This window comes from Amycolatopsis sp. NPDC005003, assembly GCF_053600695.1.
In genome coordinates, this window is record NZ_JBSGAI010000003.1 from 224,203 (window position 1) to 281,582 (window position 57,380).

Consider the following 57,380-nt stretch of genomic DNA (forward strand, 5'->3'; position numbering starts at 1 on the left):
CGCCGCACGGCGCCCTGGCTCGCCGTGCGCCTGCGCCGCCGGTGCGCGGACGAGCAGATCGTCGCGGAGGTCATGCAGGAGACGTTCCTGGCCGTCTGGCGGGCGGCGGCGTCGTTCGCCGGCGGGGCCACCGGCGGGAGCGCGGTCGGCTGGCTCTGGACGATCGCCGCGCGCCGCCTGGTCGACGCGTTCCGCCGCCGCGCGCACCACGCGCAACTGCCGCCGGAGATGGCCCTCGACGCCGCCCCGGTGGCGGCGGCCGAGGACGAGCTCCTGGCGACGACGGTGGGCGACGAGGTCGGCGCCGCGCTGCGCGACCTCGCGCCGGAGCTGCGGGCCGTGCTGCAGGCCATGGTGCTCGACGGGCTGACCGTCCGGGAGACCGCGGTGCTGCTGGGGTTGCCGGAGGGCACGGTCAAGACCCGCGCGCGGCGGGCGCGGATCGCGTTGCGGGAGGCGCTGTCATGACTGTTCGCGAGAGGGCCGTCGGGTTGTGGGAGGCACTGTCATGAACCACGCACCGGAGCGGCTCATCGCCGCGTACGTGGCGGGCGAAGACCTCCCGGGCGACCAGTTGTGGGGTCTCGAAGCCCACCTCGAAGCCTGCCGCGCCTGCCGGGCCCGGCTCGCCGAGGTGGCACCGGCCCAGCCGGTGGTGGACCTGGTCTGGCACCGGCTCTCGCCCGAGATCGGGCTGCCGGTCGTCCCGCGGCGGCGCCGGTGGCGGTGGCTCGACACCTGGGTCACCCCCGCGATGGCGCCGTGGCTGGCGATGATCGCGGCCGTCACGCTGGCCGCGGTCCTGCTCGACAGTGTCTGGGCCGAGGTGGTGCGCGTGCCGGCGGTGCAGCTGTTCGCCCCGGTGCTGCCGGTGCTCGGCGTCGCCGCGTCGTGGGCGCGGGGGCTCGACCCGGCCTACGAGGTCGTCACCGCGACCCCGCGCGCCGGGCTCTACCTGATCGTCCGGCGGACGGCCGCGGTGCTCGTCGTCGTCCTGCCGGTGCTGGGGGTCGCGGGGTGGCTGACCGGCACGCAGCCGGCGCTCTGGCTGCTGCCGAGCCTGGCCTTCACCACCGGCACGCTCGCGCTCGGCGGGCTGATCGGTGTCAGCCGGGCGGCGTACGCGCTGGTCGCGGTGTGGGTGGCGATCGTCGTGCTGCCGGCGTTCGTCCAGCGGCAGGAGGCGTTTTCGCTCGGCACCGGCGCGCTGCCGGTGTGGGCGGCGGTCTTCGCGCTGACCACGGTGGTCGTCGTCCTGCGCGGGCCGGCGTTCACCCGGCTCGGCGCACGTCACTGAGTCTTCAGGTCTTCAGGGTCTTCAGTTCGTCAGGGAGGAAAGCATGCGAGCAGTAGGGGCCGCCGAGGTGGCACCGGCGACGTACGCCTGGGAAATCCAGGCGCGGGCGCTGAAGGTGCGGGTGGGGCGGAGCAAGATGGCCGTGGACGGGCTGGACCTGTCCCTCGGCAAGGGCGTGCACGGGCTGCTCGGCCCGAACGGCGCGGGCAAGACGACGCTGATCCGGGCGCTGGCCACGGTGCTCCGGCCGGCTTCGGGCCGCCTGTCGCTGCTCGGCACCCCGGCCGGCGGGCGCTCGGGCCTGCGCGAGCTGCGCCGCCGGATCGGGTACCTGCCGCAGAACTTCGGGTACTACAAGCGGTTCACGGTCCGCGAGTTCGTCGAGTACCTGGCGTGGCTCAAGGAGATGTCCAAAGAGGACATCCCCGGCGCGGTCCAGCGGGCGGTGGAGCGGGTGGGCCTGGCCGACCGCGCGGACGACCGGATGAAGACGCTGTCGGGCGGCATGGTCCGCCGGGTGGGCATCGCCCAGGCCATCGTCAACGACCCGGAGGTCCTGCTCCTCGACGAGCCGACGGCCGGCCTCGACCCGGCGCAGCGGGTCCGCTTCCGCGAGCTGGTCCAGGAACTGGGCCGCGACTCGTGCGTGCTGATCTCGACGCACCTGGTGGAGGACGTCGCCACGGCGTGCACGGACGTCGTCCTGTTCGCCGAGGGGAAGCTGGTGTTCCAGGGGACGCCGGACGAACTGGCGGCCGCGGGCACCCCCGAGCACGTGGGTGACAGCCCGATCGAGCGCGGCTATTCCGCGCTGCTGAACCACGAGCCGGGCAAGGGGGCGTGGTGATCTTCCGCATCGAACTCCGGCGCTCGATCGCGCCCTGGGCCGGCCTCGCGGTCGTCGTCTTCGCGGTCGGGTTCCTCTTCCTGCTGTCCGGGCCGTGGTGGAAGGTCCCCGCACCCTGGACCGCGAACACCACCACGACCGCGCTCTGGCTCCGGTTCCTGCTGCAGTTCCTTTGGCCCGTCGTGGTCGGGGCCGGCGCCATCCAGGGCATGCGCGACCACCGCTCCGGCATGACCGAACTGCTGGCCACGACCTCGCGGCCCGCGTGGCACCGGGCGATCCGGCTGGCCGGCGCCGTCGGTGGGCTGACCGCGCTCGGCTACCTGGTCGTGTTCGGCGTGGGTGCCGCCGAAGTCCTGGCCCACGACGGGTTCTTCTCGGCCGCCTTCGTCCCCGTCGTGGGTGTCGGGGTGCTCGCCGTGGTCGCCGGGAACTGGCTGGGGCTGGCCGTCGGACGGCTGCTGCCGCATCCGCTGACCGCGCCCGGGCTCGCCGTGCTCGCCTTCGTCGCGACGGTCCTTTGCTGGCTGTCGCTCGAACCGGGCCTCGATGCCGTGCTGCCCCGGCGGGCCGGCCCGCTGGCCCCGGTGCTCGCGGAGCCGCGTGGCTCGATGGTGACGACCGCCGGGGCGCTCGACGCCGGGCAGGCCGGGTGGTTCCTCGGCATCGCCGTCACCGGGTTCCTGCTGCTGTCGGTGCAGTCCGTGCGAGCGCGGCTGCTGAGCCTGCTGCCGCTCGTCGCCGGGGCCGCCATCGCGCTGCCGCTGTTCCCGGCGGAAGCCTTCACCATCGACACCGTCGCCGCCCGCAAGGTCTGCGACGGGCCGATCTGCGTGGCGGAGCTGCACCGCGACCGGCTGGCCGCCTTGGCCGGCCCTGGCCGCGAAGCACTCGCGATGCTGGCGAAGCTGCCGGACGCGCCGACCCGGATCGAAGAACGGGTCGCGCCCAACACCAGGACCGAGCCCGCCCAGCGGGATCCCGCCGTCGTCTACCTCGACTTCCAGCGCAACGACGAACTCCTCACCACGGACGCGAACGGCCTGCGGGTGGCGGTGCTGTCCGGAGCGGGCGTGCCGTCCTGCGAGTGGCCGACCAACGCCAGCATTTCCGACATGGGCGCCCGGATGATCGCGGCGGCGTACTTCACCGGGACGATGAACCCGCTGCCCGAGTACGCCGGCAAGTGGTTCCGGCCCGAAGCGAGCCCGATCGAGCGGGCCTGGGCGCAGTTCCGCGCCCTGCCGGCGGAGGTGCAGTTCGCGCGGGTCGTCGCGCTGCGCCGGGCGTTGCTGACGTGCCAGGGCGACCCGCTCGAAACGCTGGCGCCGGGAGCGCTCCGATGAGGTGGGCGGCGCTGTACGCCCGCTCGCGGCAGCTGCCGGCGGCGTTCGGGGCGCTACTGGTGGCGACGTCCGGGGTGTGGTTCCTCGGGCGGGACGCGTGGGGCACGATCCTTGCCGCGCTGGCGCTGACCACGGCGGTCGCGGTGGCGGCGATCGGGCTCAGCGGCCAGGACCCCGACCTCGACCGGACCGCGGCCCTGCCGTGGCCGGTCCGGCGGTTCGCCCACCTGGCGCTGATCGCGGTCGCGGCGGGGGCGGTGGTGCTGGGGGTGCAGCAGCTGGGCCCGTCGGCGGTCGCGGCGTCGATCATCGTGCGCGACGCGGCCGGCCTGGCGGGTCTGGCGGGCTTGGCGGCCACGGTCGCGGGCGGCCAGTTCGGCTGGACGCTCCCACTGGCCTGGGCGGCGGTGAGCCCGTTCGTCCCGAACGACCAGTCGACGGCAAGCCGCGTCGCGGGGTGGCTGCTGCAACCACCGGGAACTCCCGCGGCCACCTGGACGGCGCTGGTCCTGGCGACCACAGGAGTCCTGACGTACACCGCGTGGGGCGGCCGCCGCTGAAGCGCCCCGATCGGGGCGCTTGGGCCGGACCTTCAGACGTTGCGGACGTTGGACTCCAGCTCGAGGGGCTCCCGGTCCCAGTCCTCGACGCCGAACGCGAGGATGCGCTCCGGGTGGATCCGGATCACCGCGTCGTCGAAGTGGTTGTCCGGGAGGTTGACCCCGACCAGGGCCTCCGCGCGGCCCCGGATCTCCAGGCACCGCACCCGCCACGGGTTCGTCGACGGCAGGTCGTCGACGACGAAGGCGACCTTGTCGTGCGTCGCGATGTTGCGGAACTTCTTGCTGTTGCGCAGGTTGTGCCCGGTGACGTCGATGGTCTTCTCGTCCGCGTTGTAGCGGAAGCCGACCGGGTTGACCTGGAGGGTGCCGTTCGGCTGCTGGGTGGCCAGGCGGCCCAGCGGGGAGCCGGCGAGGTACTGGAGCTCTGCTTCGGTGAACATGGTCCGAAGCCTCCAACTTCAAGTTCGCTTGAAGTCAACCTCCGCCAGTACGCTCTCGGCGAACCTCGCCCCGATCCGGCGGTGGGCCGCCGGGCGCGGGCTGCGCCTCGGCGACGGCGACCCGTGGGTCGGTGTTCTGCGCCGTTCAGGAGAACAGAGCGTCCGCCCAGCTCGACTCGCGGGTCACGCCCGGCGGGACCGCGAAGTGCGCCGACCCGGTGTGCTGGACGTACTCCATCATCGCGTCCTTCGACGACAGCGCCTGCTGCATCGGCACGTACTGCTTGCGCGTGTCGCGGTTGAACGCCAGGAAGAACAGTCCCGCCTCGAGGTGCCCGACGCCGTCGGAACCGTCGACGAAGTTGTAGCCGCGGCGCAGGATCCGGACGCCGTTGAGCGCCTGGTGCGAGGCCAGCCGGACGTGGGCGTCCTCCGGGATCAGCTTTTCCCCGCCCGCGCCGCCGACGTCGAGGTCCAGCTCGTCGAACTCCGCGGTCTGGCCCAGCGGGGCGCCCGTCCCCTTCGTGCGGCCGACGATCTTCTCCTGGCCGTCGAGGGTTTCGCGGTCCCACGTCTCGATGTGCATCCGGATCCGGCGCGCCACCAGGTACGAGCCGCCCGCCATCCAGGCCTGGCCGTCGGCCGCGGTGGCCCACACCTGGTCGGCCAGCACGTCGGGTTCCTCGGCCTTGATGTTGTTCGTGCCGTCCTTGAAGCCGAACAGGTTCCGCGGGGTCTGCTGTTCGCGCGAAGTCGACGAGCTGCGGCCGAAGCCCAGCTGCGACCAGCGGACCTCGGTGACGCCGAAGCCGAGCCGGACCAGGTTGCGCACCGCGTGCACCGCCACCTGCGGGTCGTCCGCGCAGGCCTGGATGCACAGGTCGCCGCCGCTGCGGGCCGGGTCGAGCTTGTCCTTCGGGAACAGCGGCAGGTCGATCAGCTGCGGCGGGCGCTTGGCCGCCAGGCCGAACCGGTCGTCGAACAGCGAGGGCCCGAACCCGATGGTCAGCGTCAGGTTCGACGCCGGCAGGTCGAGCGCCTCGCCGGTGTCGCCGGGCGGGGCGTACGCGCCGCTGCCGACCGCGCCGTTCGCGACGACCTCCTGGCCCGCCGTCATCCGGCGGGCCGCCTCGGTCCACGTCTTGAGCAGGGCCCGCAGCTTCTCGCGGTCCTTCGTCGTGACGTCGAGGGCCGCGAAGTGCAGGTTGGCCTGCGCCGGGGTGACGATCCCCGCCTGGTGCTCGCCGTGGAAGTCGACGGTGTTCGTCGACGCCTCGGCGTTGCCGCTCGTCGCCTTGTCGATCCCGATGCCGGCGGCGGCCCCGGCCCCGGCGAGCGCGACACCCGCACCCGCCAGGCCGAAGAGCTTCCGCCGCGAGACGCGCGTGCCCTCTGTCGACGTCACTTCGACACGACCTCCGCAACCTTGCTCAGCGGTTCGCTCAGCGCGTCGACGGCCGAGGCGAACTCCTTGACCTGGTCCTGGGAAAGCTCGGTGTACAGCTTGAAGCCGTCACCCGCCCGCTGCTTGTCGAGCAGGCCCTGGACGTTCGCGAACTCCTTGTCCAGAGTGGACACCAGCGCCGGGTCCTTGGCCTGCAGGATCGGCCGGAGCGAGGTGATCGCGCCCTTGGAGCCGTCCACATTGGCCTGGAAGTCCCAGAGGTCGGTGTGCGAGAACGCCTCTTCCTCGCCGGTGATCTTGCCGGTCGCGACCTCGTCGAGCAGGCCCTTGGCGCCGTTCGCGAGGTCCAAAGCGGACAGTTCGAGCGTCTTGGTCTTGGCGACCAGGTCCTTGACGTCGGTCACCAGCTTGTCGGCGATCTGCGCGCTGTCGGGCTGCAGGCCGGTGTTGAACAGGTCCTTCTCCAGCCGGTGGAAGCCGGTGAACTGCTGGTTCGGCTCGAGGTCGGCCTCGCGGACGTCGATGGCCGGGTCGAGGTCGCCGAACTTCTCGGCGACGGGCTCGATGCGCTCGTAGTAGACGCGGGTGCGCGCGTACGCGGCCTTCGCCTCGTCCACCTTGCCGCCCTTGACGAGGTCGGCGAACTTCACCGTCTCGTCCTGCAGCGCCGAGGTGTTGTTCGCGATGTAGTCGGCGTAGCTCTTGGTGGCCTGCGCCTTCTGCGCGTTGGTGTCGTTCTGCTTGGCGACGCCGCCGGTGACGGTGAAGTCGCCGCGGATGCCGTTGCCCGCCATGCCCGGCTTGCACGCGGTCTGGTACTTGCCGGCGTCGGCGACCTCGACGATCAGCCGCCGGTTGAGCCCGGGGGCGATGTTCTCGACCTCACCCATGATCCGGTCGCCCTCGGCGTAGAGGTAGAACTCGGTGACCTTGGTGCCCTTGTTGGTGATCTCGAAGGTCAGGTTGCCGGCGTCGGCCGTGGTCGCGGAGACCTCGCACGCGGTGTCGGACGCCGAGACCTTGATCGGCCCGCCGTCGGCCGCGGCACCCGCGGAGTCGCTCTTGCTGTCGCACGCGGTCAGCGTCACCAGCATGGCGGCACCGGCCAGCACGGCCAGTGAGGGGGTCTTGCGCACGGTCACTCCTTCGAGGCGGCCGCGGCGGCGGGCGCCGGCGCGGTCTTCTTGCTGGGCTTGAGGAAGAGGGGCAGCACGATGGCGACGTAGGCGACCCAGGCGACGGCCTGCAGCACGGTCGTCTGCTGCGAGTAGTTGAAGATGCCCTTCAGCAGGGCGCCGTACCAGGACGTCTCGGGGAGCGTGCTCGAGGCGTCGAAGGCCAGGGTGCCGATCCCGGGCAGGAAAGCCGCCTCCTGCAGGTCGTGGAGGCCGTAGCCGAGCACGCCCGCGGCGACGAACACCAGCAGGACGCCGGTGATCGTGAAGAACTTGGACAGGTTGAACCGCACCGCGCCCTTGTAGAGCAGCCAGGCCAGCACGACCGCGGCCGCGATGCCGACGGCGAAGCCGATCAGCGGCTGCACGGTGTCCGACTGCGCGGTCTGGACGGCGGAGTAGAAGAACACCGCGGTCTCCAGCCCCTCGCGGCCGACCGCGAGGAACGACAGCAGCAGCACGGCCGCCGGGCCGACGTCCAGCGCGTCGTCCATCTTCCCGCGCAGCTCGGCGGCGATGCTCTTGGACGCCTTGCGCATCCAGAAGATCATCGCGGTGACGAACACGACGGCGACGATCGACAGGCTCCCGCCGAGCAGCTCCTGGTGCTCGAAGGACAGCTGGGCGGTCGTGTAGGTGAGGATCGCGCCGACGGCGACCGACAGCAGCACCGCGGCGCCGACGCCCGGCCAGACCCAGCGCAGCGCGTGCCGCCGTTCGGTCTTGACGAGGAAGGCCACCAGGATGCTGACGACCAGCGCGGCTTCCAGGCCTTCGCGCAGCCCGATCAGCGCGCTCGAGAACAACACCGGTCCGCCTCCCTGGGTTTCTGCTTCCGTGATGGTTTTAGGTAAGGCTCACCTGTAAGTCCAGTGAGCGTACGCCCGCGCGCGACGGCAGAATCGGGCAAATAGGACCGGGTGACGAAGTTAGGTTAGGGTAACCGCAGGTCAGAGGCCTGCGCGTCGACTCCATAACGAATTCTGTGATTTCGCAGGCAGGAAGGCCGGGTTTACCGTCTGCTTGCCTGGTCAGGCGTCTGGGGGACGCTCTTCGGGGGGTTGAGCCCCCGGCCCGGGGCGAAGCCCCGGAGCTACACAGTCCCCCTTGAGTGGCTCCGTAACCTGTTCGGGTGGCCGATACCGCTCAGCCGACCGTCACGCCTCCGCCGTCGCCCTCGGGCGGCCCGCCCAGGCGGTACGTCGGCCGGATCGCCCTCGCGCTCGGGCTGGTGCTCACCGGCGTGATCCTCGTCGTCACCATCGGTGTCCGGAACCCCGACGCGCCCGCCGCGGCACCGCCGGTCCAGCCGGCGCTCGCCATTCCCGAACAGCGTCCGCAGCCCGGTGCCGAGGCGCCGCGCGCGGGCCTCGCCGCGCCGGTCGACCGGCCGCAGGTGTCCGACCAGGTCGAGCTGGACGCGTGGGCGACCCGCGTCGCGGGCAAGACGCACATCCCGGCGCGTGTTCTCTCGGCGTTCGGGCGGGCGGAAATGTGGATGCAGCGCCAGAAACCGACGTGTCACCTCTCGTGGGCGACCCTCTCCGGCATCGGCCGGGTCGAGAACGAACGCGGGGCGTTCGACCTCGCCGCGATCGGCGCGGACGGCCGGGTGGCGAAGCCGGTGGTCGGCCCGCCGCTGGACGGCTCGCCGGGCGTCCCGGCGGTGCACGACAGCGACGGCGGCAAGCTCGACGGCGACAAGTCGTGGGACCACCTGATCGGCCCGATGCAGTTCCTGCCGTCGACGTGGAAGAAGTACCAGGAGCGCGCGAACGGCGACGGCGGCACGCCGGACCCGCAGAACATCGACGACGCGGCCTTCACGGCGGCGCGGTTCCTGTGCTCCGGGGGCGACGACCTCGGCACCCCGGCCGGCTGGTGGCGGGCGATCCTGTTCTACAACCAGGCCCTGGCGTACGGCCAGGACGTCTTCAGCGCGGCGGACGCCTACGCGGAGGCGAGCGTCGCGCCCTGAAGGTTCAGAGCTCGCGGTCGGCGACGAACGGCGTGACGGCCATCAGCACGAGCAGCAGCAGCCCGGCGTAAGCACCCAGCGTGACGAAGATCGACATCGTGGTTCCTCCCTGTTCGGTCTGGAACCAGCTTCGCCGGACGAGGGGGTGCCGGACATCGGTCGAGGGGCCCGGCCTGGTCGGCCGAAAGGCTGAGGTGACCCGGGCCGTTCGGCCCTGGCCGGGTCAGGGCTCGCGCAGCGCGATGTGCGCCTTGACCTCGCTGATCGCCTCGAGGTACTCCGGGACCGGGTTCATCGCCGACGCGATCCGCAGCTGGCCCAGCGCCTCGACGAACCGGCCGAGCCGCTGGAGCGTCCGGCCCAGGATGAACCGTGCGTAGTGGTCCGTCGGATCCAGTTCGAGCACCCGGGTGAACGCCTCTTCGGCGCGCCGCAACTGAGCGGAGTGGAAGTACGCGCGCCCGGCCAGCAGGTGCACCGACGGCTTGTCCGTTTCGGATTCCAGCAGGGGCTGGAGCACCTTCAGCGCGTCGAGCGGACGGCGGCGGCCCACCAGGTCTTCGGCCTGCCGGAAGGCATGGAACCGCGACTCCTCGGGAGGCTGCGAAGCAGCTGCGGCGTCCGTCATGGTCGCTCCCACGTTACCCCGGGGGAGGGGGATGCACACGCCTCCGAACGGGACGTGATGGACTGTGCCGCCATGAGCAGCCCGTACCGGGGCCTGGCGCCCTACCTGTACTACGCCGACGCCACCGAGGCGCTCGCCTGGCTGACCAGGGTCTTCGGGTTCGCCGAGGAGGTCCGGTTCTGCGACGGCGCCGGCGAAGTGTTCCAGGCGACGCTGCGGGCGGGCGAAGCCCGGATCCAGCTCGCCGGCGTCGGGCCGGACTACTGGCAGGCCAAGGGCGTCGACGGGCCGGTCGGCCAGCTCAACATCCTCTACGTCGACGACGTGGACGAAACGTACGCCCGGGTCGAAGCCGCGCTGGGCGACGAGTGCGAGCTCGACCCGCCGCAGGACCAGCCCTACGGCGCCCGCGTGTTCACCGTCGCCGATCTCGGGGGCAACAGCTGGACGTTCTGGCAGCAGACGTCCGAGACCGTCGAGCTGCCGCCGGGCTGGCAGGAGGTCCGTGCGGGCGGTGAGTCCTCCAACGGGTGAACTCCCGAGACGGCTAGGCTGGGTGCGAAACCGCAGGCCCGCCGACGCTCGCTTTCCCGCGGAGGCGGCAGGGATACAGCACGATTCACCGAGGAGCATGGCGTGGCTCTCATCGAGCAGGTAGGCGCGCGCGAGATTCTGGACTCGCGCGGCAACCCGACGGTCGAGGTGGAGGTGGCTCTCGACGACGGCACCCTGGCGCGGGCCGCGGTCCCGTCGGGGGCGTCGACCGGTGAGCACGAAGCGGTCGAGCTGCGTGACGGCGACACCGGCCGCTACAACGGCAAGGGCGTCGAGCGCGCGGTCGCCGCGGTGCTCGACGAGATCGGTCCGGAGATGGTCGGCATCGAGGCCGTCGACCAGCGGATCGTCGACCAGAAGCTGGTCGACCTCGACGGCACGCCGGCGAAGTCCCGTCTCGGCGCGAACGCCATCCTCGGCGTCTCGCTGGCCGTCGCGAAGGCCGCCGCCGAGTCGGCCGAGCTGGAGCTCTTCCGCTACCTGGGCGGGCCGAACGCGCACGTGCTGCCGGTGCCGATGCTGAACATCCTCAACGGCGGTTCGCACGCGGACAGCAACGTCGACGTGCAGGAATTCATGATCGCGCCGATCGGCGCGGAGACCTTCCGCGAGGCCCTGCGCTGGGGCACCGAGGTCTACCACTCGCTGAAGTCGGTGCTGAAGGGCCGCGGCCTGGCCACCGGCCTGGGCGACGAGGGCGGCTTCGCGCCGAACCTCGGCAACAACCGCGAGGCCCTCGACCTGATCGTCCAGGCGATCGAGAAGGCCGGCTACACCCCGGGCCGCGACGTCGCGCTGGCCCTCGACGTCGCCGCGACGGAGTTCTTCGCCGACGGCGTGTACACCTTCGAGGGCGCGAAGAAGAGCGCCGAGCAGATGTCGGCCTACTACGCCGAGCTGCTGGCGAACTACCCGCTCGTGTCGATCGAGGACCCGCTGAGCGAGGACGACTGGGACGGCTGGGTCACCCTGACCGCCGACGTCGGCGACAAGGTCCAGATCGTCGGCGACGACCTGTTCGTCACCAACCCGGACCGCCTGGAGGAGGGCATCACCCGCCGCGCCGCCAACGCGCTGCTGGTGAAGGTCAACCAGATCGGCACCCTGTCCGAGACGCTCGACGCGATCTCGCTGGCCACGTCGTTCGGCTACAAGTCGATGATGAGCCACCGCTCGGGCGAGACCGAGGACACGTTCATCGCGGACCTGGCGGTCGCCACCGGCGTCGGCCAGATCAAGACCGGTGCCCCGGCCCGCGGCGAGCGGATCGCCAAGTACAACCAGCTGCTGCGCATCGAGGAGACCCTCGGTGACGCCGCCCGCTACGCCGGCGAGCTGGCCTTCCCGCGGTTCAGCGCCGAGGCCTGACGCCGATGGCGGACCGGGGGAGGACACGCGGCCGCCGCGGCGGTGGCGGCGGTTCGGCGCGGGTCGGTGGATCCGCGCGGACCCGCCGTCCCGAGGCCGGCCGTGCGGGGAGTCCGGGATCCCGGTCGCCCCGGACGGACGGGACGGCGGCAGCGCGCCGCCGCGCCGGCGACGCGGAGACCACCCGGGCCCGGCTGCGCCGGGGCCTGGCGGCGAAGCGCGCGTCGGGCGCGGCGAAGGTGCTCGGCATGTCCACCACCCGCCGCGCGGCGGTGGTGGCGATCGTGGTGTGCGCGCTGGCGTTCACCATCGCCGTGCCCCTGCGCACGTACCTCTCCCAGCGGACCGAGGTCCGCGAACAGCAGGCGCAGCAGGCCCAGCTGCAGCAGGAGGTCGCTCAGCTCCAAGGCCGCAAGGCGGAGCTGAGCGACCCCGCGCAGATCGAGGCGGAGGCCCGCCGCCGGCTGCGGTACGTCAAACCGGGCGAGACGCCGTACATCGTCCAGCTGCCGGAGGACAAGGCTCCCGACGCGGCTCCGCCGCCCGGGCAGCAGCAGGCCGTGGGCGGCTCCTGGTACGAGAACCTCTGGAACCAGGTCTCGGGCGGCTGAGGGGCACGCTCTAACCTGGACCGCGTGAACAGCACGCAGCAGCACCGGTTCGAGCCCGTCACCGAAGCCGACCGCGAAATCATCGCGGAGCAGCTCGCACGGCCGCCGCGGGCGTTGCGCGCGATCGCCGCGCGGTGCCCGAGCGGGCACCCGTCCGTGGTGCAGACCAGCCCGCGGCTGGAAAACGGCACGCCGTTCCCGACGCTCTACTACCTGACCTGCCCGAAGCTGAACTCGATGATCGGCACCATCGAGGCGTCCGGGATCATGAAGGAGATGACCGAGCGGCTCACCACCGATCCCGAGCTCGCCGCGCAGTACCAGCGCACGCACGAGGGCTACCTCGCCGAGCGGGACGCCATCGAGCCGCTGGGCCACCAGGTCACCGCCGGGGGCATGCCCGGCCGGGTCAAGTGCCTGCACGTGCACGTCGCCCACTCCCTGGCTGTCGGCCCGGGCGTGAATCCGTTCGGTGACGAGACGCTGGCCCTGCTTAAGGCCAACGGGTGGCCCTCCGGCGACTGCGCCGCGTAACACTCGCGGAGTGTGAAGAGATAACTGGTCTGGGTGAGCGAAAACCTCGATCGCGCCTCTCGATGGGCTGAAACCTCGCCGCAGGTGCGGCAGGCTGTCCCCCGGAAGTGGTGACCGATCCGGCCAGGAGGGCTCTGAGCATGCGTGTGTGGCGGCTGCCGAACGCAGTCGGGAGCTACGCGCGAAGATTCGGGATCCGCCACCGCGCCGCGTACCCGCTGATCACCGGCATCCTGGCCGTCGTCCCGGCGCTGGTCGCCGGCGGTGGCACCCTCGGCTGGCTCGGCGGGACCGGTGCGCACACCCGCGACGCCGCGCTCAACCAGGGCTACGACCCCCGCAACGCCGCCCTCCAGCAGATCGCCGTCGACGGCACCCTGCCCGGCGCGCCCAGCCCGCTGCCCCTGCCCGCCTACGAGCTCCCCGACGGCCCGCTCGGCATCCCGGCCACCGCGCTCAAGGCGTACCAGGACGCGGCCGGCATCCTCGGCCGCGAGCTGCCCGCGTGCCACATCGACTGGGCGCTGATCGCCAGCATCGGCCGGATCGAGTCCAACCACGCGCGCGGCGGGTACGTCGACGCGGCCGGGACCACGCGCGAGCCGATCCTCGGCCCGCAGCTCAACGGCCAGGGCGGGTTCGCCGCGATCCCGGACACCGACCAGGGCCTGCTCGACACCGACCCGGTGTGGGACCGCGCGGTCGGCCCGACCCAGTTCATCCCGGGGACCTGGAAGGCGTACGCCTCCGACGGCAACGGCGACGGCAAGTCCGACCCGAACAACATCTTCGACGCGGCCCTGGCCACCGGCCGGTACCTGTGCTCCGGCGGGTTCGACCTGGCGAAACCGGACCAGCTGCGCGGGGCGATCTACCGGTACAACAACTCCGACACGTACGTGAACACGGTGATCCTGTGGGCGGACGCCTACCGCAACGGGATCATGCAGGTGCCCGACAGCACGGTGCCGATCGGCGCGCCCAACGCGGCGGCACTGCCCGCGCCGCCGTCGGTCCCGCCCCCGCCGGTCCCGTCGACGACGGTGTCCACGCCGCCGCCGACCACACCGGACACTTCGCCGCCGCCGACCACGTCATCACCGACGTGTGAACCGCCGACGACGACACCCACCACGACCACGGTCATCAGCACGACGACCACCCCGCCGGCGACGACGACCGGCTCCGGCGATCCGAGTCCGACCTCGCCGACGAAGGCCACGCCCGCGGATCCGACCTGCGGGGAGACGGTCACGTCGGTCTCGACCACCACCACGACCACGACCGTGGGGACGTCGACACCGGCCGGTTAGGGTGGCGGCATGCCTCGTGTTGCCGCGATCGACTGTGGGACCAACTCCATCCGCCTGCTCGTCGCCGAGCTGACGCCGCGCCACGACGGCACGGTCGACCTGCGCGACCTGCACCGCGAGATGCGGATCGTCCGGCTCGGCCAGGGTGTCGACGCCACCGGCGAGCTGGCTCCCGAGGCCCTCGAGCGCACCCGGGCCGCGCTCGCCGACTACACGGTCGCCGCGCGGCGCAAGGGCGTCGAGAAGGTGCGCATGGTCGCCACGTCCGCGACCCGCGACGCGAAGAACCGCGACGAGTTCTTCCGCATGACCCGCGAGACCCTCGGCGTCGAGGCCGAGGTGATCAGCGGCGACGAAGAGGCGCGGCTGTCGTTCACCGGCGCGGTGGGCGAGCAGGACCCGGACGACGGCCCGTTCGTGGTGGTCGACGTCGGCGGCGGCTCGACCGAGCTGGTCCTCGGCACCTGGGACGGCCGGCGGGCCGAGGTGACCGCGGCGAAGTCGGTCGACATCGGCTGCGTCCGCATCACCGAGCGCGCGCTCAAGAGCGACCCGCCGACCGCCGAGGAGATCGCCGCCGCCCGTGACCTGGCCGGGAAGGTCCTCACGGACGCGTTCGACGTGGTCGACGTCGCCCGCGCCCGCACGTGGGTGGGGGTGGCTGGCACGGTGACGACGCTCTCGGCGATCGCGCTGGGTCTCCCGGAGTACGACAGCGACCGGGTGCACCTGTCCACCTTGAGCGCGGCGGACATCGATCGCCTCGCCTCGGAGCTGCTTCACAGCGACCACGCCACCCGAGCGGCCAACCCGGTGATCCACCCGGGCCGGGTGGACGTGATCGGCGGCGGCGCGGTAGTGGTCCAGACCCTCGCCGAGCAGCTCGCGGCCCGCGGCGGCCCGACCGAGCTGGTGGTCAGCGAACACGACATCCTCGACGGCATCGCCCTCTCCCTCGCCTGACCGACCGTTCGGCCGCCTGAAAGGGCTTGTGCCGCAACGAAACCGTGGGTGAGCGGGTGATGACCTGCTGTCCGCGCTGGGCCGTCCGGAGTATCCGGATTCCTACGTTGGTTGTGCTCCAACCAGGTGGTCCCGACGACCGTCACACATTTGCAACACCGCAGTCCGTGATCAGCTTCGCCACCCCCGATAGCGTGCGTCTCACCTTTCGGACACACCGGATATGGAGGGGATCATGCGTCGTTCGCGCAGGCTCTGGGGACCCACGGTGGTGATGACCTCGCTGGCGCTCGCGCTCGCCGCGTGCGGCGGTGGCTCGGGCAGCTCCACGGGCGCCGGCGGGACGGATCCGGACGGCACCGTCAGCGTCTACGGCACCGAACCGCAGAACGCGCTGGTCCCGACCAACATCAACGACCTCGGCGGCACCAAGGCGGTCCAGCCGATGTTCGCCACGCTGGTCGGCTTCAAGGGCGCGGACGCGAAGCCCTTCAACCTGATGGCGGACTCGATCACCACGACCGATTCCAAGGTCTACGACATCAAGATCAAGCAGGGCTGGAAGTTCCACGACGGCACCGAGGTGAAGGCGCACAACTTCATCGACGCCTGGAACTACGGCGCCTACGCGCCGAACGGCCAGCTCAACACCGACTTCTTCTCGAACATCCAGGGCTACGCCGACGTCCACCCCGAGGACGAGAACGCCAAGCCGGCCACCGACAAGATGTCCGGGCTGGTCGCGAAGGGCGACTACGAGTTCCAGGTGACGCTCAACGCGCCGTTCTCCGTCTTCGGCATCAAGGTCGGCTACCAGGCCTTCGCGCCGCTGCCCGACTCGTTCTTCAAGGACCCCAAGGCCTTCGAGCAGCACCCGATCGGCAACGGCCCGCTCAAGTTCGTCTCGCGGACGCCCAACCAGGACATCAAGCTCACCCGCTTCGACGACTACAAGGGTGACGACAAGGTCAAGTTCAAGGACCTCGACATCAAGATCTACGCCAGCCAGGAGACCGCTTACCAGGACCTGCTGAGCGGGCGGCTCGACTTCATGGAGGCGCTGCCGCCGTCGGCGGTCTCGGGTGGCAAGTACAAGAACGACCTCGGCGACCGGCTGGTCACCGGCCACCTGCTCGGGATCAGCACCATCAACATCCCGTACTACGTGCCCGGCTACAACAACCTCGAGCTGCGCAAGGCCATCTCGATGGCGATCGACCGCGTGCAGATCACCAAGACCGTCATGAACGACACCTACGTGCCGGCGGACGGCTACATCTCGCAGGGCATCGAGGGGTACCGCCCCGGCGTCTGCCAGGCCTGCAAGTTCGACCCGGCGGCCGCGAAGGAGGCCTTCCAGAAGTCGGGCTTCCAGGGCAAGCTGACCATCGCGTCCAACGCGGACGGCGGCCGCAAGGAACCGCTGGTCGCGGCGTGCAACAGCATCAAGAACACCCTCGGCGTCGAGTGCGACTTCGTGCCCGCCACCGACTTCGGCCAGTGGCGCAGCATCGTGACCGGCCACAAGCTCACCGGCATGGGCCGCTCGGACTGGTCGGCGGACTACCCGTCCATCGAGGACTTCCTGAACCCGCTCTACAAGACCGGCGGGTCCTCGAACGACTCGACGTACTCGAACCCGCAGGTGGACGCCCTCCTCGCCCAGGCGGACTCGACCGCCGACAAGGAGGCCGCGGTCAAGCTGTACCAGCAGGCCGAGGACCTGATCGCGAAGGACCTGCCGACGATCCCGGTGTGGGACGAAAAGGGTGTCGCGGCCAAGTCGAAGAACCTCAAGACGGCGGCCCTGGACTTCCGCCGCATGCCGGACTACCCGTCCATCGAGGTCCTGAAGAAGTAGTTGCGGCTCCCACCACCACGCCGTCGTGAGTGGTAATTCGGGTTCTAACCCCAATTACCACTCACGACGGCCGGCGCGCACTAGGAACACTTGATGACCCGCTATGTCCTGCGACGGCTGCTCCAGCTGATCCCGGTGTTCTTCGGCACCACGTTCCTCATCTACGTCCTGGTCTGGGCCGTGCCCGGCGACCCGTTCTCCGGCAAGTGCGGCCAGGCCGCCTGCCCGCCGGCCTACATCGCCCTGATGACCGAGAAGTTCCACCTCGACGACAACATCTTCGTCCAGTACTTCAAGTACCTCGGGAGCCTGTTCACCGGCGACTGGGGCGAAACGTTCAACGGCACGTCCGTCGGCGAGCTGATCGCGACGTCGTACCCGATCACGCTGCGCCTGGCGGTGATCGCCGTGGTCATCGAAGCGGTCATCGGGCTGACCGCCGGCGTGCTGACCGGCCTGCGGGGCAAGGGTTTCCTCGACAACCTCGTGCTCGTCTCGACCACGTTCCTGATCTCGCTGCCGGTGTTCGTCACCGCGATCGTGCTGCAGCTCGCCCTGGGCAGCAACGGCCTCGGCTGGATCGAGGCGAGCGTGTCCGACAACCCGAGCGTCGGCGAACTCATCGTGCCGGGCATCGCGCTCGGCAGCCTGTCCATGGCGTACGTGGCCCGGCTGGCCAGAACGAGCATCGCCGAGAACCGCCGCGCCGACTACGTGCGGACGGCGATCGCGAAGGGCCAGCCGCAGAGCCGGGTGGTGCTCGTCCACCTGCTGCGCAATTCGGTGATCCCGGTGCTGACGTTCCTCGGCACCGACCTCGGCGCCCTGATGGGCGGCGCGATCGTCACCGAAGGCGTGTTCAACATCAACGGGCTGGGCGGGCTCATCTTCCGCGGCATCCAGAACCGGGAAAGTGCCACCGTCGTCGGCGTGGTCGTCCTGCTGGTGCTGGTGTACCTGCTGATGAGCCTGGTCGTCGACCTGCTGTACGCCGTTCTCGACCCGAGGATCCGCTATGACTGACCCGAACCTGGTGGGCGGCGGCGGGGCCGACGCGGCGGAGCTGTCCCGGGTGGACGACTCCGCCACCAGCCCGCAGAAGCCCCGCAGCCTGTGGAGCGACGCCTGGCGGCAGCTGCGGCGCAAACCCGCGGTGATCGCCTCGGCGGTGATCATCCTGTTCATCGTGCTGATCGCGATCGCGCCCGGCCTGTTCAGCTCGCGCGACCCGGGCTTCAGCGACCTCACGCACGCGAACGAGGGCCCGTCCGCGGACGCCTGGTTCGGCTACGACAACCAGGGCCAGGACGTCTACGCCCGGACCATCTACGGCACCCGCGCGTCGGTGCTGGTCGGCGTGTTCGCGACGCTGCTGACCGTCCTCATCGGCTCGGTGGTCGGGATCGTCGCCGGCTACTACGGCCGGCTCGTGGACAGCCTGCTGTCGCGCTTCGGCGACATCTTCGCCGGCCTGCCGTTCGTGCTCGGCGCGATCGTCATCCTGACGACGTTCAACGCGCCCGGCTCGAACCCCGGTGCGGTCACCATCATCGTCCAGGTGGTCTGCTCCATCGCGGTGCTGAGCTGGCCGGTGGGCATGCGGATCATGCGCTCGGCGACGCTGGTGGCCAAGCAGCTCGACTACGTCAAGGCCGCGCGCGGCCTCGGTGCGAGCACCCCGCGGATCATCTTCCGGCACCTGCTGCCGAACACGATCGCGCCGGTGCTGGTGTACGCCACCATCGCGCTCGGCGCGTTCATCGGCGCCGAGGCGACGCTGGCCTACCTCGGCATCGGCGTGCGCGCACCGGTGATCTCGTGGGGCGTGCTGATCGCCGACTCGCGCGACTACTTCCGGAACGACCCGCACATGCTGCTGTTCCCCGGCGCCTTCGTCACCCTGACCGTGCTGGCCTTCGTGATGCTCGGCGACGGCATCCGCGACGCGCTCGATCCGAAGTCGAGGTAAGTCCTTGTCCGACAACGAACTCCTGCTCGAAGTCGAAGACCTGCACGTCGAGTTCCGGACCTCCGACGGCGTGGCCAACGTGCTCAACGGCGTGAGCTACTCGGTGCACGCGGGCGAAACCCTGGCCGTGCTCGGCGAGTCCGGCTCCGGGAAGAGCGTCACCGCGCAGACGGTGATGGGCATCCTGGACGTGCCGCCCGGCGTGATCACCGCCGGAGCCGTGCGCTGGCGCGGCGAAGACCTGCTGACGGCGTCCGAAGAACGCCGTCGCGAGGTGCGCGGCAGCGAGGTCGCGATGATCTTCCAGGACGCGCTGTCCGCGCTGAACCCGGTGTTCACCGTGGGCTTCCAGATCGAAGAACAGCTGCGCGTCCGGCTCGGCATGTCCAAAAAGGACGCGCGGAAGCGGGCGGTGGAACTCCTCGACACGGTGCGGATTCCCGCGGCCGAGCGGCGGGTCAAGGACTACCCGCACCAGTTCTCCGGCGGTATGCGCCAGCGCGCGATGATCGCGATGTCGCTGGCGCTCGACCCGGACCTGCTCATCGCCGACGAGCCGACCACCGCCCTCGACGTCACCGTCCAGGCCCAGATCATGGACCTCCTGGGGGAAATTCAGGCCGAGCGGAAGATGGGCTTGGTGTTGATCACGCACGACCTGGGTGTGGTCGCCGAGGTCGCCGACCGGATCGCGGTGATGTACGCCGGCCGGATCGTCGAGCAGGCCGACGCCGTCGAGCTGTTCCGCGCGCCGGCCCACCCGTACACCGCCGCGCTGATGGACTCCCTGCCCCGGCTCGATCTCAAAGGACAGACGCTGGAAACCATCAAGGGCCTGCCGCCCAGCCTGCTGGACATCCCGCCCGGCTGCCCCTTCCACCCGCGGTGCAAGCGAGCCGAAGCTCGCTGCTCGGAAGAGGTCCCGTCGCAGCACGCGATCGGCTTCGGCCGCACCAGCGCGTGCCACTTCGCCGAAGAGGTGGTGAGCTCCCGTGGCAGTATCTGATTCCGCCTCCGCCGGGAAAAGCACGTCGGCAGAACCGATCCTCTCGGTCATCGACCTGCAGAAGTACTTCCCGGTCCGCACCGGGATCCTGTTCAAGCGCACGATCGGCCAGGTCAAAGCGGTCGACGGCGTCTCGTTCGACCTGATGCCGGGCGAGACGCTCGGTGTCGTCGGCGAGTCCGGCTGCGGCAAGTCGACGCTCGCCCAGGTCCTGATGCGCCTGGAGGAGCCGACCGGCGGCACCGCGAAGTTCGAGGGCCGCGACATCTTCGCCATGCGCGGCGCCGAGCTGCGGAAGCTGCGGCGCGAAATCCAGATCGTGCTGCAGGACCCGTACACCTCGCTCAACCCGCGGATGACGGTCGGCGACATCGTCGGCGAGCCGTTCGAAATCCACGCCGAAGTCGCCCCGAAGGGCTCACGGGCGGGCAAGGTGCGGGAGCTGCTGGAGGTGGTGGGGCTCAACCCCGAGCACCTCAACCGCTACCCGCACCAGTTCTCCGGCGGCCAGCGCCAGCGCATCGGCATCGCGCGGGCGCTCGCGCTGCGGCCCAAGGTGATCATCTGCGACGAGCCGGTGTCCGCTTTGGACGTCTCGATCCAGGCGCAGGTGATGAACCTGCTCGGTGACCTGCAGGGCGAGTTCGGCCTGTCCTACGTCTTCATCGCCCACGACCTTTCGGTGGTGCGGCACCTGTCCAACCGGGTCGCGGTGATGTACCTCGGCAAGATCGTCGAACTCGGCACCGACGAGGAGATCTACGAACGACCGTCCCACCCGTACACCCAGGCGCTGCTGTCCGCGGTGCCGGTGGCGGACCCGGCCGTGCGCGGCCGCCGCCAGGTGATCCGGCTGACCGGCGACGTGCCGAGCCCCCTGGATCCCCCGTCCGGGTGCCGGTTCCGCACGCGGTGCTGGAAGGCCGAGGACCGGTGCGCGACGGAGGTGCCGGAACTCGTCCCCAGGACCGACGGCCACTTGTCAGCTTGTCACTTCGCCGAGCAGAAGTCGGTTGTTCCCTAACGTACGTTTGGCCGTTGTTTACGCATTGTCCGATCTATACGGTGCAGGAACCGCTTTCCGCGAGGAGGAGAAACGTGAAGAGACCCAGGCTTCTGGCCGCGGTGCTGACCGTGCCGCTGTTCGGCGCGGTTTCCGCCATCGCGGTTCCGGCCGCGTCGGCGCAGCCCGCGCTGTCCGGCCCGGCGACCGAGTTCACCGTGCTCGCCAAGGACGTCCAGAGCATCGGCAGCGCCCAGCAGGCGATCAAGGCCGCGGGCGGCACGGTACTGGAGACCAACACCGCGGTCGGCCTGATCAGGGCGAGCGCGCCGGCCACGGGCTTCAGCGAACGCGTGTCCACGAACCGCGCGGTGTTCGGTGCGGCCAAGGCCCAGTCCATCGGCTCGGTGCCGAAGACGGGCAAGCGCGCCAAGGGCGACGCCGGTGTCGAGAAGGAAGGCCGCGGCGCCGCCGCTTCGCCGAAGAAGGCGGCCGCCGTGGGGATGGACCCGCTGGACGACCAGCTCTGGGGCCTCAAGTCCGTCCGCTCGGACCTCTCGCGCACCAAGCAGCCGGGCAGCAAGCAGGTCAAGGTCGGCGTCATCGACACCGGCATCGACGGCACGCACCCGGACATCGCGCCGAACTTCGACCTGGCCGACTCGCGCAACTTCACCCGCGACATCCCGACCGACGTCAACGGCGCCGAGGTGGACGGCCCCTGCGAGTTCCGCGGCTGCGTCGACCCGGCCAACCACGACGACGGCGGCCACGGCACGCACGTCGCCGGCACCATCGCCGCCGCGGCCAACGGCTTCGGTGTCTCCGGTGTCGCGCCGAACGTGACGCTGGTGAACATCCGCGCCGGCCAGGACTCGGGCTACTTCTTCCTGCAGCCGACCGTCGACGCGCTCACCTACGCCGGCGACGCGGGCATCGACGTCGTCAACATGTCCTTCTACACCGACCCGTGGCTGTACAACTGCACGGCGAACCCGGCGGATTCCCCCGCCGAGCAGGCCGAGCAGCGCACGATCATCGAGGCCACCCAGCGCGCGCTGAACTACGCGCACCGCAAGGGCGTCACGCTGCTGGTCGCGCTGGGCAACCAGCACACCGACCTCGGCAAGCCGCTGCCGGACACCACGAGCCCCGACTACCCGGCGAACAGCACGCACCCGCGCACGGTGGACAACTCGACCTGCCTCAACCTGCCGGTCGAGGGCAACCACACGATCGCCGTCGGCTCGTTCGGGCCGTCGCAGAAGAAGGCGGACTACTCGAACTACGGCCTCGAGCAGATCTCGGTTTCGGGCCCGGGCGGCTACTTCCGCGACTACTTCGGCACGCCGTGGTACCGCACGGTCCAGAACGAAATCCTTTCGACGTACCCGAAGAACGTGGGTGTCGCGGAGGGCAACATCGACGCGGACGGCAACATCACGGAAGCGGGCCTGGCCGCGGGCGTCCAGAAGGCCACCGCCGCGGACGGCCGCGTCGGTTACTACCAGTGGCTGCAGGGCACGTCGATGGCCACGCCGCACGCGACCGGCGTCGCGGCGCTGATCATCTCGCAGTACGGCAAGAAGTCGCACGGCGAGTTCGGCATGGACCCGGACAAGGTCCAGCGCGTCCTGGAGGGCACGGCGGCGAAGATCGCCTGCCCGGTGCCGCGCACGGTGGACTACCTGAAGGAGGGCCGCCCGGCCGAATTCACGGCCACCTGCGAAGGTGACCCGTCGTTCAACGGCTTCTACGGCCACGGCGCGGTCGACGCCTACTCGGCGGTGACCCACGGTTCGCAGTACCTGAAGTAGCGAACGTTCGAAGCGCAGCGCCCCGGACAGGCAACCTGTCCGGGGCGTTGCGCGTGTAAAGCGGGACTGGGAGGGGGGCCCGTTGACGGTTCGCGAGCCGGCGCTGCCGGTCGACCCGAGATTGCCCGGCGAGCCGACGGTGCTCGAGGTGGGCTGGGCGCGGCTGTGGCTGGGCAAGCGCGGGGTACGGGTGTGGCTGCCGACCCGGCTGCTCGCGCTGCGCCTCGGCGCCCGGGCCATGGGTGGCCGGGGAACACCGTCGTACGCGATCGTCTTCGCGGCGCTGTGGTCGTTCAGCGCGCCGTTTTTCCTCGAGGCGGACCTGCCGGGCAAAGCCGCTGGTCTCGCCCTGGTCGTCACCGCGTTCCAAGTGGTGCGCTGGCGCCGGACGCAAAGCCGTGAACAGCTCGCCGAGCGCTTGACCGGCGCCGGGGCCCCGCTCCCGCTTCGCGTGGCGGTGAAGCAGGTCGGCTGGTGGTACCTGAGCTCGACCGCCCTCACGTTCGGCGGCGGGGCGGCGCTGTGCGCGGCGTCGTTCCTGAGCCGGCCGCACTTCACCTGGAAGCACTGGTACCCGCCGTCCGTCGAGATCGGCGTGCACACGTTCGCGCTGGCGGTCGGCGCCGGCGCGACCGCACTGGTGCTCGGCCGGGCGCTCCGCGCACCGGTGCTCGCGGAGGACGAGGCGTCGCGCGCGGTCGACCAGGTGCTGCGCGCCGAGGACGTCTACCGGTTCGCCCCGTGCGCCGGGTACGCCGTGCTGGCGCTGCCGGTCTTCGTCGTCGACTGGGCGGCCCCGGGCCCGCTGGGGTGGTCCGCGCTGGCGTACCTGGTCACGGCCGTCGTCCTGCAGCTGCTGGGGTGGGCGGTGGTCCGCCACCGGTACCGCCGGCTGCCGCCCGGCTTCTATGGCCGGTAAACCGTTCCGGGCTTTCGAGCGTGTACGGCCGGACAGGGGAGGGTCCATGGGGGAACAGGTACCGAGCCGGGCCGAGTTCGTGCAGGCGGCGGTCTGGCTGGGGCGGCGCGGGGTGCGGGTGGGCATTCCGTCGCGGTTGCTCGCCACGCGGCTGGGCGTCCGCGGCAATGCGCGCCCCCTGTGGGGCCGGCAGGTGGTGATCGCGGGCGCCTTCGGCTACCAGTGCCTGCTGTACCTGCCCGGCGTCCGCGGCGTGGAGATGACCGAGAGCAAGAGCCTGCTCGCCCTCGGTGCGGTCGTGAGCGCGGTGATCGTGACCGGAGTGCTCCGCCGCCCGGTGCTCCCGGACGGCGGCTACGGCATCCCGCTGCCCGCCCAGGCCGTGGCGGGCTGGTCACCGGAGGACGCCCGATGATCGCGTCGACCGAGGTGACCGAGGCGGAGCGGTCGGCGGCCGGCCGCTGGCTGGTCAAGCTGGGTGTCGAGGTGCCGACGCTGACCGAACTGCTGGCCCTGCGGCTCGGCCTCCGCGCCGGCGCCCGGCCGCCCGGGTCGTGGCGGTGGATCGGCGTGGGCGTGCTGGGGTACGCGGCCGCCGCGATCGGGTTCGCCGGCCTGGAACTGCTGCCTGGTGTCCGCGGCGGAGAACCGATGGGCAGTTCGTACGTCTTCTTCCTCATCATCGCCCAGCACCTCGGCTACTGGCTTCCGGCGCGCATCCGCGACCGCCGGGCGCTGGCGCGGTTCGGGACGCTCGCCGGCCCGCCGCGGACCGAGGTGATCGGCTGGTTCCTCGCCGCGCCGCTGGTCACCTTCGGTGGCGGCGCGGTGCTCGCCGTGACGATCTTCGCCACGACACCGTTCCGCACGTACGCCTGGAGCTGGCTGCTCCTGCTGGCACTCGGCGCGGCGGTCACGGCCGCGATGGCGACCGACGTCTTCCGGCGTCCCGTCATCGCCGAGGACGCGACGTCCCGGGCCGTGGACACCGCACTGAGGCTGCACGACCTGCTCATGGCGATGCCCGGGATCTACGCCGTTCCGGTGCTGGTCGACCTGCTGTTCGGCCACGCCGGGCCGCCGGAGTACACGCCGTGGCTCGCCGGCTACGCCGTTCTCGCGGTGGCGACGCAGATCGTCGTGGGTGTCGCGCAGTGGCGGCGGCTGCGGGCCGTGCTCAGCGGTTCGACGCCTTCTTGACGAACTTCGCCAGGTCCTTCGACTGCTGCACCCGGGTCGGCTCGTGGATGTACATCATGTGGCCCGCCGGGTAGTACGCGGTGTCGATGTTCTCGCGCAGCTCCTCCGGGATCTGCAGGTGGGCCAGCACGTGCTCGGCCGCGTAGTACGCCGTCGCGCCGTCGTAGTGGCCGAACGCCACGTGCACCTTCAGGTGCGGGTTGGCGCGCATCGCCGCGCTCAGCGAGTCCACCACCGACACCGAACGGCCCTCGAAGTCCGAGTACGACCAGGCCTTGAAGGTGTCCTCGTGGATCAGCTCGTACGGCAGGTCGTTGGCGTACCCGAGCTCCGCCCGCACGTAGTGGTTGAACGCCGCCGCGTAGGCGCCGATCACGCGGGAGATCGACGGGTCGTCGCTCATGTGCTCGCGGCCGCCGTCCGGCTCCCACGTCGTGAACCGGCCGTCCATCCGGCCGACCACCAGGCCGCGGTCGCGCAGCAGCTCCGTGAAGAACCGGACGTGCTCGATCCGCAGGTTCACCCGGTCCACATAGGACTCGGTGAGCCCGGTCAGCGACGCCAGCGTGGCCACCGCGTCCGTCCTGTCCTGAGTGGACAGCCGGGCGCCGCGGGCCAGCGCCCACGGCAGGTCCTTCGCCGCGAAGTCCTCGGCGTCGGCGAGGACGTCGTCGAGCGGGCGCTCGCCGTGCAGGCCGTGGTAGTGCGCGATCGCCGCGTACGTCGGCACGTACAGCGAGTACGGGAGGTCGTTGCCCTCCGTGAACTGCAGCGTGCCCAGGTCGAGCACCGACGAGATGAGCAGTAGGCCGTTCAGGTAGAGCCCGTGCCGGTCCTGCAGGTGCGCGGCCAGCCCGGCGGCGCGCAGCGTGCCGTACGACTCGCCGGCCAGGAACTTCGGCGACAGCCAGCGCTCGTGGCGCGACACCCACAGCCGGATGACCTCGCCGACCGACTCGATGTCGCCCTTGAAGCCGTGGAAATCCTTCGTCTCGCCGCCGTCGGACGCGCGCGAGTACCCGGTCGACACCGGGTCGATGAACACGAGGTCGCTGTGCACCAGCAGTGTCTCGGGGTTGTCGGCCAGCCCGTACGGCGGCGGCACCAGGTCGTCGACGTCGCCGGAGAGCACCCGGCGCGGCCCGAGCAGGCCCATGTGCAGCCAGATGCTCGACGAGCCGGGCCCGCCGTTGAAGGCGAACGTCACCGGCCGCGACCCCGGGTCGGCGTCGTCGAGGGTGTAGGAGGTGATGAACACCTCGGCCTTCGCCTTGAAGCCCTCGGACTTGCCGTCCTTGACGATCTCCTTGCGGAGGACGATCCGTCCCGCTTTCGCCGTGTACGCGAGCTTCTTCCGCTTCACGGTCAGCGTGTGCTGGGTCGTGACGACGTCGTCGGTCGGCTCGGCCGCGACTTCGGCCGTCTCCGCGGCCTTCGGCTCGGGAGCCTCTTCGGGAGTGCTGTCCGCCATGGACCCAACTTAGCCGGGCCTGTGGCAGGGTGATCCGGTGCCCATCGAGGACTGGCCGTCGACGGTCGAGGAGGCGCTCGCCGTGCAGGACCGGCTCCGCGGCCGGGTCGAGCTCGCCGACGACTGCCCCGAGCTCCCGCCGACGGTCACCGGCGGTGGCGAGTGCTCCGCGTCTGCGGACGCGCCGGAGACCGCGGAGCCGGCGGCGCGGACGCGAGCCGGCTGCCTCGAACGGCCCGGCCCGCTCGCTTTTCACTCGTGGTCACCCGTACCGACCGCGCCGAGCCGGGTGCCCGCCGGCGCCGGCCACCGGCCGTCGTCCCCTCGGTGCTCCGGGCGGCCCGAGTCCGGCTTCAGCACGCCTGGGGCCGGCGAATCGCGCGACGAGCTTGGCGCCCACCGCTCGCGGGATCCGGAGGGAAACAAGCCGGGTCACTTCTCGGAGGGGCGCCCGAGCAGGCCCACCCGCGCCGTGACCCCGCGCTACCGCCTGCTCGAAGCCGCGCTGCGGGCCTCCCGGGCGGCGCTGCGATGAGGTCGCTGGCCGAACTGGACGCCGCCGTCGCCGGCTGCCGCGCCTGCCCGCGGCTGGTCGCCTGGCGCGAAGGCGTCGCGGGCACCAAGGCGGCGTTCCGCGGCGAGGAGTACTGGGCCCGTCCGGTGCCCGGCTTCGGGCCGCCGGACGCGTCGCTCGCCGTCGTCGGGCTGGCGCCCTCGGCGCACGGCGCGAACCGCACCGGCCGGATGTTCACCGGTGACCCTTCGGGTGATTTCCTGTTCCGCGTCCTGCACGAGGTCGGCCTCGCGTCCCAGCCGACATCCGAGCGGCCGGGCGACGGCCTCGAGCTGTACGGCACCCGGCTCGTCTCGCCCGTCCGGTGCGCGCCACCGGAGAACAAACCGACGCCGGCCGAGCGGGACACCTGCCGCCCGTGGCTGGCGGAGGAGCTGACACTGTTACGTCCGACACTGCGGGCGATCGTGGTGCTCGGCGCGTTCGGCTGGCAGGCGTTACTGCCCGTGCTGGCCGAGGCGGGCTGGCCGGTGCCGCACCCGCGGCCCGCGTTCGGCCACGGGACGGTCGTGGAGCTGGGCGACCTGCGGCTTTTCGGCTGTTATCACGTCTCGCCGCGCAATGTCCAGACACGCCGCGTGACCCACGCCATGGTGGCGGCCGTCTTCCGCGCCGCGACCTCGGTGACAGCGCCGGACTGAATCGTTACGGAAACCGCCGCGACGCTGGTCACAGCCGAATGGGGCCCCCGAGCGGGGTCGCGGCGAAGGTGTCACCATGAGGACATGGCTGCTGCGAAGTCGAAGTCGGAACCGACTCGGATCCTCGTCCTCGGTGGTGGGTACGTCGGGCTCTACACGGCGTACGGCCTCCAGAAGATGCTCCGGGCCAACGAGGCCTCCGTGACCGTCGTTGACCCGCAGCCCCACATGACCTACGCGCCGTTCCTCCCGGAGGCCGCGGCCGGCGCGATCGAGCCCCGGCACGTCGTCGTGCCGCTGCGGCGGGTGCTGAAGCGCTGCCACGTGCTGACAGCGCGCGTCACCAAGATCGAGAACGAGAAGAAGTCCGTCACGGTCGAGGCGGCCGACGGCCACATCGAGCAGCTGGGCTACGACATCCTGGTGGTCGCGCTCGGCGCCGTCGCGCGCATCCTGCCGATCCCGGGCCTGGTCGAGGAGGGCATCGCCTTCAAGACCATCGGCGAGGCGATCTACCTGCGCAACCACATCATGACCAAGCTCGACGAGGCGGCCAGCACGCTCGACCCCGAGCTGCGCAAGCGCCTGCTGACGTTCACGGTGGTCGGCGGCGGCTTCGCCGGCATCGAGGCGCTGGCCGAGCTCGAGGACATGACCCGGTTCGCGGTGGAGAACTACTACCCGAACATCAAGACCTCCGACATCCGCTGGGTGCTCGTCGAGGCGGCCGGCCGGATCCTCCCCGAGGTCCGCGAGACGCTCGGCGTGTACACGGTCGAGCAGCTGGAGAAGCGCGGCATCGAGGTCTACCTGTCGACGGCGGCGAAGTCGTTCGAGAACGGCCACGTGGTGCTGTCGGACGGCACGGAGTTCGACACGGACACGATCATCTGGACGGCGGGCGTGAAGGCCAACCCGGTGCTGGCCAACTCGGACCTCCCGCTGGACAAGCGCGGCCGCCTCGAGGCGACGGCGGCGATGCAGGTCGTCGGCCACCCCGACGTCTGGACGGCGGGCGACAACGCGGCGATCCCGGACCTCTCCCGCACGGAAGAAGACCCGACGGCCACCTGCCCGCCGAACGCCCAGCACGCGGTCCGCCAGGCCCGCCTCCTGGCGAAGAACATCATCAAGGTCCTGCGCGGCGGCAAGCCGAAGGACTACTTCCACAAGAACCTGGGCGCGGTGGCGAGCCTCGGCCTCCACAAGGGCGTCGCGGACGCGCTGAACCTGAAGATCAAGGGCTTCCCGGCGTGGCTGTTCCACCGCGCGTACCACCTCAAGGCGATGCCGACGTGGAACCGCCGCATCCGCATCCTGTTCGACTGGATCCTGGGCGGGCTGTTCCGCCGCGAGGTGATCTCGCTCGGCCAGATCAACAACCCGAAGGACGAGTTCGCGCGCGTCTCGAAGTCCTGACCCGCTTGGCGAAAGCCCCCGTGCACCGCGGTGCACGGGGGCTTTCGCGTTCCGGGACGGCCGTTCTCGGCGGTGGCACCGGGGGAACGCAGGTCCTACCATCCCGGGTGAGCGAGGGGAGGGGCGGTGAGCCGGCCGGCCGAGGCGAGGTTCCCCCAGGGCAGCTTCTTGGCGGGGCTGTCCCGGACGGCGCGAACCGCCTTGCTGGAGCTCGGAATCGCGCGGGAGTTCGGCCCCGAGAAGGTGCTCCTGCGTGAAGGAGACCTGAGCACGCACGTCTTCTTGCTGGTCGACGGCTGCGTGAAGATCACCGGGACCACTCCGGAGGGCCACCTGGCCCTGCTGGCGATCCGGGTCGGCGGCGATCTGGTCGGGGAGCTCGCGGCGATGGACGGCCAGCCCCGGGTCGCCACCGTGACCACCGCCGGCCGGGTGCGGACCCGCCTCATCTCGCAAGGCGAGTTCCGCCGCTTCCTCCTCGGTTTCTCGGACGTCGCGCTGGCGGTGACCGGCAGCGTCGGCGCGAAACTCCGGTGGGCCACCCGGCGGCGGATCGACTTCGGCAGCCGTGAAGTGCGGGTCCGGCTCGCCAGGGTGCTGCTCGAGCTCGCGACTTCGTACGGCGTCCCCGCCGGGTCCCACCTCCGGATCGGCGTCGCACTCACCCAGCCGGAGCTCGCCGCGCTGGTGGGCGCCGCCGAGCCGACCGTGCACCGCGCGCTGGCCGGGTTGCGGCGGGAGAACGTCGTGGAGACCGGCTACCGGCGGGTGTGCGTCTGCGACCGGGCCCGGCTCGAGGCCGTCGCCGACGGCTGAGTGGGCTCACGGGACCGCTGCCGCGACGATCAGGGTCAACGCGCTCGCGAAGAGCACGCACGTGCCGGCCAAGGCGGACCGCACGTGGCGGTGCTTGCGCATCGCCAAGGAGGCCAGCAGCCGGGTGAGTTCCTGGGCCTGCTCGCGCTGAGCCGCCCGGCCGGAAACGGCCGTTCCGGCGGCGATGCTGGGAAAAGCGAACTGGTTTTCGCTGGAGGGGGCCGTCGTTCGCGGGCGGATCGCCAGCAGGATGTGCAGCGAGGCGTAGGCGTAGGCCATGGCGAAGCAGATCAGGGCCCCGAAGAACACCGTTCGCGGCACCGAGCCGGACCTGGCGCTCCCCAGCAAACCGGCTTGGGTGGCCACCAGTGCGGTGATCATGGTCTGGACGGCCACCACGGTACGGGCCTTTTCGTCGGCGTGCTGGACCGCGCCCTGGAAGAACGTGATCGTGGTGAGGGTGGTGGCCAGCTGGTCCCCGCCGCGGCCGTTGCCGAGGCCGGCCGGTGTTCTCCTGCGCGTCGCGTCCATGGGTCTCCTTTCCCGGTCGGTCTCGATCGTCGCCGCCCCGGGCCGCCGGCATCCCGTCGTGCGACGGATTCGCGTCCGACAGTCCCTTCTTCCGGATGGCGAAAGCCGCTTTTCGACGTGGTGCGCGACGGCGGGGGCGGCAACGGTGGAGCGTGGGGCACGCTCGAGGAGGGGAATGGAGCTGAACCAGAAGCCGTGGCCGAAGGGCAGTTTGCTCGGCCGGATGTCCGGCCGGACCCGAACCGGTTTTCTCGAACTGGGGACCGCGGTGACCTACGGCGCGCGCCAGCAGGTCATCCGGCAGGGCGAGGAAAGCCACCACGTGCTGGTGGTCCTCGACGGGATCATGAAGGTGTTCGTGGACACGGAGTTCGGGCGTCCGGTGCTGCTGGGCCTGCGTGGCCGGGGAGATCTGCTCGGCGAGATGTCGGTGCTGGAAGGCAGGCGACGATCCGCCAACGTGACGACCTGCACCGCTGCGCACGTCAGGCTCGTCAAGAGCGCGCAGTTGAAGAACTTCCTCGACCGCAATCCGGACGCGTGGGCCGCGATGGCGGCGTCGCTCAGCTCGAGGCTGCGCTGGGCGAACAGCAGGCGCGCCGAGTTTGTCGCCTGTCCGGCACCGCTGCGGGTCGGCCGGGTGCTCGCCGACATCGCCGGCCGGCACGGCGTGCGCACGCCGGACGGCTGGGATCTCGACGTCGCGCTCACCCAGACGGAGATCGCGTCCTTGGCCGGGGTGGCACTGGCGACGTTCGAGAAGGCCCTCCAGCTGCTGCACCGGTCGGGTCTGGTCCGGCGGCGGTATCGACGGATCGTAGTCGACGATCTCGAGCGGCTGGCCCGGTTCGGGGTCCCTGACCGGCAGAACCCGTATCAATACGGGATGGGCGAAGCGGACGTGGCTCAGAGTTAGGGACCGAAGCGCAGATCGATCTTCCGGAGGAGGCCGCGTTGCCGGACCACACCGAGTTCTCGCGGGCGTTGCTGCTGGCCGTCGACATGTGGCGATACGGGGCCCGTGACGGGCGGCAGCAGGCCGAGCTGCAGCAGGCCCTGGCGGACGCGGTGTCCGACGCGGCCGGGAGTGCCGGGCTCGATCGAGCGTCGTGGGTGGTGCAGGACAGCGGTGACGGCTTCCTCGCCCACATCGGCGACGGTTCCGCCGAACCCGCGCTGGCGGGGCGGTTCGTCCGGGAGCTCGATGCCCGCCTCGGGCGGTTCAACGACGCTCGGCGTCCGGAGCAGCGGCTGCGGCTGCGGCTGGCGCTGCACCACGGTGGATCCGTGCCGGCCGCGCACGGCTACGCGTCGGACGGACCGGTCCACGTCAGCCGGCTCGTGGATGCCGAGCAGGCGCGAACGGTGCTGGGCCGACTGCCGGAGGCCAACCTGGTGCAGGTCCTTTCCCAGCCGATCTTCGACGGGTGCGTGCGCCAGTGCCTCACCGAAGTTCCCGCGGCCGAGTTCACCCGGATCCGCGTGGACCTCCCGGCGAAGAACTTCACCGCCGCCGCCTGGATCCGCGTGCCCGGCGTGCCCGCCGAGGTGGTGGCCGAGCTCGCCCGTCCCGAGTCGGTGGTGCTGGAGCTGCGACCCGATTCGCCCGTCAGCGCGGATTTCCTGGACCGGGTGGTGCGGACGTCGTTCACGGCGGCGGGGATCGCCGCGCCGGACGAGGTGACCGAGGACGGTGCGGCGCTGGTGATGGCACTGCCCGCGGGCACGCCCGGTGAGCTCGTCCTGGGCGTGTGGCTGCACCACCTGAGCGAGGCACTCGACGCGTGCGCGCCGGACGTGCGGATCGCCGTCGGGGTGGCTTTCGGGCGGGCCACCGCGGCCGCTCGCGAAGTGGCCGGCAGTGCCGCCCGGTTCCTGGCCGGCATCGACAGTCCCGTCGTGGTCGTGGTGACCGACGACGTCCACCGGCGGTTCGTCGCCGGGTCCTCGGCGCGCATGGTGCTGGCGGACAGCTACCGGCCGCTCGGCACCGGCCCCGAGTCCTGGGTGCGCGTTCCGGGCTGCTCGGTCCCGCCGAAACCCGCGCCGCCAACGGAAAAGGCGGCTTCGACGACCGCGCCCCGGATCGGCGTGGCGTGCGGGCCGGTCTCGAACTTCGAGAACGGGACCTTCCACGGACCGGTCGTCGTCGGCTCGTGGCACGACAACCGGGGGGCCGGCCGATGAGCGACAAACCCGCGGGGAAACCGCCCGCACCGCCCGCCGCGCCGGCGGCCGCCAAGGCAGCTCCGAAAGCCGGAAGCGGTCCGGAAAAGCCGGACACGCCGAAACCCGCGGCCCCGAAGCGTGACGCGGCGCAGCAAGCCGAGTCGGAAAACGAGAAAGAGCGAGGTGACGACGAAGCCAGGGGCGTGAAGGAAGCCCTTTCCCAAGGGGAACGCTACCTGTCGCCCAAGCTCGCGCAGTACGCGCCGAACGCCACTTTCACCCATTCCCACATCAGCCAGGTCCAGATCGGCGACCGGTACGAGATCTCCCTCGGCCGGGAGATCTCGCGCCGGCCCGGCCCGGTTCGCGAGGACATGCTCGAATGGGTCAGAGCCCGCTACCTGCCGGTGGATTGCCACCAGGACATGGCCGACATGCTGGAGCAACGCAATGTCATCCTGGTGCGGGGTCAGCCGGGCACCGGCCGGGTCACCACGGCGCTGCACCTGTTGGACCGGGTGGCCAGGAGCAGGGTGTTCCGGCTCCGCACCGGCGAGAACGTCAAGTCGCTCGTCACGGCCGACTTCCCGGAGAAGAACGCGGGCTACGTCGCCGAGCTGTCCCGCGGACTGGCCGGCGCGCTCACCGAGGAGAACCTCGACGAGCTCCGCGACCGGCTCAAGAAGGCCTCTTCGTTCTGTGTGCTGATCGCGCCGTCCGACCCCCGATCGGCGGAGATGTTCGGCGGCTACGCGTTCGACCACAAACCGCCGGACCCTGGCGAGCTGCTCGCGAAGCACGTCCGGCACGAGATCCGGCCGGAGGACCCACCCGGGATCGAGGGCGACCTCGCGGACCTGCAGGCGGCGTCGTGGACCGCCGAGGCCTTGGGCCCCTGCCCGCGGCCGCAGGAGTCGGTGCGGATGGCCACACTCCTCGTCCGGCACGCACGGGGTGAGATCACCCGCGAAGACGTCGAGCGAAAGGCTGCTTCGGCGGTTTCCGATCAGGTGACCGAGTGGTTCGCCGCCCTGCAGGGGCTCTCGCCGGGTGCCGAGCTCGACGAAGCGCTTCGGCTGAGCGCTTTCCGGGTGGCGCTGGCCGTGCTCAACGACTCGCCCTACAACCTCGTGGCCGAGGCGGCGGAACTGCTGGGCGGCAAGTTCGTCGCCGCGACCCGCAAGGACGACGAGTACCAGGTTCCCCTGTTCGCCGACGACCCGGAAAGCAGATTGCCGGCGCTGCGCGCGAAGATCGTCGACGGCTTCGCGACGTTCGGCCGGGAAGCGGTGCCCATGCCGCTGATGAGCTTCCACGATCCGCGGTACCCGACGGCGATCCTGGACCACGTCTGGCAGTACCACTACCGGATGCGCGACCCGATCAACGCGTGGCTGACGAAGCTGACCGAGGACGAGCGGCCGATGATGTGGGTCCGCGCGGCGCAGGCGATGGGCTACCTCTGCCGCCGCGACTTCGTCTACGTCTACACCAAGATGATCCGGCCGCGCGCCGTCGACGGCGCGCGCGGGTGGCTGCTGGGCAACCGCCGCCTGTCGCCGGCGATCGCGCTCGACCAGGCCGCCCAGGACGACGACCTCCGTCCGGCCATCATCGAACGGCTGGAAGATTGGCGGCGATCGAGTTCCCGGCCGCTGCGCTGGACCGCCGCGGCGACGTACGGCTTCGCGCTGGGCCGCCTTCGCGTGGACGAAACACTGGAGGAGCTCAGGGTGCTCGGCACCCCGTCCGAGAGCCGCGAACCGCTGGACGAAGGCGACGACTGGGACGTCGTCTGGATCGCCGGGTACAGCGTGGCGAAGCTGCTGGCCTTCGGCCGGGTGACCGAGGTGCTCGACTGTCTCCGGCGGTGGCTCGACAGCGATCGGAGCAGTCTCCGTCGGCTCGCCCTGCGAAGCCTTCGGCACCTGACGGACTTCTACGGTTTCGAGCTCGACCGCCTCGAAATGGCGGCGGCGGACCGGCCCGCCTTGCCTGCCGGTGCGGAGCAGTGGCCGTTGCTGCTGACCCTGCATTCGCAGGATCCGGGGCTCACCGAGCCGATCTGCGGCTTGCTGCGGCGGTCGCTGCGCAACCGCGAGGGCGACGCGCTGGCCCGGCACTTCCTCGCCCGGTGGATCCGCTGTGCGGAGCACGACCCGGCGCTGCTCGACGTCCTGGCCGGGTTCATGGTCCGGCTCGTCGAGAAGGAGGGCGACGAGCAGCGGCTCCTCTACCTGATCGGGCGGCTGACGAAAGACTGGGCCGATCCGCTCGAGCCCGATGTGGCGGAAAGGCTGACCGCGTCGATTCGTGCCCGGACCGAAATGAGGGTGGTCGTATGACCGAGGAAAAGGTCTCCGGAGAAGCCGAGCCGAAGGAAGAGGAGGCCGAGCAGCAGAAAAAGCCCGAGCCGTCCGTGCCGGACTCGGAGGGCGACCGGCCCGCGGTCCGGACGCTCGACGGCTCCGCCTACCAGCCCATCGTGGGCGACGACCGGGTCGGGCGCCTGGGCTTCGTGCGGAACCGGGCGCCGATGCGGCCGTGGGTCGCCCGGGTTTTCGTCCAGGGCAACGGCCGGATGGTCACCTTCGGCCGGCACCAGCAGCCCACCGCGGGCGAGCTCCTGTGGGGCGGCTTCCGTTCGGTCTTCGAGGTCGACCTTTCGCTGCAGCAGCTGTCGCTGGAGATCGCGCTGCCGAGCATGGGCGACGCCTTCGTCTTCCGCGCGGAAGTGGACGTCCAGTGGCGGGTGAAGAAGCCCGAAGTGGTCGTCGCCGAGGGGATCAGGGACATCCGGCCCGTCCTCGTCCCGCCGTTGCTGGCGGGCTTGCGGGAGGCGAGCCGGGCGCTGATGGCGGCGGACGTGCAGACCGCGGAGAAGGCGGTCAACGCGCAGTTCTCCGAGAACTGGCTGCTGGCGGACCACGGGCTGTGGACGAACGTGCTGGTGCGGCTGCGGATGGACGAGCAGAAGGAGCGCAACGTCCGGTTGGAGGCCGAGGTCGCGGCGTTCAAGGAACTCATCAAGGGCGGCGACCTCGACCAGTTCGCCTTGCAGCTGGCCCAGAACCCGAAGGAAGTAGAGCCGGTGGTCCGCGCACTCGTCGAGGAGCGCGACACGCACCGCCGGGAGGTCTTCGACTTCATCACCCGCCTCATCGAATCCGACGCGCTCGATCGTTGGCAGATCGACGACCAGGTCCGCATCGTGATGCAGTGGATGCAGGCCTCGATCAACCGAGTGCTGACCGGAACGGACGCGGCGCGCCAGCTCAGCTTCGAAGAGCAGTCCTCGTCTCGCGGAGGTGCGTGATGTGGCCCCTGTTCCCCGAGGCACTCCCCGGTTTGTTGCTGGTCATGACGGTGGCTTGCGTCAGCGTCCGGTTCGTGGTCCCGGTGGCCCTCAGGACATTGATCGAGCCGGCCCGCGACGCGGTGACCCTGATCGCGGCGCTGCTGGTGCTGCCGGAGTACTGGGTGAGCACAGCCCGCCGCCGCGCAGGCGAGGCCCCACCACACCTGGCGTACGTCTACGGCAACGGCGTAACCCGTTTGGCTTGGCTGGGCGACCGCGGGGTGGCGCTGGCGTTGCGCTCACTCGCGCGGACGGCGGTTCGAGTCCATCCCTTGGTGGTCGGCTTGGTGGCGGCGGTCTGGAAGCTGACGGCGTAGTCCTGTGGGGCGGCTGGGAGGCGTTCGCCTAGAGTGTGCGGTGCCCCCGTAGCCCAATCGGCAGAGGCAGTCGACTTAAAATCGATTCAGTGCGGGTTCGAGTCCCGTCGGGGGCATTACCTCGTCTGCACGTTCGCTGTCTTCGCGGTCTAGTGCGGGTCGCCCATGGCTTGGCGCAGGACGGCGGCCTGGCGGCGTTCGATGTTCGCCACGGTCCGCTTCAGCCGATCTCCGTCAGCCAGGGCTGCGCGAGGGAGGTCGCCGAAGACCCGCTCGGCGAAATAGTCACCGGGGGCGTTCCCCCAGGGAGGGCGGGGCATGCGCCATGACCGGCATCGGCGGTGGTCAGTACTGCTGGTGCCGCGGCGCGATCTCTCTCGCTGTCAGCAGCTGGTCGTGGGCAGCCACCAGGGCCAGCGCCCGCTTCGGGTCCGAGAGGCTCGTGCTGTAGCAGCTGCGGAGGAATTGTTCGGCCAGTGCGACGTTCCACTCCCAACGGTGACCGGGGTCGCCGGCGTGGATCAGGATCTGCTCGTGGTGCTCGATCATCCACTCGAGGGCGGCGAACACACTGTCGTTATGGGGGTCGGGACCGGCCTGCAGGGGAACCAGGTCGCCCAGTGAGCTCGCCAGCCGGCGCCACGCGTCGAAGTTGTCCCACCGGTACCACTTCTCCTTGGGATCGACGCAACGGAGAACGAGATCCACGGAGAGCCTAGCCACGTCGGCCGCCCAGTGGTGGGAGCCGAACTCGGCCAAGTCGATGATCATCGGCCGCGAGTGGTCGTCGGTCGACACGAGGATGTTTCGACCGTGCAGATCACCGTGTGCTTCCACCAGCTCGAGCTGAGCCGGGACGTCTTTCAGAAGCAGGTCGCCGATCTGGGCGTTGCGGACGAAGCCGCGAACGATGTTGACCAGCTCATGGCTGTCCGGGAGCGACGAGGAAACCTGGCCGAGTGAATGCCGGATCCACTCGATCGCGTGCTTCACCTTGTTCCGCCTGAACGCGGGAAGCTGCAGCCTGGTCATGGGGTGTGCGGACGTGTCGTCCGGCGTGATGCGCTGCCGGTAGCCTGCGATGAGGCCGCGGTCCAGGAAGAGCTGGTTCATCAAGGGGGGAACTGCCTCGGGTGAGGATGAATGCAGCCATTCCTGAAATGACGTGACGCCTTCGGCGAAGACCAGGGCGATGGCCGACCAGCCGTTTCTGGACGCGGGCTGGTTCGACTGGACGTAAGGAACGGCGAACATCGGGCCGTACAGACCGAACGCACGCCTGGCGTTTTCCAGTTCCCGGGCGAGCGCCGCCTTGTCCTTGCTGAGCTTGAACAGGTAGGTCCGTTGCGATCCGCGCGCCCGTTCCAGGCCGACGCGGAGCACGTGCGCGCCGGAGGCTCCGCCTGGAACGTACGACAGTCTGGCCGTGGCGGCCTGTTCGTCGTCGCTGGACAATACGTCGGCGATCAGCAGACGCAACGTGGCACCGGACGGATTGGTGTCGTCGAGCACCATTTCGATGCCCGGATCGTTGTCATCGTAACGAAGTTCCGGACCGGCTGCGACCAGACCGCGTTCGCAAAGCAGCTTGTGGATTTCATTTACCAGGTTGCGCGGACCGCCGTAGTTGGAGTCGACCAGCATGTCGCCGCGCAGTAGAACGATGTCGGCGCCGGAGTCCCGTGCCCTCTTGCGGAGTTCCACCTTTCGGGTGATGACCGCCACGACTGTTTGCCGATCACGTCTTTTTGCCTTCTCGATTATCTCAAGACCCCGGGCGTCCTGCACCTTGTCCTTCGTGCCTTCGGCCTGTGGTAGCGGGAACAGCAAGTCGGCGACGACAACGTGATAGGGCTGAGCGCCGTGGCCGATGCGGTCGAACGCCTCGTCGGGGTCCATGATGAAATCGATCCTCGCTGCGCACTTGAGGTCCTCGAAGTATTCCTCGATGCGACGCTGCAGGGGCCGGTAGTTCTGTTCCTCGTCATCGACGAAGGCGATTCTCACGACAGTAGGTGAATCAGGCACCTGCAGAACCCTCCCAGGTTTCGTCCGACCATCGGCGCAGGCGAAGCTCTATCTCGAAACTCCACTCTCCGGTGGGCGCGGCCTCGACCAGGCTGCCGCCGAAGTCGGCCAGTTTTCGTCGTGCGGTGGCGATTCCCCGGCCGGGTACCTCGGTGGGCACGGTCCCGGTGTTGCGGAAGAACACGCGCACAATTTTGTCGTCGACCGTGACCGAAATCTCCAGGCCGACGACCTCGTTCTCCTGCCCTGGTGCGCGATGTTTCCTGGTGACCGTGTTCCGGATGAGCTGGTTGATGGTGTTCTCGAGGAGTTCTTCGTGGCAGAACACCTCGATCTCAGGGATGTCCCCGGGGCCCAGAGTGATGTGCACGGGGTTCCGGGCATTCTCTGACTTCTGTATGCATGCTGTGAGTGAACTGCCCAGCTCGGTTGGACAGGCATTCAAGAAGTGGGCGAACCGAGCCAGTTCCAGCTCGGTGCCGCCGGCCTCGAGGATGGTCTCGTGCAGAAGCTGGAGACTTCTCGCCAGCTCATCGCGGTTGCGGGCCTGTTCTGGTTGGTCCCCCGCCTCCTGTAGTACCCGGAACTGTCCTTCGAGCCGGTTCACATAGCGAACCCACTCGGCGGACGAGAGCTCGGTGAGGATTTCGCGTTCGGTGGTGTCGAAGTGCTCCTCGGCGAAGGCGCCGTTCAAAGGTTCCGCCAGGGAGGGGAGGAACGGCAGGAGATAGTCGGCCAGGAACGTGACGACCGTGCTCCAGTTGCGCCGCACCGTGGTCCATCCCGCGGCATCGAGTCCTCCCTGGTAGCGGACGTTGTCCATGTGCAGGCGCAACTGCAGGATCGCCGACTCGGCGTCGATGTGGTCAGTGAGCCGGTGCAGGTACTGGTCGCGAAGGGCTCGCCACGCGTTGCGGGCGTCACCCTGCGTTTCTCCCATTAGCCGGATGTTCATCCGGTAGTTCAGCTTGGTCAGCTGCCACGCGAGTTCCTCACGCACGCCCGGGATGCGAAACGGCGTCTTCTTCAACGCCTCCCGACACAGGGCGATCTGGTCGCGGAACTCGCTCGGTTCCACCGGCGTGTCGCCCCGTCTGCGCTCGGCGATCCGGTGCAGCTGGTAGAGCAGATGCAGGGTAAGCAGCGAGTTGCCGCTGAACGACTCCCAGAGCTTGGGCAGTTCGCGCACCAGGACCTCCGGAGCGGCCGCGACGAGCACGATGACGGCCTGGAGGCGCAGACGCCGCCTGGTCTCCTTCTCGAGCGCCACGGCCAGAGCGAGTTTAGCGACGGCTTTACGGCAGTTGGCGAACCGCAGCGGCGGAAGCTTCAGCCACTGGCGTTCGGCGGCGAGGATGTTGATCGCGGCATGTCGAGCGGTCCGAGTGCCGTGGGCTGCGAGATCGATGAACTCGTCGGCGACGAGCTGCCTGATGGCGGTGTCCCGCATAGCAGCAAGCAGGCGGATTCTCAGGCGGATGTAGGCGGCGACGTTTTCGGTGCGCGCGCCGAATGCGTCGAACGGGCTGTTGGCGACCTCGGCCCTGCTCCGGACGCGCAGGGTGTCTCCCAGCTTCTCCAAGTGCCGTTCGATGACTCGCGGCAGGCCGCGGTGGGTGTCCGCTTCCCATTGCCTGGCCAGCGCGCAGAGCGGGCATTTGTTCAAGGGCATCGCCGAGAGGCCGACGGCGGTCACGAACTGGACCCGGGTGGGCACCGAGACGATGGTGGGGCCTTCGCCCGACAGCCGGGTGCCTTGGACCGCTTGAATCATGGTGAGCGCTCGCTCGTCGTGTTCCTGCAGCTGGCAGAGCAAGACCAGACCGAAGACCCGACCCGCCCCCGCCTCGGCGGCCAGCCGGATGAGCTGGGTGATCGTGACGGCCTCGATCGACCCCCAGTCGAGCACCACGACATCGGATTCCGGCGGGATGTCATCCAGCCCTTCCGGGAAGGCCCAGCGGGAGCCAAGGACCGCGCGACGGACCGGCACGGTGGACACGGTCACGCCGGGCAGGGCCCGTCGCAGCTCGGTGGAGACCAGGCGCGCCAGTCTTCCGGCGTACTCCTCGGCGTGGTCGGGGTGGCAGATGACCAGCGAGGTCATCTGGGCAGACCAGGCGACCACTTCGGCCACGAGTCGGTCGACGATCTGCGTGCGCAGCGGGCTGCCGTCGGCGATGAGCCTGCCGACGTCGAAGTTGACCGTGAAGTGGCGGTGCGCGGCTCGGCCCGTGTGTCCGAGACTCAGCGAGCGCTCAACGGCCGAGCAGGCCGTCAGGAACTCGCCTGGGTCCCACGGATACCGGCGTTCGACACGGCGCCGGGGGACGACCGACCGCAGGACCGGGTCGACGTCCACCGGCGTGGCGCCGTGGCTGATAGAGGTGGACACCGCGACCTGGGCGAGGCTCACGACGGGCACCGAGCTGTCGAGAACGGTGATGTCGCCACCGTGCCCGCGGGCGTCGAAGGCGGTGAGGACGAGGATCGGGACCGCTCGCCAGTTGAGGACTTCGGCCAGGGCCCGCTTGGCGTTGTTTTCGGTGAGGATGAGGTCGGTGCACACAACGATGGGTGTGTCGTCCTTCAGCCGCTCGAGCTCTTCCGAGCTGCTGTCGAACTCGTCGATGATCACGTCGGCGTTGGCTTTGACGCCCGCGCATCGGGCCACCGCGTCAACCCATTCCATGGTGGCGGTGGCCACCCGGAGGACCTGCGTCTCGGGAGCGAGCTTGGTCCCGTGTGCCATCATCTGGCCCGCGATGAGGAAAGCCGCCGTCGTCGTGCCGACCGCCTCGCGCAGCACGGTGTCGACGTCGATCCACTTGTTGGTAAGCTTGAGGGTTGGCCCGCGGAAAAGCCCGTTGTGTACTCCCGGACCGGCCTCTGCCAATACGCGGTGAAGCCGGTCGGTCACCTGGTCCTGAAGCATTCTCAGCACCGTGTTCACGGTTTCCGGGTCGCAGTCCGATGGAGACCCGCCGCACCAGCGGCCGCGGCCGGGCTGGTCGATCAGCAGATAACGACCGTGGCGCACTTGAGCTACCGCGACATCGATTGACTTGCGATCGAACCCGGCGAGTACCACCACGACCGGTGAATCGTCGCCGGCCTCGGCGCCGAGGCCGGCGACGTTGGTCAGAACACGTACCAGCCCGTCGGGCGACAGCGGACGAGTGAAACTCGCTTCGACGGTGAGGATCAGGCCTATGCCGCTTGCGACAAGTCTGCTGCCTTCGGTGCGCATCGCTTCATCGAAGCGAGCCTCCGACGGCACTCGCAACCACTTGAGAACGAGTGACTCAAGGCGCAAGATCATTCTCCGCCAGGAAGTCGGTTAAGAGAGCCTGCTCGCTCTTCATCGTATTCTGCATTGCCGTCGGATTCGCCGATTGTCGACGCCGGTAATCGGGACGGCACGGCACCTGAACAGAAGCCCATGCCTTACCGCATCACCCTCACTTGATCGACAGTACCGCCAATTGGTCGGTCGACTCTGCGCCGTTTGGGTTGCCCGAGCTCCAGCCGACGATGGAAAGCGAAGTTCCGCAAAGGTAGCCGGTGATCCCGACGCGCGGATAGTCGATGATCCTCTCCGGGAGTGCGTCGAGCGGGAACCAGGTGACCGCGTCGCATTTCTCCGGTTCGAGGTTGGTCGGCTCACCGTGCCAGGCGTTCACCGCGAAGAAGAAGCCCAATCGGGGTTCTGGCCCCGAGCCCCGCACGTGAACCGAGTGGACGAGGGTGAGGTCTGACGTGTTGAGGCGCAGGCCGACCTCCTCCGCCGCCTCGCGAGCTGCTGCGTCGACAAGCGACTCGCCTGGCTCGAGGTGTCCGGACGGCAGGTGCCACATCCCGTCTCCGTACCCCCCTTTTCGCCGGGTGAGCAAGAGCTGTCCGTCAAGAATGAAGAGGAGGTGGACGTCGACGATGGTGCGCGCTCGGCTGGGCATCTCAGGATCCATGCTGTGGTACGGGCGTGCGGTTCTGGGGCAGCTCGGCGTGCGCTCGAACCAACCTGGCCGGTTTGCGCTCGAACTGCAGCTGGGTGAGTTCGACAAGTCTTTCGCGGAGGTATGACACCGGCGATTCGCAGAACTGGAGGTTGACCGAGAAGTTGAACTCGTCCCGTGCGCGCATGGACTCGTCGGAGCCACTCGACGTGAGGTCGACCGCGGTGTAGGCCAGCAGCTCCTCGCGGCGGTACTTGCCTTCTGCGACGAGCCGCTGCCAGTCGAGCGTGCCGGGATATGGGCGGTATTCGAAAACCGAAGCCCGGAAGGTGCCGCCCTCGATTTCGTCCGCCATCGTCCACAGCTCTTTGACCAGGCGCACGGTCGCATCCGTCTCTTCGCGCGTCTCACTGGGCATACCGAGGATGAAGTAGCCCTTCACGTTGATCCCGTGCCGCAGCAACCTCCGAACGGTGTCCTTTGTCATCTCACGCGTGATCCGCTTGTCGATCCTGCTCAGCATCCGGTCGCTCCCCGACTCGATGCCGAGAGCGACTTCACGAAGTCCGTTGGTGGCAAGGAGTTCGAGGGTCTCGTCAGACTCGCGGTGCAGCACGTTGATGCGGCCGGTGGCGTCCCAGCTGAGGTCCTTGCCGATGTTCTCCGCGCGGAACGCACTCATCATCGTCTTGATCACCCGATGTGCGCCCAGAAACAGGTCGTCGACGAACCGGAACACGGTGACGCCGAGTTCTTCGCGCAACGTGAACATTTCACCGATGATGTTGTCGGGGTGGCGCGTCCGGATCGTCACGTCCGGATTCGCGCTTACCGCGGCGCCGCAGAAGGAGCAGTCGTAGGGACAGCCGCGAGCGCCCACCATCGCCGCCTCCAGGCGGCCTTCGGGCGTCCAGAACGGGTCCTGCGGCAGGTAGGTGCGGTTCACGAACGGCATCGCGTTGATGTCCGGCGCCAGGTGCTGGTGACCCTTTTCCGCGTTGTTGACCCGGATTCGACCTGTTGCCGCATCGCGCCACATCACACCGGGTAGCTTCGTACGGTTGCCGAGGTCGTAGAGCAACTCCGTCACGCGTGTTTCGGCTTCGCCGATGATGAGGGCCTCGCAACGCGCCATCCGCTGATCGAGCAGGATGTCGCTGGGCAGTGCACGTGCGTGGTGGCCACCCAGGACGAGACTGATCCGCGGGTCGAGCTGCTCGGCGATTCCGGCACTGAGCTCGTATGTCGGGGCGAGCAGGTTCAGACCTGCCCAGCGCGGTTCGGCATCGTTGACGATCTTCGCTGCGGCCGAGATACCCAGGCCATATGCTTCGGCGTCGAGTACACCTACGTTGAATCCCTGTGCCGCCGCGAAAGTAGCGATGTAGGCCATGCCCAGGACAGGCAAGGTGAAGTCGTTGGCCCGGGGACGCTCCGTGTAGTCCCGGAGCGGCGCGTTGACGAAGAGGCAGTCGAGTGGCCGAGTGGTGTCGGCACCCACGATGAGTGGGTCGATCACGAGGTACCGCCTAGCGCGAGAGTGAGAGCGGTGAGGCAAGACAGATGTCCTGCCGCGATGTGTTGCCAGTGACGAGCGAAAGCCTGCTCACTGTCCGGCCACGGCATACCCGGGGCCAGCCGGCGGGCCCAGGTGCGAACGGCCAGGTCGCCATGTGCGTAGTGGGAGAAATCGTTGGTGATGTCAGTTATGACTGCGGCCGCTGTCCACGGACCGACTCGCGGGATGGAAAGCAGTGCGGTCGACAGCTCGTCAGGTGACAGACCAGTCCACTCTTCTTGATGATTCAGCATGGCCTCGGCGGCGATGCGCAGTGCGTCCCGCTTGAAGGAGAGCCCCAGCCGGCTGTACTCGCTGTCCGGCAGGTTTCGCAGCACTTCGGGAGCGGGAAAGAAGAACAAGGGACCGTTCACGGTGTCCACTCGCTCACCGTGCTCGGCGCAGAGCAGGCGGTACAGCTTCTTTGCCTGGCCGGCCCTGATCACCTGTCTGATCAAGCCGGTCGCGAGGGCATCCCAGAGGTCGGGGTTGCGAACCCGGAAGAAGGGGCCGCGAGCGGCCAGTGCTTCGGTCAGTTCGTTGGTCACCGGCAGCGTCCTCGGGTCGAAGACGTCCTGGATCGGCGGATCGTCGTCCCCGGACAGCCGAAGCATACTGAGGTCGCCGTTCCCGAGGTCCTCAATCAGCCACCGTGTCGCGCTCTTTTTGCGAAGTACTCGCCGCGCGGTCCCGTCCTCGATCTTCCAGCCCGGGTGATCGCCGAACAGAGCGCACGTCGAGTCCCCCCTTGACCTGGTCAGAGGCACAGTTCGGCCGATCGGGCGGTTCATCGGCGGAAGTGTAGCCAGCGGTGTGGACCAACCCTCATTCGCCCGGTTCTTGCGGTTGCCCGGGCCGGGTGCTCCCGCTCAAGGCTTGCATGCGAGCCACGACACGCGCGGCCTCCACTGTGGACCACCTCTCCAAGATGTTCGCTGCCTGGCGGTACTCTTCGAGAGCAACACCCCAGTCGTTCGAGCGTTCGGCCATGGCGCCGAGCGCCTGGTGAGCTTCGGCCTGGGCGAGGCGTGCCTGCAGGCGGATCGCTCGTTCCAAAGAACTGCGCACTTGGGCGACGGCTCTCGAGTGCTGCCCGAGATCCTGGTAGGCCTGGCCGAGCAGCACCCCGAGCGGCGCATGGTCGTAGTCGTCAGCGTCGGGCATCGTCGAGAACTGCCGCTCGGCTTCTTCCAGGTACTCGACGGCGAGCGCCGGCTCGCGCTGGGTGAGCAGTGCCCGCCCGAGGTTCACGAGCGCCCTGCCCAGTCGTCGTGCATCACCTTGCGCGCGTTTCTCCTCCACGACGAGGGAGAGAATACGGACCGCCTCCGCAGGGTCGGAGCGCAGCGCGAGGAGCCCGAGTCCTTCTCGGACGTTCGTCGCCCCTCGATGGTCGCCGATGCGTTCCCTGATGCGCAGTGCGGTGGCCAGGTGCTCGTCGGCGGCCGCGAGCTCAACGGCGTCGAGCTCGGCCAAGCCGAGGCGAAAGTAGGCCCTTGCTATGGCGAAGTTGTTGCCCCAAAGGTCGGCCGCTCGTGCGCCGGTGCGGTGGATCAGCAGGTTGGCCCGCTGGTCGACGCGGAACCTCAGTGACCACATGGTGTCGCACAGCTGCCAGCTCAATTGAGGCTCGCCCGCGTCGATCGCCCGCCGGGCTTCGGCCACGATGTTCGGCAACTCTGCTTCCAGCCAAGCCAGGGCGCCCGCACGGTCGTCGAATCTCGCCCGTTCGCCACTGGCAAGCGAGAATTCGTAGGGGAGACGGCGGTGCCCGGTTCGCGCCGCCCGGTCCGCGGCTATGGCCCACCTCAGGTACCACTCAGTCATCGAAAGACTGACCAAAGTTCGCTCGCTTGGGGGAATTTCCGCCTCGGCCCGCTCCCGGGCGAACAAATGCATCAACTCCGGCAGTCGGAAGCGCTGATCACCCACCTCTTCAAGGAGATTCGCGTCCAGCAGCTCGTCGAGCAGCTCCGTGGTTTCGTCGGCCGGGCGGCCGGCCGCGGACGCCGCCGCACCCAGCGGGAACTCTGGGCGGAGGTGGAGGCCAAGCAGCCGGTAAAGGCGTGATGTTTCCGGCGTGAGGGACTGGTACGACATGTCGATCACCGTCCATACGGAGAAGTCGTTGCGGATCGAGAGTCTCGCCAGCCGGGTTCGGTTGTCCTGCAACAACGACACCTGAGTCCGTAACGTGCGGTGTGGATGGGAAAGTAGTTGCGCGGCAACCACAGTCAGCGCGAGCGGCAAACCGGCGCAGAGCCGGACGAGAGCTTCGGCGTGCACGAGCTCCGACAGCACTCTCCTGCGGCTGACGGCGGCGCCCAAGACCTGCACTCCGGTTGCTTCGTCTAGTGGTTCGAGGTGGAGGAACTCGGCGCCGTCCGCGATCAAGCCGGGCAGTTGGCGTCGGGTCGTCACCACGACCAGCCCGACTGCCGGGAGCAGTTCGCGGACCTGAGCCGCGGATGCGGCGTCGTCGAGAAGCATCGAAAGAGACTTCCGCTGCGTCACCGCTCTGAAAACGGCTTCTCGTTCCTCTTGCGCTCGCGGCGGAGACACGCCGAGATCGTGCAACAGTCGACCGAGGACTTCGCCAGGCAGCGCGTCGGCGCCGAGGTTGGCGTACAGAGCCCCGTCGGTGAACCGGTGGCTCAACTGGTGCAGCCAGTGCAGTGCCAAGGCTGTTTTTCCCATGCCTCCCGGGCCGGTGATCACCAAGAGTTGTCGATCGATGCCGTTCACTTTGCGGTCAAGTTCGGCCAGCTCGCTTTCGCGACCGGAAAAATGCCCGGGCTTCGCCGGGAGCTGGTTCGGGGTGACCGGAATCGGCACATCAGGACCGTCGGGTGCCCGGATCCAGCCGACCGTGGATGTTTCCTTGACCTCGATCCGGATCGGGCGATATGCGGCCCTCGTCAGACTGTGCTTGACGACTTCGTCGAAGAACCACGAAGACACGATCAGCGCGATGGTCGCGGGAGTGCGTTTGAGAGCCTGCCTGAGCTCTTCGGTTTCGATGAGTCGAAACGCGACGTTGACGGCCGTAGCAGTGACACCGGTCTCGTCGATGTGCACCTCGCCGGCGTGCAGTGCCACACGTAATCTTATGTTCTGTGCGGGGGGATGGCGTTCGTTGTGACTGTCGAGCGATTGAGTGAGGGAGTCCGGTAAGTCGTCCACCAGCACGCTTTTTGGGACCTCGGGGTGAACTAGGATGAGGAGTCCGTCGCCGCAGTCTTCGTGGTGGTCCCACATGGCGTTCATGTTCTCGAATGTGGTTTTCAAAACCGAGTAGAGACCCTGCCGAATGGCCAGGCGATCGCGGTCGGTCCTCGTCGGCGCGCCGAAACTTTCCACGTCCACGACGAGGATCGTCCGGTGTACCGCTCTAAGGGCCATCACACCAGGATGCCTTCGGCGCGGGTACGGGTCCATGCCTCGTGGCTCACCACGGGAACGCCGGCAGGGGTCACACCCACTTGTTCGACTGCGCGAGCCGCGCTGCGAACCCGTGATGGTCGCTACTTTGTTCGCCGTGGTGCCCCCTCTGCTCAGGCAAGCCCTCGGGTGGTGCTCTGTCATGGCCCGCTACCAGCGGGCAACTTCTGCGTAAGGTTTGTCGAGAGTCAAGCTGACCAAGCCTGTCCGTAAACAACGCACCGGTGAGGTCCTCCTCAACGAGAGGTGCGATCAATCGACCGGAGGGTGCCTGATAGGTGTACGCGGCTCGCCCGCCGCCGTCGCAGCCATCACAGTCGACACTCCCGGTCAGCCCGATGCCCGTCTAGATCGGTTGCCGGACAGAAGCAGGTGACAGCGGCCTCTGCGGCGGTCATGTTCGTCGTGCGCGGTGGCAGGTGGAGAGCACTACTGCGCTGGATATCCTCAGTTCGGCGGACGCAATCGTGCGTGCAGATGTTGTCCGAGCCTGGTCGGGGGCACCACGCAGACCATCATCACCCTGATCGGCCTCGGCTGACGGGCGTGCTGGTCCTCGAGGCGACGTACGACCTCTCGTCGATGCGCGGGAGGTCGTGACAGGTCCCGGCGCTAGCGCAAAGCAGGTTTAGTGCGGTGTCAACTTTGCCTCAAGTTGCTCTTTCCATTCATTCAGGTATTTTTCTGACACTTTTACCCCGCGCGGCTGATGCTGCTTGTCCGGGTCTTCGCGTCGTCCAAGTCGCTCGTCGATCGCGTTTTGCAGTTCCTGGTAGTATTGGTCAAAATTAGAATCAGAATCGCGCGACTGCAGCTTGCTTGGCGCGGTGAGTAGCTGCATAATGCGAATGCAGTTATCGGTTTCGTGCTCGGAGTCTGTATTTTCTGATTGCAGCAACAGGTACTTACCTTGATTTACGAGCAGTGGGATCAAAATTCCGCGAAGCCTAGGAATATCGTGCCAGTATCCTTCGATTATTGAGATTCCGACGTTGCGTCGCTGGGTTCGTCCTGTGAAGTATTCCAGTGCGTGGAAGATATTCTCTTCTTGGCGCGTCTGTGTCCTCTCGTCTCTATCTTTTGTTTGCGTCGCCAGGCGCTCATCGGCTTCTCTTTGTCGATCGAAGTAGTTGAAGGCGGCCAATACTATGCTGACCACTCCGGTGATCACGGCGGTGACAAATCCGGTAATGGCCGCGTCGGGCACCCGTGGTCTGCCGAGCAGAATGATCAGGGCTGCGACGGATCCAATAGTTGCCGTAAGTAACAAAAATATCAAGTTACGTCCACGGCGCGCCCTGGTCAAGCCTTGCTCAACCTTCGTTTCGTCCATGGTCGGAGTATCCGCCCGCTCGCCGAATGGCCAAACTTCATCGTGGGTGCTCGTCGGGAAACCAAGATCGATCTCAACCTGCAAACGGGGTCCCTGCCCCCGGCCGGCTCGCCCGAGCCTGGTCGGGTGCACCTCAGGAACCTGCCGCCGCAGCTGGAGGTGCCCGCCACAGCATCGAGCAGCCTGCTCGCGAACCAGCGGGTGCTCGTCGTGCTGGCCGACGTCCGCGACGCCGCGCAGGTCCGGTCGCTGCTGCCGGGGGCGCCCGGGTGCTTGACCGTCGTCACCAGCCGGCCCGCTGCCCGAGCCGGCGGTGGTGGAAGGGACCTGCCGCTGCCGCTGCGTGCGCTCTCCCCGGCCGAGTCCCGCGAGCTGCTGGCCCCATTCAGAACCAGCGGCGCACGGCCGCTTCGAACGCGCCGGTGTCCGGGACGCGGTCGCCCGCCCACGCGACTATTCCGTCCGGGCGGACCAGCACCGCGCCGAACCCGAGGTCCTCGCGCGCCGGGCCCGTGACGTAGCGGATATGCCGCGGCGCCACGTCTTGCAGGCGGCCGCTGAAGTCGAGCACGACGCCGCGGCCCTCCTGCAGCAGGTCGGCGAGGCGGGTTCCGTCCGCCAGCACGAACTCCGGGGCGTTGTGGCCGGCCAGGCCGTGGTCGCCGAAGTAGCGCAGTGAGGTCCCCGAAGTGCGCTCGAAGACGTACGTCGTGCCGTCGCGGGTGGCCAGGAGGTCGTGGACCAGCGACCGGACCGCCCGGGAATGCGGGTCCGGGCGCATCGTCGCCACCTGGGCCCGGGACCAGTCGAGCACCCGTGCGCCGATCGGGTGGCGTTCGGCCGTGTACGTGTCCAGGAGGCCGGTAGGGGCGGTGCCGGCCGCCGTCGCCGCGAGCTTCCAGCCCAGGTTCAGCGCGTCGCCGATGCCCAGGTTGAGGCCCTGGCCTCCCAGCGGCGAGTGGATGTGTGCCGCGTCGCCGGCCAGCAGGACGCGGCCGTGGCGGTACGTGGTCGCCTGCCTTGCGCGGTCGGTGAAAGTGGCGGCGAAGTGGACCTCCTCCAGCGTCGCCTCCGTGCCGGACACGCGGCGCAACACCGACTGGAGGTGCTCCCGGGTCGGCGGCCGGGTCCGGTCGTACGCGCCGCCGTCGAAGTCCAGGACGCCCAGGTGGCCCGGCTCGGACATCGTCACGTACATGCCCTGTGGGGTCGGGGCGAAACCCCGCCGGAGGAGAGCGGGGTCGGCGAGCGTGACCAGCGCCAGGTAGCCGGTCAGCTGCGGCTCGGTGCCCGCGAACTCGAAGCCCGCCAGCCGCCGGACCGTGCTGCGGCCGCCGTCGCAGCCGACGAGCCAGCGACCCGGGTACTCCCGCTCGCCGGCCTGGGCGACCACGCCCGAGCCGTCCTGGTCGATGCCCGTGACCGCGACGCCACGGCGGATCTCGACGCCGAGCTCGGCGGCCCGCTCGGCCAGCACCTCCGCGACCGCTTCGAGGCTGGTCATGATGCCGTCCAGCGCCGGGCTGGGCAGCCGGTACGGCAGGCGCGCGAGGTCGACGTCGGCCGGGTCGAGGGGCGTGCCGGCGAAGTGGCCGGCCGACCGCGGGGGCGCCGGTTCGTCCGGGACGGGCGGCTCGTCCACTCCGGACGCGGCCAGCAGCGGCTTCAGCATTCCCCTGCGGTAGAACGCCTCCACCGACCCACCCGACAGGCCGCGCATGCCGAGCGGGAAGCTCCGCCAGGGGGAGCGCTGCTCCGGCTCCCGTTCGAGCACCAGCACCGACCGGCCCGCGAGGCCGAGTTCGCAGGCCAGGAACAGCCCCACCGGGCCCGCTCCCACGATCACCACGTCATGCATGACAAACCGCTTTCTCGAGGTCTTCTCCGTGCCCCGAGATTGGCCGCCGTCACGCACACGGCACGCACACCGCGCTCACACGCTCAATACACGCGCCGGGTCGGCCGCGGTCACCGCCGCCTGCGCGGCCAGTTCCCAGCCTTGCGCATACGCCGCCGCGAACTCCTCCTCGCCCAGTGCGGCGCGATTCCGGCCGGTGAGCTCGCGGACCTGTGGATCGGTGTGGTCGTGCGCGCCGCGCAGCCGGGCGGCCGCGCCCAGCAGCACGGCCGATTCGCGTGGCCGCCCGAGTGCTTCGGCGAGCGCCGCCGTGTGCACCGTCACCAGCGAAAGGATCGGCAGGTCCCGGGACGCCAGCGCCGCCGCGTACGCCTCGAGAGCGGCCTTGCCCGCGCCCGCCTGGTCGCCCAGGGCCAGGCAGCGCGCGGACCGGGCACCCGCGATCAGCGCCCGCGCGTGGTCGGAGGGGAACCCGGTGTCGGCGAGCAGCCGGCGTTCGGCGTCGTCGAGCAGCGCGCCGGCCCCGGCCAGGTCGCCCAGGCGCACCAGCAGGCCGGCCTCCCAGCCGTCGATCAGGACCGGCATCTCCGCCGCCGACGTGCGCCGCAGCCGGTCCCTAGCGGCGCCGATCGTCGCCAGCGCCCGGTCGGTTTCGCCGCGCCGGATGTGCAGGTCGATCCAGCGCAGGTCGTTGTAGAGCTGGTCGCCGAGGCTGGGGGCGCCGAATTCGCCCGCCAGCGTCCCGGCTTCGCGCAGGTCGGCCAGCGCGCCGTCGAGGTCGTCGTAGCGCCGCAGCTGGGCGCGCATCGGCAGCGCCGCCGCCTGGCCCCACCGGTCGCCGGCCCGCCGGAAGCCGGCCAGCGCCGCCTCCACGTGGATGCGCACGCGGCCGAGCTCGCCCGCGTTCTCGGCGATCTCGGCCTGGAACACGTGGGCCAGCGCGGCCAACCACTCGTCGCCGCCCTCGGTCAGCTGCCGGAAGAGCGCGGGGGCGGTCTCGTCGCCCAGCAGGAAGAGCAGCATCGGGGCGAACACGCGGTGGTGGCTCGGCAGGCCGCGGTGTGCCGGCAGGCGTCCGGCCAGCTCGCGCATTTCCGCCCGGTCTTCCGCGGCTTCCCCGGCGGTGATCCCGGACAGGATGTCCGCCCGGTTGAGCAGGTGGGCGGCCCGGGCGCAGTCCCGCTCGGGCGTCGGCCCGCCGCCGGGCACCGCCAAGGCCTCGCCCAGCCAGTACCCGGCGTCGGAGTCGCGGCCGAACATCTGCCAGTACCAGGTCAGCGCCAGTGCCAGCGTGATCGCGGCGGCGGACCGGCCGGTGGCGCACAGGTGCCGCAGGGCGGCGAGCGTGTTGTCGTACTCGGCGCCGATGACCGCCATGGCCGCCAGCTGGCCGGGCCCGCGCAGCTCGGCGTCGTGGCGGGCGGTCAGCTCCGTGAAGTACGCGGCGGCGAGGTCACGGGCCGGGCCGGGGTCGCCGGAGCCGGTGAGGCGGTCGGTGCCGTATTCGCGGATGGTTTCGAGCATGCGGTACCGGCCGCCGGGCGCCAGCTGCAGCAGTGACCGGTCGACGAGCGCGGCGAGCAGCTCGGGAACGTCGTCGGCCGGCACGCCGGTGCCGGCGCAGACGGCGGCGGCCGAGGCGGGCGTGACACCGCCGGGCAGGACGGAAATCCGGGCCGCGACCGTGCGCTCGCGCTCGTCGAGCAGCTCCCAGCTCCAGGCGATTACCGCACGCAGGGTGCGGTGCCGCGGCGGCGCGGTGCGGCTGCCGGTGGTGAGCAGCCGGAACCGGTCGGCGAGCCCGTCGGCCAGGTCGGGCAGCGACAGCGTCCGCAACCGGGCGGCGGCCAGCTCGAGGGCCAGCGGCAGGCCGTCCAGGCCGCGCACCACGCGCACGACGTCGGACAGCGTGGATTCGTCGACGGCGAAACCGGGGCGCACGGCGGCGGCCCGCTCGGTGAACAGCCGCACCGAGGCCACTTCGGAGACGTCGTCTGTGCGGTCCGAGGCGAGCGGGCCGGGCAGGGCGAGCGGGCCCAGCGGCACGAGCGCCTCGCCGTCCACCGCCAGTGGTTCGCGGCTGGTGGTGAGCACCCGCAGGCCGGGGCAGCGGGGCAGCAGCGTCGCGACCAGGTGGGCCACGGCGTCGATCAGGTGCTCGCAGTTGTCGATCAGCAGCAGGCTTTCCCGGCCGCCGAGCTCGCTGACGAGCACGTCCAGCTCGGTATTCCCGGCGCGCCTGCGGGCGTCGAACAGGGCGCTGCCGCGCAGTCCGACCCCGGCGAGCACGGCCGGCCCGACCTTCGACGGCTCGGTGACGGACGCGAGTTCGACGAGCCGGACGTCGTGGCCGTGACGGCGGGCCGCCTCCAGCGCGAGCCGGGTCTTGCCGGCGCCACCGGGACCGAGGACGGTGACCAGGCGCCCAGACGCGAGCAGGGCGCCGACGCGCGCGAGGTCGTCGTCCCGGCCGATGAAGCTGGTCAGCGGCGCCGGCAGGGGCGCGGGCCGGGCCCGCTCCGGCGCGGGCTCGTCGGGCTGGAGCAGACGCAGGTGGCGGTCCCGCAACGCGGTGCCGGGGTCGGCACCGAGGGTGTCGGCCAGGGTTCGGCGGACCCGCTCGTAGACGGTCAGCGCCTCGGCCTGCCGTCCCTGCGCGGCGAGCGCGTCCATCAGCAGTGCTGCCGCCCGTTCGTGCGCCGGGTGCTCGGCCAGCAGCCCGGTCAGCCGGGCCGCCGCCGGTTCGGCGCGGCCCAGCGACAGTTCCGCCTCGGCGAGGTCCGCGACGGCGTCGATCGACAGCCGGGTCAGCCGGGTCGCCACGGCGGGGGCGACGGCGGCGATGAGCGCGGGCTCGTCCCACAGCGCCACGGCCTCGGCCAGTGCGGCGCTCGCGGCATCCGCGTCCCCGGCCCGCAGCCGCTCCCGGCCGGCCGCGGCGAGCTGCTCGAAGCGCAGCGCGTCCACGGTGTCCACCGCCAGCCGGTAGCCACCCGCCACCTGAACGAGCTCGCCCTCGGCCGCGGCGAGGGCGCGGCGCAACCGGGAAACCAGGGTCTGCAGGGCCGAGGCGGTGCCGGACGGCGGCTCCTCGCCCCACACGGCGTCGACCAGCACGCCCGGCTCGACCGCGTGCCCTCCGGCGAGCGCCAGCCGGACGAGCAAGGCCCGCAGGCGCGCACCCGGCACGGGCCGGACCGCGTCACCCCGGGACACCTGGAACGTGCCCAGCAGCGTGATGCGAAGCCCCTCCATGCCTCGATCTTCGCGCGCCGGGGTTCGCGGCCTCAACCAGGACGCCCGTGTCAGCGTCGTGTGCGTGCCGTGTGAGCGGCCCGGCGCACCCTCCGGAGGTCCGAACGACCTTGGGAGACAACAAGATGACGAACATCGGCTGGGTCCGCAGCTGGGGCGCCTCGCCCCAATCCCCGCACGACGGGCTGGGCTCGCTCGACGGCCACCCGCCCTTCGCCGACGTGACGCTCCGCCAGGTGGTCCGCCTCAGCGGCGGCGGACGCCGGGTGCGCGTCCGCTTCACCAACGAATTCGGGACCGCCCCGGTGACCATCGGCGCGGCGCGGGTGGGCCTCGCGGCGCCCGGCGGCGAGGTGCGGGAGGACCGCGTGCTGACGTTCTCCGGCGCCCCGGGCGTCACCGTCCCCACGGGCGCGCCGATGCTGAGCGATCCGGTGGACCTGCCCCTGGCCGCGCTCGCCGAGCTGTCCATCAGCCTCTACCTGCCGGAGCGGGTGGAGACCTGCACGTGCCACGACCCCGTCCTGGACACCGGCTGGACGATCCCGGGTGACGCCGTCGCCGCACCCGAGCTGCCGTCGAACGCCACGAAGCTGCCGGTGCGGGCGCTGATCTCCGCGGTCGACGTGCTCCCCGACGCGCCGGCCTCGGCCGTCGTCGTGGTCGGCGACTCGCGCACCGACGGCGCCGGGTCCACTCCGGACACCCACCACAGCTGGCCGGAGCTGCTGGCCGCGCGGGGCGCCGGCTTCGTCGTCAACCAGGGCATCAGCGGCAACCGGTTGCTCAACGACGGTGCCGGTACCGGCGTGCTGGCCCGCTTCGACCGGGACGTGCTGGCGACGCCGGGCCTCGGCTGCGTCGTGCTCTCCGCGGGCGGCAACGACCTCGCCATCTCCTTCGCCCCGCGCGACGACGGTCCGCTGGCCGATTTCCTGAAGATGTTCCCCGGCGAGCCGGTGACGACGGACGACGTCATCGCCGGTCACCGGCAGCTGGTGGCGCGGGCGCGGGAACACGGGGTGCGGGTCCACGCCACCACCATCGCGCCCTTCGAAGGCGCGGAGGCCTACACGCCGGAGTGCGAATCCGCCCGGCAGGAGGTCAACGACTGGATCCGCACCGGTGGCGCGTTCGACGCGGTGCTGGACTTCGACGCCGTCTGGCGCGACCCGCGCCACCCGCGCCGGATCCGGGAGGAGTTCCACTCCGGCGACTTCCTGCACGGCAGCGACGCGGGCTACCGGGCGCTGGCCGACTCCATCGATTTGTCGCTTTTCGACTGAGCTGGAACCGGCCGCCACCTCCGGAAACCGGCCGCCGACGCCCGGAAGGCGGTCACCGTGGCGTTCACCGACCACCCGATCCCGGCCAGGCGGACCCGGTTCGTGCCGCGGGAGCGGATCGTCGGCGTGGTGGTGCGAGACGTTGCCCGTGACCGACCACTAGGCGCAGACGCGGGCTCCGTTGGTGTGGAAGTTGAGCGTGTCGAAGTCCGACGACAGCCACACCTGCACGCAGGCGGTGCTTTGCGAGTTCGCGAGCCGGAGGTAGGGCGACCACGCGCTGGTTCCGCCGCTGCCGGTGCGCACGTTGAAGTCGGTCGAGCCGGCCCGGCGGCCTTCCGACTCGACGGTCTGCTCCACCGTCACCGGGCTGGAGTACATCCCGCCGTACATGATCACGCGCGACCAGTTGCCGTAGCAGGACCACGACCACCGCAGCTGCAGCTGACCGATCTGCAGACCCGCGAGGTGGCCGCGGGACCCGTAGACCGGGGCGGTGGCGACCGTGATCGGACCGGCGCAACCGGAGGGGTCGCCGTCGCCACCGAAGCTCGATGCTTGCGCCGGAGCCGTACCCAGCAGGACGATCGCGGCGGCGGCGGCGGCGATCGCGGTGGCCACTCTCATGATGCTCATTCCAGGTTGTCCTCTCTCCGTTCGGCCTGGACCAAGCCTGTGCTGCGGCCGCCCGGCCGTCATGACGGCCGAACAGAGGTCGTCGTCGCTCGTTCGGCGTCTCATGACAGCCGAACGGCCGTCATGACTTCGGTGGTGGCGCGGTTAGCCTCGTCTTCGAGGCGGAGGTGCCGGTGGGTGGAGGGCGTGCGACGGAGGAGGGCGATGCCGGCCGCGCGATGAACCGGGTGCTGTTCCGGTGCGCCGCGATCGCGCGCGGTTCGCTCGGGGTCACCGGTGCCTTCGCCGCCGCGCTCGATGCGGGCCGGTCGCCGGTGCCGGTCCTGACCCTCGCCGCCGCGGGCGTGAACCTGCTCTGGTCGGCCTTCTTCGTCTGGTGCGCGGTGCGGCGCCGCATCACCGCCGGGTTGATGACGGTCGATCTGGCCGAGGTCGTGGCGCTGTGCCTGCTGCACGGGCAGCTGGTGTCCCCCGAAGCCCTCCCGACCGGTGTCTCGTGGATCGCCGTGCTCATCGGGGTGCGCGTCATCTACGGCCACATCGGGGTGCGGCCCGTCGTCGGGATCGCCGGCGGGATCGTGGTCATCGCGGCCTACGTCGCCGGCCAGGTGCTCGGAGGCGTGCCGGGCGCCGGGATCGCGCAGGCCGGCGTGTACTCGCTGCAGAACGTGTGCGGTCTGGTGCTGATGGCGCTCCTGCGGCGGGTGGGGCGCGCCGCCGACGCCGAACTGGCCGAATTCCACCGCAGCCGGGCCCGCGCCCGGGCCGACCGGCTCCGCCGGGCCGAAGAGCGCGAAGCCGACCGGCGGCTGCACGACACCGTGCTGGCCACGTTGACGATGGTCGGATCCGGCGCCATCACCACCTCCTCGGCCCGGCTGCGCGCGCAGGCCCGCGCCGACCTGGCGGTGGTTTCGGACCTTCGCGCGGGCGACGGCACGGGCCACGGACGGGTGCGGCTCGACCGCCTGCTGCGGGACGTCCCGGCCCGCGCGGGGTGGCCGGCCGGGGTGCGGACGGAGCTCGCCGGGTGTGCGGCGCCGGCGGTGGTCGCCGACGCCTTCGCCTGGGCCGCGGGCGCGGCGCTGGTCAACGCGCGCCGGTACGCCGGCGTCGACCACGCGTCGCTCGTGCTGACGGAGGAAGCGGGCGAGATCGTGGTGATCGTTTCCGACACCGGCCGCGGCTTCGACCGGTCGGCGGTGCCCCCGCACAAGTACGGCCTGCGCGAGGCGGTCGTGGGCCGGCTGGCCGCGGTCGGCGGCCGGGCCGTGGTCGATTCGTCCCCGGGCCGCGGGACCGTCGTCACGCTCAGGTGGCGCTCCGATGACTGACGACTCGAGCGTCTCCCTCGCCGCGCAGTACCAGCGCGGGACCATCATCGTGACCGCGTGCATGGCGGGGCTGTGGCACGGCGGTTTCGACACCGTCGCGGTGCTGCTGCTGTGGCGGGATTTCCGGTGGGTGTGGGTTTCGCCCGCGATGTGGGTGTTGTTCACGGCACTGCTCGTGGCCGCCACGATCCAGCTGCTGCGCGACGGCGTGGTGCGGCGGCCGTGGCTGGTGGTCGCGCTGACGTTGACGATCAGCGTGGCGATCGCGGTCAACGCCGACGGCCAGGTGGTCGGCTTCGAGAACTGGGCGTTCGGCGCGGTCGGCTGGCTCGGCGTGCTGGCCAGCTGGGGACGCTCGGCCGCGCCGCTGGCCGTGGTGCTGGCCGGCAACGGTGCCGCGTCCACGGTCACCATGTTCCTGCTGGCCGAACCGGGCCTCCAGGACGTCGCGTTCGTGCTGACGAGCCTGGCCGGCTCGGCCGCGCTGCAGGTGGCGCTGGCCTACGGCGTGCGCACGCAGCGCCGGATCGTCGACGGCGCGGTCGAAGCGGCCGCGGCACGGGCCGAAGTGGACACACAGCGCCTGGCCGCCGAGCAGGCG

51 protein-coding genes and 1 tRNA gene (2 of these 52 only partly in view) are annotated in these 57,380 nt (G+C 70.1%); 34 read left to right on the plus strand and 18 right to left on the minus strand.

Annotated features, from left to right (window positions below; all coding sequences use genetic code 11):
* The 5 genes in view from ACWED2_RS05340 to ACWED2_RS05360 are tightly spaced (at most 43 nt apart) and all read left to right on the plus strand, a layout consistent with a single transcriptional unit that may run on beyond the window.
* A protein-coding gene (locus tag ACWED2_RS05340) for an RNA polymerase sigma factor (RefSeq protein WP_449689190.1) crosses the window boundary here: on the plus strand, positions 1-468 show its 3' portion. It extends 90 nt beyond the left edge of the window; only the last 468 of its 558 coding nucleotides appear in the window; its start codon lies beyond the left edge, outside the window; its stop codon occupies positions 466-468.
* A gap of 40 nt (positions 469-508) precedes the next feature.
* Entirely contained in the window at positions 509-1,297 is a 789-nt protein-coding gene (locus ACWED2_RS05345) for a zf-HC2 domain-containing protein (protein WP_449689191.1), read from the plus strand.
* Positions 1,298-1,340: 43 nt separating this feature from the next.
* Positions 1,341-2,144, plus strand: coding sequence for an ABC transporter ATP-binding protein (locus tag ACWED2_RS05350; protein WP_449689192.1), 804 nt, complete (start codon positions 1,341-1,343; stop codon positions 2,142-2,144).
* A complete protein-coding gene (locus ACWED2_RS05355; protein ID WP_449689193.1) occupies positions 2,141-3,490 on the plus strand; it encodes a hypothetical protein in 1,350 nt (449 codons plus the stop codon). The genes ACWED2_RS05350 and ACWED2_RS05355 overlap by 4 nt, the downstream gene beginning before the upstream one ends.
* Entirely contained in the window at positions 3,487-4,050 is a 564-nt protein-coding gene (locus ACWED2_RS05360) for a hypothetical protein (RefSeq protein ID WP_449689194.1), read from the plus strand. The genes ACWED2_RS05355 and ACWED2_RS05360 overlap by 4 nt, the downstream gene beginning before the upstream one ends.
* A 32-nt stretch (positions 4,051-4,082) precedes the next feature.
* Here ACWED2_RS05360 and ACWED2_RS05365 read toward each other — a convergent pair whose 3' ends face one another.
* From ACWED2_RS05365 to efeU, 4 genes are all read right to left on the minus strand, one after another.
* A complete protein-coding gene (locus ACWED2_RS05365; RefSeq protein WP_449689195.1) occupies positions 4,083-4,493 on the minus strand; it encodes a PPOX class F420-dependent oxidoreductase in 411 nt (136 codons plus the stop codon).
* A 145-nt stretch (positions 4,494-4,638) separates the two neighbouring features.
* Positions 4,639-5,898 carry an iron uptake transporter deferrochelatase/peroxidase subunit gene (efeB, locus tag ACWED2_RS05370; protein WP_449689196.1) on the minus strand — a complete coding sequence of 420 codons (1,260 nt, stop codon included), beginning with the start codon at positions 5,896-5,898 and terminating at the stop codon, positions 4,639-4,641.
* Entirely contained in the window at positions 5,895-7,040 is a 1,146-nt protein-coding gene (gene efeO, locus ACWED2_RS05375) for an iron uptake system protein EfeO (protein ID WP_449689197.1), read from the minus strand. Before efeO ends, efeB begins: the two co-directional genes overlap by 4 nt.
* Complete coding sequence (gene efeU, locus ACWED2_RS05380; RefSeq protein ID WP_449689198.1) at positions 7,037-7,882, minus strand: iron uptake transporter permease EfeU; 846 nt, start codon at positions 7,880-7,882, stop codon at positions 7,037-7,039. Before efeU ends, efeO begins: the two co-directional genes overlap by 4 nt.
* Before the next feature lie 422 nt (positions 7,883-8,304).
* Here efeU and ACWED2_RS05385 point away from each other — a divergent pair, with 422 nt between their 5' ends.
* Positions 8,305-9,051: a murein transglycosylase gene (locus tag ACWED2_RS05385; RefSeq protein WP_449689297.1), complete on the plus strand. Its 747-nt coding sequence runs from the start codon at positions 8,305-8,307 to the stop codon at positions 9,049-9,051.
* A 223-nt stretch (positions 9,052-9,274) separates the two neighbouring features.
* Here the strand turns inward: ACWED2_RS05385 and ACWED2_RS05390 are convergent, their stop codons facing one another.
* Complete coding sequence (locus ACWED2_RS05390; protein WP_449689199.1) at positions 9,275-9,679, minus strand: tetratricopeptide repeat protein; 405 nt, start codon at positions 9,677-9,679, stop codon at positions 9,275-9,277.
* A 72-nt stretch (positions 9,680-9,751) separates the two neighbouring features.
* On the opposite strand from ACWED2_RS05390, the gene ACWED2_RS05395 reads away from it, so the two are divergent.
* From ACWED2_RS05395 to ACWED2_RS05465, 15 genes are all read left to right on the plus strand, one after another.
* Positions 9,752-10,213: a VOC family protein gene (locus ACWED2_RS05395; protein WP_449689200.1), complete on the plus strand. Its 462-nt coding sequence runs from the start codon at positions 9,752-9,754 to the stop codon at positions 10,211-10,213.
* 102 nt (positions 10,214-10,315) lie between these two features.
* On the plus strand, positions 10,316-11,602 hold the full coding sequence (gene eno, locus ACWED2_RS05400) for a phosphopyruvate hydratase (RefSeq protein WP_449689201.1): 1,287 nt from the start codon (positions 10,316-10,318) through the stop codon (positions 11,600-11,602).
* Between the two features lie 248 nt (positions 11,603-11,850).
* Positions 11,851-12,213 (plus strand): FtsB family cell division protein, encoded by a 363-nt coding sequence (locus tag ACWED2_RS05405; protein WP_449689202.1) that lies wholly within the window; start codon positions 11,851-11,853, stop codon positions 12,211-12,213.
* A 24-nt stretch (positions 12,214-12,237) separates the two neighbouring features.
* Positions 12,238-12,747, plus strand: a complete 510-nt coding sequence (locus ACWED2_RS05410; protein ID WP_449689203.1) for a DUF501 domain-containing protein — start codon at positions 12,238-12,240, stop codon at positions 12,745-12,747.
* A 140-nt stretch (positions 12,748-12,887) separates the two neighbouring features.
* The gene (locus ACWED2_RS05415; protein WP_449689204.1) at positions 12,888-14,060 is read left to right on the plus strand and encodes a lytic transglycosylase domain-containing protein; all 1,173 of its coding nucleotides are present in this window, start codon (positions 12,888-12,890) and stop codon (positions 14,058-14,060) included.
* A 9-nt stretch (positions 14,061-14,069) separates the two neighbouring features.
* Positions 14,070-15,023 (plus strand): Ppx/GppA phosphatase family protein, encoded by a 954-nt coding sequence (locus tag ACWED2_RS05420; protein ID WP_449689205.1) that lies wholly within the window; start codon positions 14,070-14,072, stop codon positions 15,021-15,023.
* A 235-nt stretch (positions 15,024-15,258) separates the two neighbouring features.
* Entirely contained in the window at positions 15,259-16,884 is a 1,626-nt protein-coding gene (locus ACWED2_RS05425) for a peptide ABC transporter substrate-binding protein (protein ID WP_449689206.1), read from the plus strand.
* Between the two features lie 93 nt (positions 16,885-16,977).
* On the plus strand, positions 16,978-17,907 hold the full coding sequence (locus ACWED2_RS05430) for an ABC transporter permease (RefSeq protein WP_449689207.1): 930 nt from the start codon (positions 16,978-16,980) through the stop codon (positions 17,905-17,907).
* Complete coding sequence (locus tag ACWED2_RS05435; protein ID WP_449689208.1) at positions 17,900-18,853, plus strand: ABC transporter permease; 954 nt, start codon at positions 17,900-17,902, stop codon at positions 18,851-18,853. The genes ACWED2_RS05430 and ACWED2_RS05435 overlap by 8 nt, the downstream gene beginning before the upstream one ends.
* Before the next feature lie 4 nt (positions 18,854-18,857).
* Positions 18,858-19,859, plus strand: a complete 1,002-nt coding sequence (locus ACWED2_RS05440) for an ABC transporter ATP-binding protein (RefSeq protein WP_449689209.1) — start codon at positions 18,858-18,860, stop codon at positions 19,857-19,859.
* Positions 19,846-20,883 carry an ABC transporter ATP-binding protein gene (locus ACWED2_RS05445; protein ID WP_449689210.1) on the plus strand — a complete coding sequence of 346 codons (1,038 nt, stop codon included), beginning with the start codon at positions 19,846-19,848 and terminating at the stop codon, positions 20,881-20,883. The genes ACWED2_RS05440 and ACWED2_RS05445 overlap by 14 nt, the downstream gene beginning before the upstream one ends.
* A gap of 74 nt (positions 20,884-20,957) precedes the next feature.
* Positions 20,958-22,679, plus strand: coding sequence for a S8 family serine peptidase (locus ACWED2_RS05450; RefSeq protein ID WP_449689211.1), 1,722 nt, complete (start codon positions 20,958-20,960; stop codon positions 22,677-22,679).
* 82 nt (positions 22,680-22,761) lie between these two features.
* Entirely contained in the window at positions 22,762-23,598 is an 837-nt protein-coding gene (locus tag ACWED2_RS05455) for a hypothetical protein (protein WP_449689212.1), read from the plus strand.
* 46 nt (positions 23,599-23,644) lie between these two features.
* The gene (locus ACWED2_RS05460) at positions 23,645-24,013 is read left to right on the plus strand and encodes a hypothetical protein (protein ID WP_449689213.1); all 369 of its coding nucleotides are present in this window, start codon (positions 23,645-23,647) and stop codon (positions 24,011-24,013) included.
* Positions 24,010-24,798: a hypothetical protein gene (locus ACWED2_RS05465; protein WP_449689214.1), complete on the plus strand. Its 789-nt coding sequence runs from the start codon at positions 24,010-24,012 to the stop codon at positions 24,796-24,798. Before ACWED2_RS05460 ends, ACWED2_RS05465 begins: the two co-directional genes overlap by 4 nt.
* On the opposite strand, the gene ACWED2_RS05470 is transcribed toward ACWED2_RS05465, so the two are convergent.
* The gene (locus ACWED2_RS05470; RefSeq protein WP_449689215.1) at positions 24,776-26,269 is read right to left on the minus strand and encodes a S10 family peptidase; all 1,494 of its coding nucleotides are present in this window, start codon (positions 26,267-26,269) and stop codon (positions 24,776-24,778) included. The two genes, ACWED2_RS05465 and ACWED2_RS05470, sit on opposite strands and share 23 nt — an antisense overlap.
* Positions 26,270-26,306: 37 nt before the next feature.
* On the opposite strand from ACWED2_RS05470, the gene ACWED2_RS05475 reads away from it, so the two are divergent.
* The 4 genes from ACWED2_RS05475 (at position 26,307) to ACWED2_RS05490 (ending at position 29,719) form a co-directional block, all read left to right on the plus strand.
* On the plus strand, positions 26,307-26,804 hold the full coding sequence (locus tag ACWED2_RS05475) for a hypothetical protein (protein WP_449689216.1): 498 nt from the start codon (positions 26,307-26,309) through the stop codon (positions 26,802-26,804).
* A complete protein-coding gene (locus ACWED2_RS05480; RefSeq protein ID WP_449689217.1) occupies positions 26,801-27,484 on the plus strand; it encodes a uracil-DNA glycosylase in 684 nt (227 codons plus the stop codon). The genes ACWED2_RS05475 and ACWED2_RS05480 overlap by 4 nt, the downstream gene beginning before the upstream one ends.
* An 84-nt stretch (positions 27,485-27,568) precedes the next feature.
* The gene (locus ACWED2_RS05485) at positions 27,569-28,903 is read left to right on the plus strand and encodes an NAD(P)/FAD-dependent oxidoreductase (RefSeq protein ID WP_310973783.1); all 1,335 of its coding nucleotides are present in this window, start codon (positions 27,569-27,571) and stop codon (positions 28,901-28,903) included.
* A gap of 126 nt (positions 28,904-29,029) precedes the next feature.
* Complete coding sequence (locus tag ACWED2_RS05490) at positions 29,030-29,719, plus strand: Crp/Fnr family transcriptional regulator (RefSeq protein WP_449689218.1); 690 nt, start codon at positions 29,030-29,032, stop codon at positions 29,717-29,719.
* Between the two features lie 6 nt (positions 29,720-29,725).
* On the opposite strand, the gene ACWED2_RS05495 is transcribed toward ACWED2_RS05490, so the two are convergent.
* A complete protein-coding gene (locus ACWED2_RS05495; RefSeq protein ID WP_449689219.1) occupies positions 29,726-30,250 on the minus strand; it encodes a hypothetical protein in 525 nt (174 codons plus the stop codon).
* 175 nt (positions 30,251-30,425) lie between these two features.
* Here ACWED2_RS05495 and ACWED2_RS05500 point away from each other — a divergent pair, with 175 nt between their 5' ends.
* The 6 genes from ACWED2_RS05500 (at position 30,426) to ACWED2_RS05525 (ending at position 36,210) form a co-directional block, all read left to right on the plus strand.
* Positions 30,426-31,166, plus strand: a complete 741-nt coding sequence (locus ACWED2_RS05500) for a Crp/Fnr family transcriptional regulator (RefSeq protein WP_449689220.1) — start codon at positions 30,426-30,428, stop codon at positions 31,164-31,166.
* A 38-nt stretch (positions 31,167-31,204) separates the two neighbouring features.
* The gene (locus tag ACWED2_RS05505) at positions 31,205-32,437 is read left to right on the plus strand and encodes a hypothetical protein (RefSeq protein ID WP_449689221.1); all 1,233 of its coding nucleotides are present in this window, start codon (positions 31,205-31,207) and stop codon (positions 32,435-32,437) included.
* Positions 32,434-34,764, plus strand: coding sequence for a hypothetical protein (locus tag ACWED2_RS05510; protein WP_449689222.1), 2,331 nt, complete (start codon positions 32,434-32,436; stop codon positions 34,762-34,764). The genes ACWED2_RS05505 and ACWED2_RS05510 overlap by 4 nt, the downstream gene beginning before the upstream one ends.
* Positions 34,761-35,735: a hypothetical protein gene (locus ACWED2_RS05515; protein WP_449689223.1), complete on the plus strand. Its 975-nt coding sequence runs from the start codon at positions 34,761-34,763 to the stop codon at positions 35,733-35,735. The genes ACWED2_RS05510 and ACWED2_RS05515 overlap by 4 nt, the downstream gene beginning before the upstream one ends.
* Positions 35,732-36,094, plus strand: a complete 363-nt coding sequence (locus ACWED2_RS05520; protein ID WP_449689224.1) for a hypothetical protein — start codon at positions 35,732-35,734, stop codon at positions 36,092-36,094. The genes ACWED2_RS05515 and ACWED2_RS05520 overlap by 4 nt, the downstream gene beginning before the upstream one ends.
* Before the next feature lie 42 nt (positions 36,095-36,136).
* Positions 36,137-36,210 (plus strand) — tRNA-Leu (locus ACWED2_RS05525).
* Between the two features lie 33 nt (positions 36,211-36,243).
* Here ACWED2_RS05525 and ACWED2_RS05530 read toward each other — a convergent pair.
* From ACWED2_RS05530 to ACWED2_RS05575, 10 genes are all read right to left on the minus strand, one after another.
* Entirely contained in the window at positions 36,244-36,414 is a 171-nt protein-coding gene (locus ACWED2_RS05530) for a hypothetical protein (RefSeq protein ID WP_449689225.1), read from the minus strand.
* 25 nt (positions 36,415-36,439) lie between these two features.
* The gene (locus ACWED2_RS05535; RefSeq protein ID WP_449689226.1) at positions 36,440-38,101 is read right to left on the minus strand and encodes a hypothetical protein; all 1,662 of its coding nucleotides are present in this window, start codon (positions 38,099-38,101) and stop codon (positions 36,440-36,442) included.
* 13 nt (positions 38,102-38,114) lie between these two features.
* Positions 38,115-41,372: a hypothetical protein gene (locus tag ACWED2_RS05540; RefSeq protein WP_449689227.1), complete on the minus strand. Its 3,258-nt coding sequence runs from the start codon at positions 41,370-41,372 to the stop codon at positions 38,115-38,117.
* Positions 41,373-41,583: 211 nt separating this feature from the next.
* Complete coding sequence (locus ACWED2_RS05545) at positions 41,584-42,078, minus strand: NUDIX hydrolase (RefSeq protein WP_449689228.1); 495 nt, start codon at positions 42,076-42,078, stop codon at positions 41,584-41,586.
* Between the two features lies 1 nt (position 42,079).
* Positions 42,080-43,597, minus strand: coding sequence for a B12-binding domain-containing radical SAM protein (locus ACWED2_RS05550; RefSeq protein WP_449689229.1), 1,518 nt, complete (start codon positions 43,595-43,597; stop codon positions 42,080-42,082).
* Positions 43,594-44,427, minus strand: coding sequence for a DNA-3-methyladenine glycosylase family protein (locus tag ACWED2_RS05555; protein ID WP_449689230.1), 834 nt, complete (start codon positions 44,425-44,427; stop codon positions 43,594-43,596). The genes ACWED2_RS05550 and ACWED2_RS05555 overlap by 4 nt, the downstream gene beginning before the upstream one ends.
* A 34-nt stretch (positions 44,428-44,461) precedes the next feature.
* Positions 44,462-47,002 (minus strand): NB-ARC domain-containing protein, encoded by a 2,541-nt coding sequence (locus ACWED2_RS05560; protein ID WP_449689231.1) that lies wholly within the window; start codon positions 47,000-47,002, stop codon positions 44,462-44,464.
* Positions 47,003-47,705: 703 nt separating this feature from the next.
* A complete protein-coding gene (locus tag ACWED2_RS05565) occupies positions 47,706-48,410 on the minus strand; it encodes a hypothetical protein (protein WP_449689232.1) in 705 nt (234 codons plus the stop codon).
* Between the two features lie 385 nt (positions 48,411-48,795).
* Complete coding sequence (locus ACWED2_RS05570) at positions 48,796-50,268, minus strand: FAD-dependent monooxygenase (protein ID WP_449689233.1); 1,473 nt, start codon at positions 50,266-50,268, stop codon at positions 48,796-48,798.
* A gap of 75 nt (positions 50,269-50,343) precedes the next feature.
* Positions 50,344-53,523, minus strand: a complete 3,180-nt coding sequence (locus ACWED2_RS05575) for a BTAD domain-containing putative transcriptional regulator (protein ID WP_449689234.1) — start codon at positions 53,521-53,523, stop codon at positions 50,344-50,346.
* Positions 53,524-53,648: 125 nt separating this feature from the next.
* Here ACWED2_RS05575 and ACWED2_RS05580 point away from each other — a divergent pair, with 125 nt between their 5' ends.
* The gene (locus tag ACWED2_RS05580) at positions 53,649-54,809 is read left to right on the plus strand and encodes an SGNH/GDSL hydrolase family protein (RefSeq protein WP_449689235.1); all 1,161 of its coding nucleotides are present in this window, start codon (positions 53,649-53,651) and stop codon (positions 54,807-54,809) included.
* A gap of 159 nt (positions 54,810-54,968) precedes the next feature.
* On the opposite strand, the gene ACWED2_RS05585 is transcribed toward ACWED2_RS05580, so the two are convergent.
* On the minus strand, positions 54,969-55,445 hold the full coding sequence (locus tag ACWED2_RS05585) for a hypothetical protein (protein WP_449689236.1): 477 nt from the start codon (positions 55,443-55,445) through the stop codon (positions 54,969-54,971).
* 173 nt (positions 55,446-55,618) lie between these two features.
* Here ACWED2_RS05585 and ACWED2_RS05590 point away from each other — a divergent pair, with 173 nt between their 5' ends.
* Positions 55,619-56,779: a sensor histidine kinase gene (locus tag ACWED2_RS05590; RefSeq protein ID WP_449689237.1), complete on the plus strand. Its 1,161-nt coding sequence runs from the start codon at positions 55,619-55,621 to the stop codon at positions 56,777-56,779.
* Positions 56,772-57,380, plus strand: the 5' portion of a protein-coding gene (locus tag ACWED2_RS05595; RefSeq protein WP_449689238.1) for a hypothetical protein. It continues 522 nt past the right edge of the window; the window shows 609 of its 1,131 coding nt (coding positions 1-609); it begins with the start codon at positions 56,772-56,774; the stop codon falls past the right edge of the window. Before ACWED2_RS05590 ends, ACWED2_RS05595 begins: the two co-directional genes overlap by 8 nt.

Coding starts and splice junctions, on each gene's coding strand:
- ACWED2_RS05350 (WP_449689192.1), top strand. CDS start 1,341: ATGCGAGCAGTAGGGGCCGCCGAGGTGGCACCGGCGACGTACGCCTGG.
- ACWED2_RS05465 (WP_449689214.1), top strand. CDS start 24,010: ATGATCGCGTCGACCGAGGTGACCGAGGCGGAGCGGTCGGCGGCCGGC.
- ACWED2_RS05545 (WP_449689228.1), bottom strand. CDS start 42,078: ATGCCCAGCCGAGCGCGCACCATCGTCGACGTCCACCTCCTCTTCATT.
- ACWED2_RS05515 (WP_449689223.1), top strand. CDS start 34,761: ATGACCGAGGAAAAGGTCTCCGGAGAAGCCGAGCCGAAGGAAGAGGAG.
- ACWED2_RS05395 (WP_449689200.1), top strand. CDS start 9,752: ATGAGCAGCCCGTACCGGGGCCTGGCGCCCTACCTGTACTACGCCGAC.
- ACWED2_RS05540 (WP_449689227.1), bottom strand. CDS start 41,372: ATGCGCACCGAAGGCAGCAGACTTGTCGCAAGCGGCATAGGCCTGATC.
- ACWED2_RS05575 (WP_449689234.1), bottom strand. CDS start 53,523: ATGGAGGGGCTTCGCATCACGCTGCTGGGCACGTTCCAGGTGTCCCGG.
- ACWED2_RS05430 (WP_449689207.1), top strand. CDS start 16,978: ATGACCCGCTATGTCCTGCGACGGCTGCTCCAGCTGATCCCGGTGTTC.
- ACWED2_RS05585 (WP_449689236.1), bottom strand. CDS start 55,445: ATGAGCATCATGAGAGTGGCCACCGCGATCGCCGCCGCCGCCGCCGCG.
- ACWED2_RS05405 (WP_449689202.1), top strand. CDS start 11,851: ATGTCCACCACCCGCCGCGCGGCGGTGGTGGCGATCGTGGTGTGCGCG.
- ACWED2_RS05500 (WP_449689220.1), top strand. CDS start 30,426: ATGGAGCTGAACCAGAAGCCGTGGCCGAAGGGCAGTTTGCTCGGCCGG.
- ACWED2_RS05555 (WP_449689230.1), bottom strand. CDS start 44,427: ATGAACCGCCCGATCGGCCGAACTGTGCCTCTGACCAGGTCAAGGGGG.
- ACWED2_RS05530 (WP_449689225.1), bottom strand. CDS start 36,414: ATGCCCCGCCCTCCCTGGGGGAACGCCCCCGGTGACTATTTCGCCGAG.
- ACWED2_RS05415 (WP_449689204.1), top strand. CDS start 12,888: ATGCGTGTGTGGCGGCTGCCGAACGCAGTCGGGAGCTACGCGCGAAGA.
- ACWED2_RS05365 (WP_449689195.1), bottom strand. CDS start 4,493: ATGTTCACCGAAGCAGAGCTCCAGTACCTCGCCGGCTCCCCGCTGGGC.
- ACWED2_RS05565 (WP_449689232.1), bottom strand. CDS start 48,410: ATGGACGAAACGAAGGTTGAGCAAGGCTTGACCAGGGCGCGCCGTGGA.
- ACWED2_RS05485 (WP_310973783.1), top strand. CDS start 27,569: ATGGCTGCTGCGAAGTCGAAGTCGGAACCGACTCGGATCCTCGTCCTC.
- ACWED2_RS05470 (WP_449689215.1), bottom strand. CDS start 26,269: ATGGCGGACAGCACTCCCGAAGAGGCTCCCGAGCCGAAGGCCGCGGAG.
- ACWED2_RS05425 (WP_449689206.1), top strand. CDS start 15,259: ATGCGTCGTTCGCGCAGGCTCTGGGGACCCACGGTGGTGATGACCTCG.
- ACWED2_RS05420 (WP_449689205.1), top strand. CDS start 14,070: ATGCCTCGTGTTGCCGCGATCGACTGTGGGACCAACTCCATCCGCCTG.
- ACWED2_RS05480 (WP_449689217.1), top strand. CDS start 26,801: ATGAGGTCGCTGGCCGAACTGGACGCCGCCGTCGCCGGCTGCCGCGCC.
- ACWED2_RS05435 (WP_449689208.1), top strand. CDS start 17,900: ATGACTGACCCGAACCTGGTGGGCGGCGGCGGGGCCGACGCGGCGGAG.
- ACWED2_RS05460 (WP_449689213.1), top strand. CDS start 23,645: ATGGGGGAACAGGTACCGAGCCGGGCCGAGTTCGTGCAGGCGGCGGTC.
- ACWED2_RS05390 (WP_449689199.1), bottom strand. CDS start 9,679: ATGACGGACGCCGCAGCTGCTTCGCAGCCTCCCGAGGAGTCGCGGTTC.
- ACWED2_RS05570 (WP_449689233.1), bottom strand. CDS start 50,268: ATGCATGACGTGGTGATCGTGGGAGCGGGCCCGGTGGGGCTGTTCCTG.
- ACWED2_RS05495 (WP_449689219.1), bottom strand. CDS start 30,250: ATGGACGCGACGCGCAGGAGAACACCGGCCGGCCTCGGCAACGGCCGC.
- ACWED2_RS05360 (WP_449689194.1), top strand. CDS start 3,487: ATGAGGTGGGCGGCGCTGTACGCCCGCTCGCGGCAGCTGCCGGCGGCG.
- ACWED2_RS05510 (WP_449689222.1), top strand. CDS start 32,434: ATGAGCGACAAACCCGCGGGGAAACCGCCCGCACCGCCCGCCGCGCCG.
- ACWED2_RS05580 (WP_449689235.1), top strand. CDS start 53,649: ATGACGAACATCGGCTGGGTCCGCAGCTGGGGCGCCTCGCCCCAATCC.
- ACWED2_RS05345 (WP_449689191.1), top strand. CDS start 509: ATGAACCACGCACCGGAGCGGCTCATCGCCGCGTACGTGGCGGGCGAA.